The 56,692-nt window shown below is 69.3% G+C and carries 49 protein-coding genes and 1 tRNA gene (2 of these 50 cut by a window edge); 22 read left to right on the forward strand and 28 right to left on the reverse strand.

The features are described 5' to 3' along the window. Positions 1-172, reverse strand: partial view of a Panacea domain-containing protein gene (locus ACCD06_RS17305; RefSeq protein ID WP_413342053.1) — the start only. Its footprint begins 296 nt before the window's first position; only the first 172 of its 468 coding nucleotides appear in the window; it begins with the start codon at positions 170-172; the stop codon falls past the left edge of the window. Positions 173-292: 120 nt separating this feature from the next. After that, entirely contained in the window at positions 293-523 is a 231-nt protein-coding gene (locus ACCD06_RS17310) for a DUF6471 domain-containing protein (RefSeq protein ID WP_413342055.1), read from the reverse strand. A 112-nt stretch (positions 524-635) separates the two neighbouring features. Here ACCD06_RS17310 and ACCD06_RS17315 point away from each other — a divergent pair, with 112 nt between their 5' ends. After that, entirely contained in the window at positions 636-1,610 is a 975-nt protein-coding gene (locus ACCD06_RS17315; protein ID WP_413342057.1) for an IS1595 family transposase, read from the forward strand. Positions 1,611-1,633: 23 nt separating this feature from the next. On the opposite strand, the gene ACCD06_RS17320 is transcribed toward ACCD06_RS17315, so the two are convergent. Next, complete coding sequence (locus ACCD06_RS17320) at positions 1,634-2,461, reverse strand: KilA-N domain-containing protein (protein ID WP_413342059.1); 828 nt, start codon at positions 2,459-2,461, stop codon at positions 1,634-1,636. A 146-nt stretch (positions 2,462-2,607) separates the two neighbouring features. Here ACCD06_RS17320 and ACCD06_RS17325 point away from each other — a divergent pair, with 146 nt between their 5' ends. Together ACCD06_RS17325 and ACCD06_RS17330 are read left to right on the forward strand one after the other, a co-directional pair. Then, on the forward strand, positions 2,608-2,970 hold the full coding sequence (locus tag ACCD06_RS17325; protein WP_413342061.1) for a hypothetical protein: 363 nt from the start codon (positions 2,608-2,610) through the stop codon (positions 2,968-2,970). 127 nt (positions 2,971-3,097) lie between these two features. Continuing rightward, positions 3,098-3,349, forward strand: coding sequence for a hypothetical protein (locus ACCD06_RS17330; RefSeq protein ID WP_109074408.1), 252 nt, complete (start codon positions 3,098-3,100; stop codon positions 3,347-3,349). A 76-nt stretch (positions 3,350-3,425) separates the two neighbouring features. Here the strand turns inward: ACCD06_RS17330 and ACCD06_RS17335 are convergent, their stop codons facing one another. The 4 genes from ACCD06_RS17335 to ACCD06_RS17350 all read right to left on the reverse strand — a co-directional run bounded on the left by ACCD06_RS17335 (position 3,426) and on the right by ACCD06_RS17350 (position 6,441). Then, positions 3,426-3,617: a hypothetical protein gene (locus tag ACCD06_RS17335; protein WP_109074409.1), complete on the reverse strand. Its 192-nt coding sequence runs from the start codon at positions 3,615-3,617 to the stop codon at positions 3,426-3,428. Between the two features lie 30 nt (positions 3,618-3,647). After that, positions 3,648-5,354, reverse strand: a complete 1,707-nt coding sequence (locus ACCD06_RS17340; RefSeq protein WP_158281973.1) for a cbb3-type cytochrome c oxidase subunit I — start codon at positions 5,352-5,354, stop codon at positions 3,648-3,650. A gap of 19 nt (positions 5,355-5,373) precedes the next feature. Continuing rightward, positions 5,374-6,000 carry a cupredoxin domain-containing protein gene (locus ACCD06_RS17345; protein WP_158281974.1) on the reverse strand — a complete coding sequence of 209 codons (627 nt, stop codon included), beginning with the start codon at positions 5,998-6,000 and terminating at the stop codon, positions 5,374-5,376. 102 nt (positions 6,001-6,102) lie between these two features. Continuing rightward, the gene (locus tag ACCD06_RS17350; RefSeq protein WP_146205347.1) at positions 6,103-6,441 is read right to left on the reverse strand and encodes a hypothetical protein; all 339 of its coding nucleotides are present in this window, start codon (positions 6,439-6,441) and stop codon (positions 6,103-6,105) included. A gap of 329 nt (positions 6,442-6,770) precedes the next feature. Here ACCD06_RS17350 and ACCD06_RS17355 point away from each other — a divergent pair, with 329 nt between their 5' ends. The 4 genes from ACCD06_RS17355 (at position 6,771) to ACCD06_RS17370 (ending at position 9,504) form a co-directional block, all read left to right on the forward strand. Continuing rightward, positions 6,771-7,130 carry a hypothetical protein gene (locus ACCD06_RS17355; protein WP_146205346.1) on the forward strand — a complete coding sequence of 120 codons (360 nt, stop codon included), beginning with the start codon at positions 6,771-6,773 and terminating at the stop codon, positions 7,128-7,130. Positions 7,131-7,276: 146 nt separating this feature from the next. Further along, on the forward strand, positions 7,277-7,969 hold the full coding sequence (locus ACCD06_RS17360; RefSeq protein ID WP_413342064.1) for a Spy/CpxP family protein refolding chaperone: 693 nt from the start codon (positions 7,277-7,279) through the stop codon (positions 7,967-7,969). Positions 7,970-8,059: 90 nt separating this feature from the next. Beyond that, entirely contained in the window at positions 8,060-9,028 is a 969-nt protein-coding gene (locus ACCD06_RS17365) for a zinc metalloprotease HtpX (protein ID WP_413342066.1), read from the forward strand. A gap of 8 nt (positions 9,029-9,036) precedes the next feature. Beyond that, the gene (locus ACCD06_RS17370) at positions 9,037-9,504 is read left to right on the forward strand and encodes a c-type cytochrome (protein WP_413342068.1); all 468 of its coding nucleotides are present in this window, start codon (positions 9,037-9,039) and stop codon (positions 9,502-9,504) included. Positions 9,505-9,599: 95 nt separating this feature from the next. Here ACCD06_RS17370 and gyrB read toward each other — a convergent pair whose 3' ends face one another. From gyrB to ACCD06_RS17395, 5 genes are all read right to left on the reverse strand, one after another. Continuing rightward, complete coding sequence (gene gyrB, locus ACCD06_RS17375; RefSeq protein ID WP_109073270.1) at positions 9,600-12,089, reverse strand: DNA topoisomerase (ATP-hydrolyzing) subunit B; 2,490 nt, start codon at positions 12,087-12,089, stop codon at positions 9,600-9,602. Positions 12,090-12,179: 90 nt separating this feature from the next. Next, a complete protein-coding gene (gene recF, locus ACCD06_RS17380) occupies positions 12,180-13,364 on the reverse strand; it encodes a DNA replication/repair protein RecF (protein WP_413342070.1) in 1,185 nt (394 codons plus the stop codon). Between the two features lie 64 nt (positions 13,365-13,428). Continuing rightward, positions 13,429-14,559, reverse strand: coding sequence for a DNA polymerase III subunit beta (gene dnaN / locus ACCD06_RS17385; protein ID WP_109073268.1), 1,131 nt, complete (start codon positions 14,557-14,559; stop codon positions 13,429-13,431). Between the two features lie 158 nt (positions 14,560-14,717). Then, positions 14,718-16,442 carry a hypothetical protein gene (locus ACCD06_RS17390; RefSeq protein ID WP_413342072.1) on the reverse strand — a complete coding sequence of 575 codons (1,725 nt, stop codon included), beginning with the start codon at positions 16,440-16,442 and terminating at the stop codon, positions 14,718-14,720. Between the two features lie 169 nt (positions 16,443-16,611). Next, the gene (locus ACCD06_RS17395; protein ID WP_109073266.1) at positions 16,612-17,487 is read right to left on the reverse strand and encodes an SDR family oxidoreductase; all 876 of its coding nucleotides are present in this window, start codon (positions 17,485-17,487) and stop codon (positions 16,612-16,614) included. Positions 17,488-17,594: 107 nt separating this feature from the next. Here ACCD06_RS17395 and ACCD06_RS17400 point away from each other — a divergent pair, with 107 nt between their 5' ends. Together ACCD06_RS17400 and ACCD06_RS17405 are read left to right on the forward strand one after the other, a co-directional pair. Continuing rightward, entirely contained in the window at positions 17,595-18,449 is an 855-nt protein-coding gene (locus tag ACCD06_RS17400; protein ID WP_413342074.1) for a hypothetical protein, read from the forward strand. Positions 18,450-18,642: 193 nt separating this feature from the next. Continuing rightward, positions 18,643-19,500 carry an alpha/beta fold hydrolase gene (locus tag ACCD06_RS17405; RefSeq protein ID WP_413342076.1) on the forward strand — a complete coding sequence of 286 codons (858 nt, stop codon included), beginning with the start codon at positions 18,643-18,645 and terminating at the stop codon, positions 19,498-19,500. An 85-nt stretch (positions 19,501-19,585) separates the two neighbouring features. Here the strand turns inward: ACCD06_RS17405 and trxA are convergent, their stop codons facing one another. The 8 genes from trxA to ACCD06_RS17445 all read right to left on the reverse strand — a co-directional run bounded on the left by trxA (position 19,586) and on the right by ACCD06_RS17445 (position 30,026). After that, a complete protein-coding gene (trxA, locus tag ACCD06_RS17410; RefSeq protein ID WP_085087204.1) occupies positions 19,586-19,909 on the reverse strand; it encodes a thioredoxin TrxA in 324 nt (107 codons plus the stop codon). 149 nt (positions 19,910-20,058) lie between these two features. Next, on the reverse strand, positions 20,059-23,583 hold the full coding sequence (addA, locus tag ACCD06_RS17415) for a double-strand break repair helicase AddA (RefSeq protein WP_413342078.1): 3,525 nt from the start codon (positions 23,581-23,583) through the stop codon (positions 20,059-20,061). Positions 23,584-23,655: 72 nt separating this feature from the next. After that, positions 23,656-23,826, reverse strand: a complete 171-nt coding sequence (locus ACCD06_RS17420) for a hypothetical protein (protein ID WP_413342080.1) — start codon at positions 23,824-23,826, stop codon at positions 23,656-23,658. Between the two features lie 284 nt (positions 23,827-24,110). Then, positions 24,111-27,086 carry a double-strand break repair protein AddB gene (gene addB, locus ACCD06_RS17425; RefSeq protein WP_413342082.1) on the reverse strand — a complete coding sequence of 992 codons (2,976 nt, stop codon included), beginning with the start codon at positions 27,084-27,086 and terminating at the stop codon, positions 24,111-24,113. Positions 27,087-27,251: 165 nt separating this feature from the next. Then, positions 27,252-27,992 (reverse strand): nucleotidyltransferase family protein, encoded by a 741-nt coding sequence (locus ACCD06_RS17430; RefSeq protein WP_413342084.1) that lies wholly within the window; start codon positions 27,990-27,992, stop codon positions 27,252-27,254. A 1-nt stretch (position 27,993) separates the two neighbouring features. Next, positions 27,994-29,034: an aminoglycoside phosphotransferase family protein gene (locus ACCD06_RS17435; RefSeq protein ID WP_413342086.1), complete on the reverse strand. Its 1,041-nt coding sequence runs from the start codon at positions 29,032-29,034 to the stop codon at positions 27,994-27,996. Further along, complete coding sequence (gene tsaE / locus ACCD06_RS17440; protein WP_136704923.1) at positions 29,034-29,516, reverse strand: tRNA (adenosine(37)-N6)-threonylcarbamoyltransferase complex ATPase subunit type 1 TsaE; 483 nt, start codon at positions 29,514-29,516, stop codon at positions 29,034-29,036. The genes ACCD06_RS17435 and tsaE overlap by 1 nt, the downstream gene beginning before the upstream one ends. An 81-nt stretch (positions 29,517-29,597) precedes the next feature. Beyond that, complete coding sequence (locus tag ACCD06_RS17445) at positions 29,598-30,026, reverse strand: hypothetical protein (protein ID WP_109073258.1); 429 nt, start codon at positions 30,024-30,026, stop codon at positions 29,598-29,600. Between the two features lie 288 nt (positions 30,027-30,314). Between ACCD06_RS17445 and ACCD06_RS17450 the strand changes: the two genes are divergently transcribed. After that, complete coding sequence (locus ACCD06_RS17450) at positions 30,315-31,352, forward strand: NAD(P)/FAD-dependent oxidoreductase (protein ID WP_136704924.1); 1,038 nt, start codon at positions 30,315-30,317, stop codon at positions 31,350-31,352. Positions 31,353-31,390: 38 nt separating this feature from the next. Here the strand turns inward: ACCD06_RS17450 and ACCD06_RS17455 are convergent, their stop codons facing one another. From ACCD06_RS17455 to coaBC, 4 genes are all read right to left on the reverse strand, one after another. Next, a complete protein-coding gene (locus ACCD06_RS17455) occupies positions 31,391-33,613 on the reverse strand; it encodes a PAS-domain containing protein (RefSeq protein ID WP_413342089.1) in 2,223 nt (740 codons plus the stop codon). Between the two features lie 261 nt (positions 33,614-33,874). After that, on the reverse strand, positions 33,875-37,651 hold the full coding sequence (locus ACCD06_RS17460; protein WP_413342091.1) for an ATP-binding protein: 3,777 nt from the start codon (positions 37,649-37,651) through the stop codon (positions 33,875-33,877). Between the two features lie 128 nt (positions 37,652-37,779). Next, positions 37,780-38,235, reverse strand: coding sequence for a dUTP diphosphatase (gene dut / locus ACCD06_RS17465; protein ID WP_109073254.1), 456 nt, complete (start codon positions 38,233-38,235; stop codon positions 37,780-37,782). 232 nt (positions 38,236-38,467) lie between these two features. Continuing rightward, the gene (gene coaBC / locus ACCD06_RS17470) at positions 38,468-39,691 is read right to left on the reverse strand and encodes a bifunctional phosphopantothenoylcysteine decarboxylase/phosphopantothenate--cysteine ligase CoaBC (RefSeq protein WP_413342093.1); all 1,224 of its coding nucleotides are present in this window, start codon (positions 39,689-39,691) and stop codon (positions 38,468-38,470) included. 236 nt (positions 39,692-39,927) lie between these two features. Here coaBC and ACCD06_RS17475 point away from each other — a divergent pair, with 236 nt between their 5' ends. After that, positions 39,928-41,343, forward strand: coding sequence for a sigma-54-dependent transcriptional regulator (locus ACCD06_RS17475; RefSeq protein ID WP_109073252.1), 1,416 nt, complete (start codon positions 39,928-39,930; stop codon positions 41,341-41,343). Between the two features lie 348 nt (positions 41,344-41,691). After that, positions 41,692-41,901 carry a cold-shock protein gene (locus ACCD06_RS17480; RefSeq protein ID WP_014249082.1) on the forward strand — a complete coding sequence of 70 codons (210 nt, stop codon included), beginning with the start codon at positions 41,692-41,694 and terminating at the stop codon, positions 41,899-41,901. A 15-nt stretch (positions 41,902-41,916) separates the two neighbouring features. Here ACCD06_RS17480 and ACCD06_RS17485 read toward each other — a convergent pair whose 3' ends face one another. Continuing rightward, a complete protein-coding gene (locus ACCD06_RS17485) occupies positions 41,917-42,771 on the reverse strand; it encodes a response regulator (protein ID WP_413342095.1) in 855 nt (284 codons plus the stop codon). A 235-nt stretch (positions 42,772-43,006) separates the two neighbouring features. Between ACCD06_RS17485 and trpB the strand changes: the two genes are divergently transcribed. From trpB to ACCD06_RS17505, 4 genes are all read left to right on the forward strand, one after another. Continuing rightward, the gene (gene trpB, locus ACCD06_RS17490; protein ID WP_413342097.1) at positions 43,007-44,224 is read left to right on the forward strand and encodes a tryptophan synthase subunit beta; all 1,218 of its coding nucleotides are present in this window, start codon (positions 43,007-43,009) and stop codon (positions 44,222-44,224) included. Beyond that, complete coding sequence (gene trpA, locus ACCD06_RS17495) at positions 44,221-45,066, forward strand: tryptophan synthase subunit alpha (protein WP_413342099.1); 846 nt, start codon at positions 44,221-44,223, stop codon at positions 45,064-45,066. Before trpB ends, trpA begins: the two co-directional genes overlap by 4 nt. Positions 45,067-45,221: 155 nt before the next feature. Then, positions 45,222-46,259: an acetyl-CoA carboxylase, carboxyltransferase subunit beta gene (gene accD / locus ACCD06_RS17500; RefSeq protein ID WP_109073248.1), complete on the forward strand. Its 1,038-nt coding sequence runs from the start codon at positions 45,222-45,224 to the stop codon at positions 46,257-46,259. Positions 46,260-46,293: 34 nt separating this feature from the next. Continuing rightward, positions 46,294-47,667 (forward strand): bifunctional folylpolyglutamate synthase/dihydrofolate synthase, encoded by a 1,374-nt coding sequence (locus ACCD06_RS17505; RefSeq protein ID WP_413342101.1) that lies wholly within the window; start codon positions 46,294-46,296, stop codon positions 47,665-47,667. Positions 47,668-47,831: 164 nt separating this feature from the next. Here the strand turns inward: ACCD06_RS17505 and ACCD06_RS17510 are convergent. Next, positions 47,832-47,907, reverse strand: a tRNA-Ala gene (locus tag ACCD06_RS17510). Between the two features lie 282 nt (positions 47,908-48,189). Between ACCD06_RS17510 and ACCD06_RS17515 the strand changes: the two genes are divergently transcribed. From ACCD06_RS17515 to ACCD06_RS17530, 4 genes are read left to right on the forward strand one after another with little or no spacing between them, the layout of a single operon-like run. Then, complete coding sequence (locus tag ACCD06_RS17515) at positions 48,190-48,474, forward strand: YggT family protein (RefSeq protein ID WP_109073245.1); 285 nt, start codon at positions 48,190-48,192, stop codon at positions 48,472-48,474. 29 nt (positions 48,475-48,503) lie between these two features. Next, complete coding sequence (locus ACCD06_RS17520; RefSeq protein ID WP_413342103.1) at positions 48,504-48,818, forward strand: DUF167 domain-containing protein; 315 nt, start codon at positions 48,504-48,506, stop codon at positions 48,816-48,818. A gap of 1 nt (position 48,819) precedes the next feature. Next, positions 48,820-49,737 (forward strand): bifunctional methylenetetrahydrofolate dehydrogenase/methenyltetrahydrofolate cyclohydrolase FolD, encoded by a 918-nt coding sequence (folD, locus tag ACCD06_RS17525; protein ID WP_413342105.1) that lies wholly within the window; start codon positions 48,820-48,822, stop codon positions 49,735-49,737. Beyond that, the gene (locus ACCD06_RS17530; protein ID WP_413342107.1) at positions 49,734-50,729 is read left to right on the forward strand and encodes a magnesium transporter CorA family protein; all 996 of its coding nucleotides are present in this window, start codon (positions 49,734-49,736) and stop codon (positions 50,727-50,729) included. The genes folD and ACCD06_RS17530 overlap by 4 nt, the downstream gene beginning before the upstream one ends. 327 nt (positions 50,730-51,056) lie before the next feature. Here the strand turns inward: ACCD06_RS17530 and ACCD06_RS17535 are convergent, their stop codons facing one another. After that, positions 51,057-53,753, reverse strand: a complete 2,697-nt coding sequence (locus tag ACCD06_RS17535; RefSeq protein ID WP_109076052.1) for a bifunctional acetate--CoA ligase family protein/GNAT family N-acetyltransferase — start codon at positions 53,751-53,753, stop codon at positions 51,057-51,059. A gap of 288 nt (positions 53,754-54,041) precedes the next feature. On the opposite strand from ACCD06_RS17535, the gene ACCD06_RS17540 reads away from it, so the two are divergent. Then, positions 54,042-54,992: an L-lactate dehydrogenase gene (locus tag ACCD06_RS17540; RefSeq protein WP_413342109.1), complete on the forward strand. Its 951-nt coding sequence runs from the start codon at positions 54,042-54,044 to the stop codon at positions 54,990-54,992. A gap of 2 nt (positions 54,993-54,994) precedes the next feature. Here ACCD06_RS17540 and ACCD06_RS17545 read toward each other — a convergent pair whose 3' ends face one another. Next, positions 54,995-55,957, reverse strand: coding sequence for a LysR family transcriptional regulator (locus tag ACCD06_RS17545; RefSeq protein ID WP_413342111.1), 963 nt, complete (start codon positions 55,955-55,957; stop codon positions 54,995-54,997). Between the two features lie 56 nt (positions 55,958-56,013). On the opposite strand from ACCD06_RS17545, the gene ACCD06_RS17550 reads away from it, so the two are divergent. Continuing rightward, positions 56,014-56,692, forward strand: partial view of an NAD(P)H-binding protein gene (locus ACCD06_RS17550; protein ID WP_413342114.1) — the 5' portion only. The gene runs 362 nt beyond the window's last position; 679 of the gene's 1,041 nt are visible here — the first part of the coding sequence; its start codon is at positions 56,014-56,016; the stop codon falls past the right edge of the window.

Genomic DNA, 56,692 nt, shown 5'->3' on the forward strand with positions numbered 1-56,692 from the left:
TGTCTTCGGAAAACAACGGCTTTCCCAGATAAGCAAGCGACCAACCTTGAGCATAATAAAGGAGCTTCTGCACCTTGAGGTGCGTGATAGCATCTCCGGACTCTCGGTCTGTGGCATTGATGAACCACTTCGCGATATCCAGCGCTGTGTACCCCATGCTGCCTATCGTCATTTTTCTCACCAAGCCCAAAAAGTTCCGGTTACGTTCGCGCAAAAAGTATAGCAGACGGGCGGCGTTTCGTCATGCGCCAGATGTCGCAACGCCAATGCGCCTATTCGAGTTTCCTGTAAATCAAATTTCTTCCACCCGCACTGCCGGGCATCCAATCGCCTTCATGCTGGCGAGGAAGAACCACGTCGGGAATGCGCCACGGTTGATCTTCACCGTGACAGAGCCTTCGGTTTCCTCAATCCCCATGGCGGACAACCGGCGGGCCAGTTCGTCATAGGTCACGTCATGCCGCTTCAATTCGGCCTTCATAAACCGCTTGGCGCGGCCCGCCCATTCGTCCTTCGCTTCCATGCTCGTTACCTCTCGTTAGCGCATGGAAGCTAACATATGTGATAGCTTTTCCGTTGACAAGGGAAGGCACTAAAGCTAACGTATCTGTAAGGAAACACACGGATACGCCGTCATGCCGCAGCACTTCCTCATGTCCGCCACCGCTCGCACCGTCAGCCTGAAGCAGGTTGCGCGCATGACGGACGGGGAAGCCCGCGCGCTGTTCCGCCAAATCCGCTGGCCCGACACCAAGGGCGCCGCCGTCTGCCCATACTGCGATTGCCCGAAGTGCTACGAGTACACCACCCGGAACGTGTTCAAGTGCAAGGCGTGCCGCCGCCAGTTCTCCGAAACCTCCAGTACCCTGTTCGCCTCGCGCAAGCTGCCGATCCGGGATTACCTGATCGCCATCATCATCTTCGTTAACGCGGTTAAGGGCATCTCCGCTCTCCAGCTCGGCCGCGATCTCGACGTGCAGTACAAGACGGCCTACGTGCTGGCCCACAAGCTCCGGGAAGCCATGGCGGCGGAAGTCCGCGGCGTTGTGCTGGGTGGCGACGGCGCCGACGTGGAAGTTGACGGCTGCTATGTCGGCGGTCACGTCCGCCCCGAGAACCGCAAGGAAGACCGGAAGGACCGTCGCCTTGCCGAGAACCAGACGGGCAAGCGTCAGGTGGTTGTCGTGGCCCGTGAGCGCGACGGGCGGACTGTTACCCAGGTCTTCCGCTCCGAAGAGGAAAGCGTTGCCTTCATCAAGGCCCGCGTTGATCGCGCCTCCACCGTCCACGCCGATGAAGCCGCCGGTTGGAACTCCCTGCATGCCCGCTTCAACATGAAGCGCATCAACCACCAAGAAGCCTACAGCGCGGATGACGCCTGCACCAACCAAGCGGAGTCCTATTTCGCCCGTCTGCGCCGTGCGCAGTGGGGTCAGTATCACCGGATCGGTGGGAAGTACCTGAACCGCTATGCCGCTGAAATGGCGTGGCGTGAAGACCAGCGCCGCACCAGCAACGGCGAACAGTTCCGCACCGTGGGCTTCCGCGCTGCCGCGCTGCCGCCGTCCGTGGATTGGTCCGGGTACTGGCAGCGCGGCCGGGCGGCGTGAACCCCGATTGCCGCTAACTCCGGCTAACGCGGAAGCCGTGGGTAACTTTCCGCCGAAGGTAGCCTTGCGATTATCTGTTCAACGAATGGGATCGCCAAAGGGTCTCGTTCCCTGAAATAAGCAATTGCGCGATATGGCAGCCAAGTCATTGTGACAAATTCAATAAACTGAGGCCACACTGAATTATGATACTGCCAAGCATCAACAACCATTCCGTCAGGGAGCAAGTGAGGGTACTTCTTCCGTAAGCCAGCAAGACCAGGGAAGTTTTCTTCCAGCCACCGTGGAAAAGTTTGCCCAACGCTGATATCTGGCCTCAACAGCCTTCCGTCTGGTCCACGTTCAGGTAAGACGTACCCAAGGTGTTCTAATTCACCATGAATTCGCACGTATAGTTCGCCGATGATAGAAAAATACCCGTGGTCGACCCTGTCGGCGTTTAAGTGGTAGCGCTTCATGAAATCGAAGCTTGCCCGTCTTGTCGCCACAGGAGACCCAGCGCCGGACATCCATTCCATGACCCAGCGGGTCACCTTGATTTTGAATTCAGGTGACAACCACTGCGCTAGATCAATGGCAACCTGAGGGTGAACCCAGGTCCCTTGGTTTCTGGCGTCGCCGCCCGGTGTGCCGAATGTTGTGATGGCAAGCTGGGCCTCGGTCACACCGAGGGCCAGAGCGAGCGCGGGTAAAAACTCTTTGGTAGCCTTGAGTTCGCGATACCGACTCCACTCTCTCCCCGCCGCCCGGCACATTGCAGTAGCGTTGATATATCCATCACGCGCCCTTTGACGGATTACCTCCCCGCCATGAACGTGCTCAATCAGGTCAAGCGATAACTGATCAGACATAGCCACTCCCTAAAATGGATTTGCAAGGGAATGGTGATGCACGGCATCATATGAGTCAAAAGGGTTGATCTCTCTGCGTCATTAACTCGCGCAAGGAGTTCCGGAAAGCTATCGGACAGTGGGTGTGTTTGCTACCGAATACCGCGGTGATCCCGAAGCCGGACCTGCTCGCCGCCCTGGAGGACAACCCACAGGCCGCGCTTGCGCTGGCCCGTGGGCTTGCGTCCCATGTCCGCGACCTGCGCAGCCGGCTGGAACTGCGGAACATCCGGTCGGCGCCGGAGAGGGTCGTGGCGTGGCTTCGGCTCCAGGTGTCGGGCGACCCGCCGATGCTGCGGCTCGACCGGCCTTGGACGGAGATCGCCGCAGAGATCGGACTGACGCACGAGGCCATTTACCGGGCCTTGGCCGTCTTGGAGCGCGCGGGGCGGCTGGTCCGTGAGAATGGGGTGGTGACGCTCTCCGCCGGTTCAGGAACGATTGAGGACGCTGCCCGAAAGGATCGGTGAAGGACCGAGCGCCGCCGTACCGTTGCCCAGTCGCCAACCGGGGCCGCCCGTGTTGGAATACGGGGCGCCGTTCAGGCGTCGATCAGGCGGCCCGCATTTCCGCGGACCGCGAAACGGGAGGAACACCATGCTCAGGAACGTCGCTTTGGCAGCCGTCTTCGCCGTCGCCCTGACCGGTCCGGCGCTCGCCAACAGCTGTCCCAAACACATGGCCGCCATCGACCAGGCCCTGGCGGCCAACCCGAAGCTGAGCGCTGACCAGATGACGCAGGTGAAGAAGCTCCGCGCCGATGGCGAGACGTTCCATAAGCAGGGCAAGCATGCCGAGTCGGAGGCGACGCTCGCCCAGGCTGAAACCATCCTCGGCATCAAGAAGTGATACAGGGTGCCATGGGGGGCGGAGCGATGCTCATGCCCCCATGGCGCCTCCTTTTGTGGCACCGTCGTGCAGCGGTTCAGCCCCTGGGCGCCTTCCGGCTGACGGCGACCAGCACTCCGGCGAGCCCCAGGAACAGCACCGCGCCGCCGCCCCAGACCCGGACGTAACCGGGCATCCCAAGACTGGGGACCAGGGCGTAGACGGCGGCGAGCACCGCCCATACGGCGGCGATGACGACAACGAGCCAAAGCTCTTCGTTCAGTTTCATGACGGGTCTCCTGCGCTCAGTGGCCGTCGCTCAGTGGCCGTGCCCGCCGCCGATGACGATGATCGGCAGCGACTGGATCAGCTGGAACGCGACGATGGTGAAGACGTACATGGCGGCGACCAGGGCCGCGACCGACAGCGGCCCGGTCCAGGCCGGGGCTGTGCCGACGCCGCGCGATCCGGTCCGCCAGTCGACCACCGGCGCCGGCTCGATCGACGGGCGCAGCGACAGCAGCGTGCGGACGACGCCGTAGACGCTGACCGAGATGGCGAGGGCGAAGATCGTGGCGCCGATGCCGACCAGGGCCATCAGCACCGGCCAAGCGGCCGGGGCCATGCCGCCGTAGCCGACGTCGAAGACCCGGCGCGGCACCCCCATGAACCCGGCGGTGATGCCGGCTGCGCCGAAGATCAGCAGGCCGAGCGTCACGACGGCCGGCATGCGCCGCAGCAGGTCCGGGCGCCACAGGCTGCCTCCGCCGAGTGCCGGCAGGATCACCATCAGCGCGGCCAGGAAGGTCTGGGTCAGCACGCCAACCGCGAAGAAATGGAAATAGCCGGGCACGAAGAAGGTGTCCGACAGCATCGGCGCCAGCTTCTCCTGGATCAGGACGAAGGCGAAGGTGATGCCCAGCATCATGTTCACCACCGCCCAGCCCATGTTCGCCATCACCGGGTTGCGCCAGGGCAGCCCCCGCATCCAGCCGAAGAAGCCGGTGGCGCCGCGCGCCCGGGCGCTGGCTTCCAGCGAGGAGACGATGATGGCGAAGGCCGCCAGCGTCGGCACCGACACGAACAACGACAGCAGCGAGCCGACGACCCGGACGCTCTCCGACAGGGTCGGCTCCAGGAACATGTGGTAGAGGCTGGTCGGCGGCACGAAGACCAGATAGGCGGCGAAGACGATCTTCGACAGGCGCGCGCCATGGATCGACGTCACCCCGGTCAGGTGTTCGCTCAGCACGTACCACACCAGCACGGTCGCCATCAGCGGCAGGTAATGCAGGTTGTGGAACAGGATGTGCCACTCGGTGCCGTGATCGGCCGGGAACGGTCCCGTGCCGAGCGCCCACAGCAGGCCGGGCAGGAAGGCGTTGGTCGCGGCGATCGCGCTGACCACCAGGAACCCCGCCCAGGCGAACAGGGCGAAGCCGATGGAGGTGAACTCGCTGGCCTCGCCACGCAGCCGGGGCTGGAGCACGGTCGCGATGCCGCTGATGGCGGACGCCGCCAGCCCTGCCGAAAGCAGCAGGTAGCCGAGCGCGAAGACCCCGACGGAGCGCGGGTCGTCCGCGGCCAGTTCGGGGCTGCCGTCGTAGAGCAGCGGCGTGCCGGTGGCGGAGATCCACTCGCTGACACCGAAGCCCGCCAGCATCAGGGCGGCACCGAGCCATGCCAATGGGCGCAGGGCGAGGCCTCGGCCGCTCTCAGCCGCCGCCAGCACCAGCAACAGGGCTGCCTGGATCAGGTAGAGCCAATAGAAGAACACGGACACGCCGTGCAGGGTCAGGATGCGGTAGGCGTCGTCCGGAAAGACGGTGAGCGCCCCGGCGCGGGCGAGCGCAGTCACGAAGCCGCCAACCAACCCCAGCACAAGCGCCAGTAGGGCGGCGCCGAACAGCAGCATGAGAAGGGCCTTGTCGGCCGACGGCAGGGAGGCAACCCGAACCGTGAGGCGCGAGGCCGCGAGAGGTGAGGTCGCGCCGGCCGGGGCGAAGGAGGCCGAGAGGGTATCCATGCTGTGAGTCCTCCCCGGGTCAGCCGACGACGATGCGGCCGTGCATGGCGTCATGCGCCTGGCCGCAATAGACGGTGCAGTAGACGAGGTACTCGCCCGGCTTGGTGAAGGTGATCGTCTGCTCGGTGACGACGTTCGGCCGCAGGCGGATGATGCGGCTGGCGGATCCCAGCTGGATCGACGCACCATGCGTGATGTCGTCCGCCATCATGCGGAACCGGTAGGCTTGGCCGGCCTTGAGGCGGAGGATATCCGGGCTGTAGGCGAATTTCTGCGCCATCAGGTAGACATCGACCGGCTCGGCAGACACCATCTCCACACCGTGGTCATGGCCGGCATCGGCATGACCATGGCCGCTATGGGCGTCCGCATCGGCGTGCGGATTCACGCTGCCGTCCTTCTGCGCGTACTTCTGGACGAAGAAGTCGTGCTCGAAGCGGAACTCCTCGGGCGCCATGCCCTCGGCCGCGCCGTGGCCGCCATGGCCGTGTGCGGCGGCTTCCGGAGCGGCGTCCTTGTGTCCGGTGTGTCCGCCGAAGGGAAGCGGGGCGGCGCCATAGGCTGCCCAAGCGCCGTACAGGGAGACGGCGCCGAAGCCCAGCGCGGCGATGAAGCCGCGGCGGGTCGTGAAATGCCTCTCGGACATGATGAGAGTCCTCTGATCGCGTGGTCGGAATCGCTCGCGCACGCCGCCGGTCAGGCGGCGCATGGCCGGGCGTCCGACGCAGGCGTCAGGGCGCGCGGCCGATCAGAGGCTGGTCTTCGGAGGGGGCGTGTCCGGTGTGATGTCCCGGGCGTTCGGGACGAAGCCGGCCCGCGGGTGCCAGGACGCTTCGACCATGGTCACCGGGATGGCGATGCTGTGCCGAACCGGAGCCTCGGCCGCCGGGCAACAGGTCGCCGCGATGGCGAGGGCGGCCTTGTGGTGGCTCTGTGATGGCGCCGAAGGGGGCGGGGTGTGATGAGAGCCATAATGGCCCGTCGAACCGGCGGGCATCTCCACATTCGCCACGGCTCCGCCCGCCGCGCCCATCAGGAGCGCGAAGGCGAACGCCAGAATGGCGAGGATGTGGCCCAACCGCTTCATGCCGACCATTGCTTTGAACGACCCGGATCCGTCCGGGCCGACACAACCATAGTCCCCCCTGTGGGGGGCGGCCATTGATGTCCGTCAACCGACGCCGCCGATCGACCGGCATTGCCATCGAACGCTTTTGATATTGACCCTCCCACCGCTGGAGGGTCGATGTTCGCCTGACGCGGCCGGTCATCGGGACGAACGTGCCGTTGCAGGGACCAGGGAATGGTCTTACGGTTGCGGGAGGGGCCGGTGGGCGCGCAGGTGCCGTCCGGCCTCGGGCAAGGAAGGCAATCACCATGTGGCGTGGGGATTGGTCGACGGTGAGGAGAGCGGTGGTGAGCCTGCTGATGCTGGCCACGCTGCTCGTCTACGCCGTGCCGAGCCACGCCGGTCTGCCGCCTCACCAGCACTCCCCGGCGCCTCATGAGGATGCCCTGGTCGACACGCAGGACGATGGTGTCGCCGCGGTGGCAGACCATGAGCACAAGCAGGATCTCTGCAAGCACCTGGGTGTGCGCGGTGACGATGCCTGCTGTAGCGTCATCCAATGCGCGACCATGCACTGCGCCCTCCCCGTCGATGCCGTCGCAGCCTTCATTCCGGCCATTGACCGGGCGGACCATCTGCCGGCCCTGGCCACGCCCGAAGGCGTCGACAGCGACCCCGCACTGCGTCCACCCTCTCTGATCCTCTGACGCCACGAGTCTGTCCGCGTCCGACCTGAGCTTCGGCTCGGCAACGGGTGCCGGTTCCAGTCCTCGTGCGCTCGGCCCTTTTCATCCCGGCGCTCCCGCGTGGAGTCCGACCGGGACGGCTCGAACCATATGATCAGGAGGACGCCATGTCGTCTTTCACCCGCAAGATGCTTCCGGCCTTTGCGCTCGTCGCCATGATGTCGGCTGCCCAGGCCCAGACCGCCGCCACTCCCGACCAGGGCCAGGATCACCAGGCCCACCACCCAGCCGGCGCCACGACCACCCAGGCCCAGCCCGCTCCTGCCCCGACGCCTGCCCAGCCGTCCCAGGGCGGCCAGCCCGCGATGCCCGGCATGATGATGAACATGGACCAGATGCGCCCGATGATGGGCGGCATGATGGGTCAGCAGAGCGGCCAATCCAACATGATGGGGTCTGGCATGATGGAGCAGATGATGCCCATGATGCGCCAGATGATGATGGGCCAGCAGGGCGGCATGGGCGGCATGGGCCTGCCGTTCGAGCATGTCGAGGGCCGCATCGCCTTCCTGAAGGCGGAACTTGGGATCACCGACGCCCAGGCGCCGCAGTGGAATGCCTTCGCCGACACCCTGCGGTCGAACGCCAAGGCCCATCAGGCCATGCACGAGCAGATGACCAAGGGCGGCCTGCCGTCCGCGTGGCCGGACCGGCTGGCCGTCCAGCAGAAGGTCCTGGAGACCCGGCTCGACGCCATGAAGGCCATTGAGGCCGCCGCCAAGCCGCTCTATGCCGTGCTGACCGACGACCAGAAGAAGGCCGCCGACCGGCTGTTCGCCGGCCCGATGGGAATGATGTGAGGGGCCGCCCGGCACGGGCCCGTCGCCGCGGTTGGGGCGAGGACCCGGAAGCCGTTACGGTCGTCATGGTCGATGCAGGGATCGAGCAGCATGCCGATGGTCCGTCTCAATGAACGGCAGCGCCGCCGCCACAAGTTCCGGAACCTGGGGCAATCCATCCTGCTGGTGGGCAGCCTGGGTCTGCTCGTGGCGGCGATCGGCTGGCTGCTCTCCGGATGGTTCGGCGTCGTCTGGTCAGCCATCCTCATCGGTGCGACGGTGGCGTTCAGCCCGACCGTATCGCCGCGGACGATCCTGCGGCTTTACGGAGCCCGGCGCCTCGGCCCTTACGACCTTCCCGAGGTCCAGCAGGCCACCCGGCTGCTGGCCCGGCGCGCCGGGCTGCCCAGCGTTCCCGAGTTGCACTATCTGGCGACCCCGGTGCCGAACGCCTTCACGGTCGGCTCCTCGCGCGGCAGCGCCATCGTCCTGACCGACGGGTTGCTGCGAGCGATGAGCCTGCGTGAACTGGCGGGGATCCTGGCCCACGAGATCAGCCATGTCCGCAACCACGATCTCTGGACCATGGGTTTGGCCGACATCATCAGCCGGGTCACCAGCGCCATGGCGACGACCGGAGTCGTCCTTCTGCTCCTGAGCCTGCCGCAGACGATGGAGCGGCACGGCACGGTCAACTGGCCGCTGATCGTGCTTCTTTGGGCGGCACCCCCCATCAACACGCTCATTCAACTGCGGCTCTCGCGCACTCGGGAGTTCGACGCCGATCTGGATGCCGCCGACTTGACCGGCGACCCGGAGGGTCTGGCATTTGCCTTGGCGAAGCTCCAGCGATACGATCCCGGCTTCTGGGAGCGTATTCTCTGGCCAGGACGGCGAAATCCGCATCCGTCCGTGCTGCGCACCCATCCCGAAATCGAGGAACGCATCGGGCGCCTGCTCTCGCTTCAGCAGGCCGACGAGGCGTTCCCCACCTCCGAAGCCCGCATGGTCGGGCTCCCCACCCATTGGGCGCGGCCGGCCCATCGGCCCCGCTGGCGCGCATCCGGTCTTTGGCATTGAGGTTCAACATGCGTTTTTCCAGAACGGCGGCGATCGGCATCGGCTTTGCCTTGGCCGCCGTGGTCGCGGTGGCCGGCGCGATCATGCTCGTCGGCCCGAAGGCGGGCGCCGATCCGGCGGATGCCGCGCAGGTCGCCCGCGGGAAGGTGGTGTATGCCGACCAGTGCGCGTCGTGCCACGGGGTCCGGCTCGAAGGCCAGACGAACTGGCAGAGCCGCAAGGCCGATGGCCGTCTGCCCGCGCCGCCTCACGATGCGTCCGGCCATACGTGGCACCACCCGGACGCGGATCTCTTCAAGATCACCAAGCAGGGCATCGCGGCGTTCGCCCCGCCCGGCTACAGCAGCGATATGCCTGCGTTCGGCGCCAAGCTGAGCGACGCCGACATCTGGGCGGTTCTCGCCTTCATCAAAAGCTCCTGGCCGGAAGACATCCGCCGCCGCCACGCCGCCATGAGCGAGCGGTCGAAGAACTGAGGAGAGGCAGCGCAAACAGAAAGGGCGGAGCCTTTGCGGCCCCGCCCTCTTCTTGCTCTCCGGTTACGGAGAGCGAACCGACCACACCACCCGCATCACACGTCCAGGTTCGACACCTTCAGCGCGTTGTCCTGGATGAACTCGCGGCGCGGTTCGACGATGTCGCCCATCAGGGTGGAGAAGACCTCCTCCGCCTGATCGGCATGGCTGACGCGGACCTGCAGCAGCGAGCGCTTGGTCGGGTCCAGCGTGGTCTCCCACAGCTGGTCCGGGTTCATCTCGCCCAGGCCCTTGTAGCGCTGGATGGTGACGCCGCGGCGGCCCAGTTCCATCACCGTGTCGAACAGGGCGACGGGGCCGGTCAGGGCGCGGGTTTCCTTCTGCTTTTCGAAGGCCTTGCCGGCGGTGCCGAACACCCGCTTCAGGTCGGCGGCCAGACCGTCGAGACGGCGGGCCTCGCCGCTCTTCAGCAGGTCGGCGTCGAACAGGTGGCGATGGGTGACGCCGCGCCGGGCGCGGATCACGGCATAGCCGCCCTGGGGCAGCGCCTCGCCGCGCCAGCCGCCGTCGGCGTCCATCGTGTTCATCCGCTCGGCGACCGCCTTGGCCGCGGCCTCCGCCGCCGCCTTGTCGTCGGCCAGGGCGGCGGACAGGGCGCCGGCGACCGCCGCCTGTTCCACCACCATGGCGCTGCCGACCTTGCGCGACAGCGTGTCGATCGCCGGACGCGCGGTGCGGGCCTGATCGACCAGGCCGGACAGCTGATCGCCGATCAGCAGGGTGCCGTCGGACAGCTGGACCGACAGGTCGCTCAACGCGGCCTCGACCAGATACTCTTCGAGCGCCCGGTCGTCCTTCAGGTAGCGTTCCTTGGCGTTGCCGCGCTTGATGCGGTAGAGCGGCGGCTGGGCGATGTAGAGATAGCCGCGCTCGATCAGGTCGGGCATCTGCCGGAAGAAGAAGGTCAGCAGCAGGGTGCGGATGTGGCTGCCGTCCACGTCCGCGTCGGTCATGATGATGATCTTGTGGTAGCGCGTCTTGTCGGCGTTGAACTCGTCGCGGCCGATGCCGGTGCCGAGCGCCGCGATCAGCGTGCCGATCTCCGCCGAGCCCAGCATCTTGTCGAAGCGCGCCCGTTCCACGTTCAGGATCTTGCCGCGCAGCGGCAGGATGGCCTGGAACTGGCGCGAGCGGCCCTGCTTGGCCGAGCCGCCGGCCGAGTCACCCTCGACGATGAACAGCTCCGACGACGCCGGGTCGCGTTCCTGGCAGTCGGCCAGCTTGCCGGGCAGCGACGCCATGTCGAGCGCGCCCTTGCGCCGGGTCAGCTCGCGCGCCTTGCGGGCGGCCTCGCGGGCGGCGGCGGCTTCCACCACCTTCTGGACGACGCGGCGGGCGTCGGCCGGATGCTCCTCGAAATACTGGGCCAGCGCCTCGCCCACCACCGCCTCGACGACGGGACGGACCTCCGACGAGACCAGCTTGTCCTTGGTCTGGCTGGAGAATTTCGGATCGGGCACCTTCACCGACAGGACGCAGGTCAGGCCTTCACGGGCGTCGTCGCCCGACAGGTTGACCTTCTCCTTCTTGGCGATGCCGGATTCGTTGGCATAGTTGTTGATGGCACGGGTCAGCGCCGCGCGGAAGCCGGCGAGGTGGGTGCCGCCGTCCTTCTGCGGGATGTTGTTGGTGAAGCACAGCGTCGTCTCGTGGTAACTGTCGTTCCACTGCAGCGCGCATTCCACCGTCACCACGCCGCCATGTTCGGTCGGGCGTTCGTTCTTCAAGGTGATCGCCGGCTTGTGCAGCGGCGCCTTGGAACGGTCGAGCCAGTTGACGAAGGCTTCCAGGCCGCCTTCGTAATGCAGGTCCTGCACCTTCGGCTCCACCCCGCGCGCGTCGGTCAGAACCAGACGGACGCCGGAGTTGAGGAAGGCCAGTTCGCGCAGCCGGTGTTCCAGCGTGGCGTAATCGAACTCGATGTTGGTGAAGGTCTCGGCCGAGGGCATGAAGGTGACTTCGGTGCCCGACAACTGCTTGCCCTTCTCCGGCACCATCGGCGCCTCGCCGACATCGGCCAGCGGCGCCTCGGCGACGCCGTGGCGGAAGCGCATGGTCCAGGTGCGGCCGCCGCGCCAGATGCGGAGATCCAGCGTTTCGGACAGAGCGTTCACCACCGACACGCCGACGCCGTGCAGGCCGCCGGAGACCTTGTAGCTGTTCTGGTTGAACTTGCCGCCGGCATGGAGCTGGGTCATCACGACCTCGGCCGCCGAGACGCCTTCCTCCGAATGGATGTCGGTCGGGATGCCGCGTCCGTTGTCGCGCACCGTGACCGATCCGTCGGCGTTCAGCAGAACCTCGACCTTGTCGCAATAGCCGGCCAGCGCCTCGTCGATGGCGTTGTCGACCACCTCGTACACCATGTGGTGCAGGCCGGACCCGTCGTCGGTGTCGCCGATGTACATGCCGGGGCGTTTGCGCACGGCATCGAGCCCGCGCAGAACGGTGATCGACTCCGCCCCATAGTCCGCCTGTTGGGGCTCCGACTGCGGGAGGTCGTTCTTCAGTGCTTCCTGTGCCATGCGTCGACTATAACAGATTCGGTTGTGGATTCGGCGGTTTAGCGTGCGTGAACACGGCTTTTTTTTGGGTCTTGGCCCGAATTTCCACCCCTATCCGGGGCGGATGTGGGCGTCTTCGATGCGGAACCGGCGGGCATCCTCGCCGAGCGGGTCGAAAACCCCCTCGTCGGTGCCGGTCATCCAGGCCTGGGCGCCCAATGCCAGGATTTCGCCGAACAGCGCGGCGCGCCGTTCGGGGTCGAGATGGGCGGCCACTTCGTCCAGCAGAAGGATGGGTGCCGCCCCGCGTTCGGCCGCCAGCAGCCGGGCATTGGCCAGCACGATGGCAATCAGCAGGGCCTTCTGCTCGCCGGTGGAACACAGCGCCGCCGGCATGTCCTTGGGCGCATGGCGGACGGCGAGGTCGCTCTTGTGCGGTCCCGCCAACGCGCCGCCGCCATCGGAATCGGCGCGACGGCCGATGCGCAGACTGTCGCGCAACGCATCCTCCGCCGCCAGCGCCGGGCCTTCGTCCAGCCAGCGCTCCACCGTGCCGGCGACGGCGAGGTCGGCGCCGGGGAAGGGACCGACCGAGCGGGCGCAGGCGGCACGGAGCCGCTGCACCACCTCCCGCCGGGCCGCGGCGACGGCGATGCCGGTGGTCGCCATCTGGTCCTCAAGCGCGCCGAGCCAGCCCTCGTCGAAGCGGCCGTCGCGCAGCAGCCGGGCGCGTTCGCGCAGCGCATGTTCATAACGGGACAGCCGCCCGGCATGGGCGGGATCGAAGCCGAAGACCAGCCGGTCGAGGAAGCGCCGCCGTCCGCTCGATCCTTCGAGGAACAGGCGGTCCATCTGCGGGGTCAGCCAGACCATGGCGACATGGTCGGCGAGTGCCGTCTGGCCTTTGGCCGGATGGCCGTCGATGCGGACCAGCCGGCGGTCGCGGTCGGAGGTGCGGTTGCCGTCATGGGGTTCGCGGCCGGTGCCGATCTCCACCGGACCCATCGGGGTGTCGAGCATGGCCGCCACCGCCCAGCCGGCGCCGGGGGGCGATCCCAGCCGCTCCACCTCGGCCAGCCGGGCGCCGCGGATGCCGCGGCCGGGGGCGAGGAAGCTGACGGCCTCCAGCAAATTGGTCTTGCCGGCCCCGTTCGGGCCGATCAGGGCGACGGGCCGGCGGTCGGGTTCCAGCCGCGCGGAGTCATAGCCACGGAAGCGCGTCAGCGTCATCCGCCGCACCGCCAGAGCCGGGGCCAAAGCCTGGGTTGGGGCGGACACCGGGGTACCGCCGCTCATCGAAACTGCCGTGTGCTGCAACTGGTCCGTTCCGCCTGGGGCGGGGACGATCCCCGCAGCCCCATCACACACGCATCGGCATCAGGACATAGAGCGCGGTGGAGTCGGCGACGTCGCGGATGATGGTCGGCGACGCGGCGTCGGCCAGCGTGAACTGGGCGCCCTCGCCCTCGATCTGCTGCGTGATGTCCAGCAGATAGCGAGAGTTGAAGCCGATTTCCAGCGGGGACTCGGCGTAATTGACCTCCAGCTCCTCGGTGGCGCTGCCCGATTCCGGGCTGGTGGCCGACAGGGTCAGGGCGCCGCGGACCAGGGACAGCTTCACCGCCCGGCTCTTTTCGGTGGAGATGGTGGCGACACGGTCGACGGCGGCGGCGAACAGCTTGGCGTCCACCTCCATCACCTTGTCGTTGCCGACCGGGATCACCCGCTCATAGTCGGGGAAGGTGCCGTCGATCAGCTTGGAGGTGACGACGACGCTGTCGAAGCCGAAGCGGATCTTGTTGTCGGACAACGACAGCTCGATGCGGTCGGCGGCCTCGTCCACCAGCTTGCGGATTTCGGTGACGGTCTTGCGCGGGATGATGACGCCGGGGATGCCCTCCGCCCCGTCCGGCAGCGGCATCTCGACCCGGGCCAGCCGGTGGCCGTCGGTGGCGACGGCGCGCAGGACCGGCGTCTCCAGGCTGCCCATCTTGCTCTTGGCGGCGTGCAGGTAGATGCCATTCAGGTAATAGCGCGTCTCCTCGGTGGAGATCGCGAAGCGGGTGCGGTCGATCAGCCCGCGCAGATCGGCGGCGGCGACCGAGAAATTGTGCTTCAGCTCGCCGCTGGACAGCTGCGGGAAATCCTCCACCGGCAGGCAGGACAGCTTGAACTGCGACCGGCCGGCGCGCAGCGTCAGGATGGTCCCGTCGCCGCCGATGTCCAGTTCGACCTGGCTGCCGTCGGGCAGCTTGCGGACGATGTCGAACAGGGTGTGGGCGGGGGCGGTGGTGCCGCCGGGGCGCCCGACCGTCGCCGGGACCGTCTCGACGATCTCCAGATCCATGTCGGTGGCGGCCAGCGACAGTTCGCCGTCGCCCGCGCGCAGCAGGACGTTGGACAGGATCGGAATGGTGTTCCGCCGCTCGACCACACTCTGCACGTGACCCAGGGAACGGAGAAGGGCGGCGCGTTCGATGGTGATGTTCATGCTGGCGTCGTCTCGGCGGGAGGAGTGACTGAAAAGCGGGACCACCGGGGTTGCGGGCCGTTGTCCGGCCGTCCCGCCCCGAGCGGGCGCGCATCATACCACATCGATGGTTGCGTCGAACCAAATTGTTGCGGCCAAGGCCTTCGGCCGAGAGGGAGTCAGCCCTCCCCCCGCCGCCTGCCCTCATGCAGCCGCAGGATGTCGACGAAATCCGCGCTCTGCCAGTTGCGCGACCGGCTCAGTTCGCTGCGGACGCTGGCGACGAAGGCGTCGATCACCGCCCATTCGTCGTCGGCGATCTCCCCGACATCCTCAAGATAGCGGAAGACGACCCGGTGCAGGCCCTGGCTGACCGGGCTGATCCAGCCGTCCACCGTCTCGCCCATCGCCGCCATCAGCCGGCGGATGCGCAGCATGTGCGCCATGCGGTGGGCGGGCTTCTCCTGCGGTTCGGCCTTCATTGCCTGGATGAAGGCGAGGCGGCCGGTCTCCACTGCATAGAGGCGCAGCGACTTCAGCTCCGGGTTGGCGTAGCCGGCATTGCCGAGATAGCGGCCCCAGCGCCAGACCAGTTCCAGCAGCCAGACGATGTCCTCATGGTCGGGCACCGGGGCATGGCGGGCGTTCATCGCCGCCTGCAGCCGGGCGGCCAGCGCCGGCATCACCGTGCCGGTCAATTCGCGGCTGACCGCCGCCAGCTCCGCCCGCAGCGCCGGGCCGGTGGAGCGGCTGGCGAGGAAGCCGGTGCCGGACAGCGCCGTCAGCGCCCGGTCGAAGCGCTCCACCGCTTCGTGCAGCAGGGCGCGGGTCGGGGCGGGGGCGGACAGGACCCCGCCGTCCTGGATGTCCATGTCGCCGAACATGCCGTCCACCACCTCGCGGATGGTGGTGCAGGCGGCGTTGAAGTGGCAGAGCAGGGCGCGCAGCAGCGGGTGCGACTCGCGCACCGCCGGGCCGCCCGAACCGACATGCTCGCGGACATGGCGCAGGAACACGTCGTAGCGGCGCTTGACGTTCAGCCCGTAGAGCGGGGCGAACCAGGCCAGCACCTGCGACTGGTCGCGGAAGGGCAGGCCGAGATCGCGCACCCGGCGGACGAAGCCGACCATCAGCGCCGACTGGCAATCGACCTCGGCGGACCGGGGATCGCCGGCGCCCTGCATCTCCTCAATGTCGCGGCGCATCCGCTCGGTCAGCGGCACCAGCACCTCGTTGTGCTCCAGCAGGGCGCGGACGAAGCCCAGCAGGTCGCCGTCGATCGGCGCCTTGCGGCCGAGATACTGGGTGCGCAGCCGGGCGTCGTGGTGCGCCTCCTCATTCGCCAGCGCCAGGAAGCGGTCGGTCAGCTTGCGGTCGCCGACCATGGTGTAGAGGAAGTCCAGCGCCTCTTTCCGCATCAGTTCGCGCATCACCATGGCGTCGGGGCTGGCCAGCACGGCGTCCAGCATCGCCTCGCGCGCCATCGCGTCCAGCCGGCTCTGCACCTCCGCCGCAAGGCCGGGAAAGGCATAACGGGTCAGCGCCGCCCAGATGCCGCCCATGTCCACCCGCTGGATCAGCGCCGGCACCGACTCAGGCGAGCGGTAGAGGATCGGGTCGTCGACCAGGAAGGGTTCGAACAGGCTGGTGAACAGCCGCCGTGCCTTCATCGGCCGCAGCCGGTTGAAATGGTCGACCAGCGCGTCGCGCAGATGCCGTGCCCGCTCGCCGTTCGGGCTGGGGGCCCCTTCAACCGCGTCCAGCACGGATCGGATGGCGTGCATGGGGATGCGGGCGACGACCTCGTCCATCTGGCGGCGGAAGGCGGTGGCATCCATCATGTCCCTGGCCGCCGGAAGACCGGCGGAGGGGAGGGAGGTCGTGACCGTCGGCGTGCTGCTCATGCGCCCAACACCTCGCAGGATCGTCGTCGCCTGGACGCTCATGATCCCGGGAGATTATTAAATAACCTTTGCTATTTCCATGCGTGTCTTCGGCCGAGTTTTATGATTATCGGAATATGACGGGCAATTGCTTTGTAATCTCAGGTTTACCTTTTTCCCGAGTCTTCGACTAAAGTCCGGCCGCCAGCTGCGCCTCCAACCCGGCGCGGTAGTCGGGATAGGTCAGGGTGACGCCAAGCTGGCGCTTGATGCGGTCGTTCTTCACCCGACGGCAATCGGCGTAGAAGCTGGCGGCCATCGGCGACATTTCCGCCTGATCGAAGGGCACCAGCGGCGGCGGCTCCACCCCCAGCAGGCGGCAGGCATATTCCACCACCTCGTGCGACGGGCTGGGCAGATCGTCGGCGACGTTGTAGATGGCGCCCAGCGTCGGCCGCGCCATCGACGCGCGCAGCGTGTTGGCGATGTCGTCGACATGAATGCGACAGAAGACCTGACCCGGCTTGTCCACCCGCTTGGCGATGCCGTCACGCACGGAATCGATGGCGCTGCGGCCGGGGCCGTAGATTCCGGCCAGCCGGAACAGATGCATCGGCACGCCATACTGGCGGTACAGGTTCAGCCAGCCGCGCTCCGCCTCCACCCGCCGCTTCTGCCGCTCGCCGGTCGGCTTCAGCCAGGACGCCTCGCTGACCCACTCGCCGCCGGTGTCGCCATAGACGCCGGTGGTGGACAGGTAGCCGGCCCAGTCCAGCGTGCGCAGGTCGGCCAGATCGCGGGCATGCTGGTCCAGCACCGGGTCGCCCTTGCCGTCAGGCGGAATGCTGACCAGCAGATGGGTGGTGCCGGCCAGCGCCGCCTTGGCATCGGCCAGCGGCCGGCCGCGGTCGAACAGGAAAGGCTCGATGCCGTGGGCCTCCAACTCCGCCTTCTTCTCCTCGCTGCGGCAGGTGGCGGCGATGCGCCATCCCTCGGCGCGCAGCCGGTCGGCGAAGACGCGGGCGGTATAGCCGGGGCCGAAGACGAACAGGCGGGGATCGGTCATCGCGGGCGTTCCGGTTGGGGCGGTGAACGGTGTAACGCCGGGCTCGGCCACCGAATTGGTGTGGGGGGCTTGCACCCTGCCCGGCGATGGCGGAGTGTAAAGGCACCATGACCCGACGCAATCTTTACCTTTCCGCCGCCCTCGCCCTGGGGCTTCTCGCCGTCCTGCCGGCGCCCTCGCCGGCCGCGCAGGCGGCCTCCTCCGGGCCGTCCTCTGGGCCGTCCTCCGGCCTCGACCGCAACCGCGAACTCCAGGCCTGCGCCGCCAAGGCGGAGGCCAATCCCGACGGCGCCAAGGCCGACGCCAAGCGCTGGCAGGAGCAGGGCGGCGGCGACTTCGCCAAGCTCTGCTACGCGCTGGCGCAGTTCCATGCCGGCGAGTTCAAGGCGGCCGGAACCCAGATGGAGGCGCTGGTGCCGACGCTGGGCAAGGACGACCCCAGGGCCGCCGCGTCGCTGCTCGGCCGGGCCGGCTGGGCGTGGCTGCGCGCCGGCGACCAGGGGAAGGCGGAGCGGCTCTACAGCGCGGCGCTCGACAAGACGCCCGGCGACGTCGACCTGCTGATCGACCGCGCCTTCGCCCGCGCCGAGGGTGAACGCTTCTGGGACGCCATCACCGACCTCGACGCCGCGCTGGCCCGCGATCCCCGCCGGGCGGACGCTTATCTCTACCGCGCGACCGCCAATAAGGCGCTGTCCAACTACCGGCAGGCGCTGTCCGACATCGACCATGCGCTGGAACTGAAACCCGGCGATCCGGAGGCGATCCTGCTGCGCGGCAACGTCAAGGCGCTGGGCGGCAACCTGCCGGCGGCGCGCGACGACTGGTCACTGACCCGCCGCGTCTCCCCCGACAGCGAATGGGGCCGCGCCGCCGCCGACAACCTCGCCCGCACGGCGGAGCTTGCCGGGGGCAAAGGCAAGGACGCAGGTAAGGATACGGGAAAGCCAAAGTCTCCCTGATATGAAGTCCCCCTGGTAAGGGGCGTCCGCTGAACGACGGGTGGCCTCAAGGCTTATCCGATGCAGGCACGGGCTGTCGGAGACCTTCCGGCGGCCCGTTTCGCCGTCCGGCTTCCGCCGTCCCGACTTTGCCCGCGGGAGGAACCCCGCCGCCCATGCCGCGGTTCTCCCAGGCAAAGCCGGGGAGGGCACGATGTTCGAAGGATTCATGCTGGAGACCGTCGAACTGCCGGACGCGACCCTGCGGGTCCGTCATGGCGGGCAGGGCAGTCCGGTCCTGCTGCTCCACGGCCATCCGCGCACCCATGCGACCTGGCACCGTGTGGCGCCGCTGCTGGCGGCGTCCCACAGCGTGGTCTGCCCCGATCTGCGGGGGTTCGGCCGGTCGTCGAAGCCGGCGGACCGGCCCGACCATGCCAACTCCTCCAAACGGGCCAAGGCGCTGGATTGCCTCGCCCTGATGCGGCACCTCGGTTTCGAGCGCTTCGCCGTCGTCGGCCACGACCGTGGCTCCTACACCGCGTTCCGTCTGGCGATGGATCATCCGGCCGCCGTCACCCGCCTCGCCCTGCTCGACGGCGTGCCGATCCTGGAAGCCCTGGAGCGGTGCGATGCCCGCTTCGCCCAGGCATGGTGGCACTGGTTCTTCTTCGCCCAGCCGGACAAGCCGGAACGCGCCATCCTGGCCGATCCCGACGCCTGGTACGGCGGTTCGGCGGAGGCGATGGGGGAGGAGGCCTACCGTGATTTCCGCGCGGCCATCCATGATCCGGCCACCGTGCATGGCATGCTGGAGGATTACCGCGCCGGGCTGGGCATCGACCGCGACCATGATGCGGCCGATCGCGCGACCGGCCGGCGGCTGAGCTGTCCGGTGCTGGCCTTATGGTCGTTGCGGGACGATCTGGAGGACCTTTACGGCGACGTTCTGGCGGTCTGGCGGCCCTGGGCGCCGGACCTGCGCGGGCGCGGCCTGGATTGCGGCCACCACATGGCGGAGGAGGCGCCCGAAGAGCTGGCGCGGGAGCTTCTGGAATTCCTCGGCACCTGACCGGACAAACGAAAAAGCCCCGCCGCGGTGACCGCGGGCGGGGCTTTTCCTTGAGCTGGACCTGTATCCGGACCTGTCGGACCGCTTACAGCGCCGAGTCGACCCACTGGAACAGCGCACCCTTGGGCAGGGCGCCGATCTTCGTGGCGGCGACGCTGCCGCCCTTGAACAGCATCAGCGTCGGGATGCCGCGCACGCCGTACTTGGTCGGGGTGTCCGGGTTCTCGTCGATGTTCAGCTTGGCGACGGTGACCTTGCCGTCATACTCGCCGGCCAGCTCGTCGAGCGCCGGGGCGATCATCTTGCAGGGGCCGCACCATTCCGCCCAGAAATCGACCAGGACCGGGCCGGTGGCCTTCAGGACGTCCTGCTCGAAGCTGTCGTCGGTAACCTTGATGGTGGTGCTCATGTGACCTCTTGCCTGGATTCGGAAGCGCCGCGGACCGGTTGTGGAAGGCCGGCGGCCATCGCCCCGTCAGTGGAATTGAGCAAAATGTAGGGCGGAGGCGCCCGGCCGGTCAAGTCACCCCATCTTTCGGGGGACCCGCCGGCCGCTCCTCATCCCACCCTTGGTGCCAGTCCGGCCGCCGCGGCGTCCAGCACCGAGGGCGGCAACTCCATGGTGTAGGGGCCATCGGTCCACAGCAGCACGCAACGCACCCGCCGCCCCGGATAAACGGCGCGCAACGCCTCGCGGTAGGCCGCCATCTGGCGCCGGTAAACCATTGGCACGTCATCCAGATCCCGTGGCGGCGGCCGGTTGGTCTTATAGTCGACGATCCACACCGTATCGCCGGTCAGCGCCAGCCGGTCGATGCGGCCGGCCAGCGCCCGGCTGCCGTCGCCCAGCGCCACCACGCCGACCAGCGGCACCTCCGCCCGCGAGTCCGGGCCGAACAGATGCGCGAACTCCGCATGGCTCAGCACCGCCAGCGTCTCGCGCGCGATGGCGTCCTGCTGCTCCGGCGTCAGCTTGTGCGCCGGCCGGGCCAGGAAGCGGCGGCAGGCGGCATCCCGCGCCTCCCCGGCCAGATTGGGCAGGGTCTGCAACAGCCGGTGGACCAGCAGGCCGCGGCGGAAGCGCTGGCCGTCGTCGTTGCCGAGCGGGGAGCGCACCGCCGGTTCCTCGCCATCCGGCCGGGACGGTGTCAGCGGCCGCGACGGTTCCGGCTCGCCCGGCGCCGGTTCGGCGATCCAGGGCGGCGGCGGCTCGGCCGATGCGCTTTCCTCCGTCTCGACATGGCGGGGCACCGCGGCGGTCTGGGGGCCGATCAGCCGCCAGCCGTCGCCGGCCCAGCCGTCGGGGCAGAGGCCGGTGAAGTCGAAGTCGTGCGGCACGCCGTTCTCGCGCATCGCCTCCTCGACCAGCCGGTACCAGCAATCGTCGGACGGCTCGCGCTTGCCCTGGTGGCCGCAGATGTAGAGGCGGTCCTCCGCCCGCGTCAGCGCGACATAGAGCAGCCGGCGGTATTCCTGGTCGCGCCGCCGGTTGGCCCGCGCCCGCGCCTCGGCGCACAGCGCGTCCTCCTGGGACCGCCGGGCGGCGAACAGCGGCACCGGGCAGTCGTCGTCCGGCCACAGGATCGGCGGGCTCTGGGTCGGGCTGCCCAGCGTGTCGGGCAGGAAGACGATCGGAGCCTGCAACCCTTTGGAGCCGTGGACGGTCATGATCCGCACGGTGCCGCCGCCCTGCTCCAGCTCGCGCTTGATCTCGGCGTCGCTGGCGGCCAGCCAGGCGAGGAAATTCTGCAAGGACGGCGGCTCGGTCTTCTCGAAGGCGAGGCAGACGGCCAGGAACTCCTCCAGCGGGTCCTGGGCGTCGGGGCCGAGCCGCTTCAGGATCGCGCGCCGTCCCGACCGCCCGTCGGCCGGGCAGGGCCGGTTCAGCAGCCCGGCGAACAGCTCATACGGGGCCGAGAAGTCGGTGCGGGCCAGCAGGTCGCCCAGATAGCGCCGGGCCGGGCGGAACTCCGGCTCCGTCTCCGCCAGCGCCACCAGCGAGCGCCACAGCGTGCCGCGCCGGCCATGGGCGACGCGGAACAGCTCCTCCTCCGTCAGCCCGATCAGCGGCCCCTTCAGCACGGTGGCGAGCGTCAGGTCATCGTCGGGCAGCAGCAGGAAATCGGCCAACGCCACCAGATCCATCACCGCCAGCTGTTCCGTCAGCACCATGCGGTCGACACCGGCGACCGGCACGCCGCGGTCCTTCAGCGCGCGGACCAGTTCGGTGACGAAGGCGGTGCGGCGGCGGACCAGCACCATGACGTCGCCCGGCTGCACCGGCCGGCCCTTGGCCTCCAGCGTCTCTCCGCTGTCGATCCAGCGATGCACCGTCGCCGCGATGACCGAGGCGAGGCGGGCCGATGGCGAGTCGGCGGACTCGCGCGCCACCGGCGGCGCCCAGGCCGGCGCCTCGATGGCCTCGGCCGGCTTCACCGGCGGCCACAGCTCGACCAAACCGGCCTGCCCGCGGCGGAAGGCGCGGTGGCGGATGACCGGGCTGGCGTCGGACGCCACGCCGTCGCGGGCGCGGTCGATGGCGAAGACGGCATCCACCGTTTCCAGCACCGCGGCGGTCGAGCGGAAGGAGATATCGAGATCGACCCCGGCCCACAGCCGCTCGGCCGATTCCGCCTTGTCCTGGAAATGGCGGCGCATGCGGGCGAATTCGGCCGGATCCGCGCGCTGGAAGCTGAAGATCGACTGCTTCTCGTCGCCCACCGCGAAGACGGTGCGGATCTTGCCGTCGGGGGCGGCGGCCTCCAGTTCGGCGAAGAACTCGCCGGCCAGCGACGCGACGATGGACCACTGGTCGGGGTTGGTGTCCTGCGCCTCGTCGATCAGGATATGGTCCAGGCCGCCGTCCAGCTTGTACAGCACCCAGGGCACCCGCGGTGCCATGCCGTCGCCGCCGCTCAGCAGCCGGTTGGCCGCCAGGATCAGGTCGTCGTAATCCAGCAGCGCGCGCGCCGCCTTGCGGTCGCGATAGGCGTCCAGCATCGCCTGCGCCAGCGTCAGCAGCGCGGTGGTCGAGGCGGCGACCCCGGCGGCCTTCACCCGCTCCGAAATCTCCACCAGCCGCTCCGCCTCCTTCTGCAGGGACAAGAGCGCCTGCGGGTAGGCGGTGGCCGGCTTCTTGGTCATCAACGTCTTGCGCGGGCTGCCCTCGGTGGTCAGGAACAGGCGCTTGTAGGCCTCGAAGGCGCGCACCCGGCGGTCGGCGGCGTCGAGCCAGTGCTGGATGGCGATGCCGCGCTCCTGATCGCCGGCGCTGCCGCCCGACAGCGCCCGGCAGGCCTCGCGCAGGGCCGGCGGGTCGCACTGGTCGTCGTGGCAGGCATGGGTCAGGATCGACTCCTCGGTCACGCCGGGGGGCACCCCCAACCTGTCGTGGATGGCGTCGATCAGCCCATCCAGCCCGTGGAAGTCCTTCAGCAGCCGTTCCACCTGCCCGCGCTGGCTCGCCAGCTCCGCCAGCAGCCCGGCGAAATCCTCGGCGTTCAGGTCGCCGGTCAGCCGGCCCATGGCGCGGCCGAGCGGGCTGTCCGGTTCGGTGCGGCCGGCATGCAGCACGGCGTCGCGCGCCTCGGTCAGCAGACCGTCGGCGGTGCGGTCGTCCATGACGTCGAAATGCGGCGCCAGTTCGGCTTCCAGCGGGAAGCGGCGCAGCAGCGACTGGCAGAAGGCGTGGATGGTCTGGATCTTCATGCCGCCGGGGCAGTCCACCACCTGGGCGAACAGCCGCCTTGCGTTCAGCCGCGCCTCCATCGACGGCCGCTCGCCGCACAGGTCGGCCAGCCGGTCCTCCAGCGACTCGTCGGGCAGGGTGGCCCACAGGCCGAGCGTCCGGTTGATGCGGATCGCCATTTCCGCCGCCGCGGCCTTGGTGAAGGTCAGGCAGAGGATGCGCGCCGGCGGCGTGCCGGACAGCATCAGCCGCAGCACCCGGTCGGTCAGCACCTTGGTCTTGCCCGACCCGGCGGACGCGCCGACCCACACCGACGCCGTCGGATCGGACGCCCGCCGCTGCGCCACGTTGGGATCGAGCGGCAGGGTACGGGGGGGCAGGTCGGTCATGGTCATGGGTGATGCTTCCGGTGCCGGGGCAGGGCCGGATGCTGGTCCAGATGCCGGTGCCAGGGCAAGGGCGAAAGATCAGGTGAGCGGATCGGGCGCCGAAAGGGCAGGGTTGCCGCCTTTCATCACGGTGCCGCGGGCAAACATCTCGCCGGTGATTTCTGGTATTTCGTCGTATTCAGAAAGCTGGATGACGTGCCTATCGATCTTCGCCAAATCACTTCCCAGATCACGCTTGGTCTCGGTCATTGGGCTTCCTCATCGAAATAATGCGACGCCTGCCAAGATCGGATCGCCGTCGGAAATGTCTATGATCCAATTGGTGAAGAAGTGGCCAGCGCTTCTCACTCCCTCTCCCGTCCCGGGAGAGGGAAGGGGCCCATGGCATCGCCATGGGAAGGGTGAGGGGTGAGGCAAGGAGCCATGCGGTTCTCGCCTTTTGGGCCACCCCTCACCCTCCCCACGCCTGCAGCGCGGGTCCCCTCCCTCTCCCGGGGCGGGAGAGGGAGGTTTCACGCCAACACCACCCTGCCTCACTCTCCCTCCCCGCCACCGGACGACCATTCCTGGACGCGGGCGAGATGCGCATAGTCGGTGTAGCGCGGCGCCATTGCCGGGCGCGGGCGGGAGCGGTAGGGGGTGTTCGGGTCGTCGAACTGCGCGATCAGCGCCTCCAGACCGGCCCGTGCCTCTTCGCCCAATGCCGCCGGGTCGCCCTTCACAGGCTTTTCCTCGCCGGCCGGGTCGCCGCCGGACAGGCGCCAGAAGGTCAGCTCCGCCACCTCGCCCTTGTCCACCCCGCTGAACCCGCCGGTTGCCGCGATGGCGGCCTCCAGCGGCAGCTGCGGGGCGAAGCCAAGCTCGATCTCCCGCGGGGTCGGCGGGGTGCCGGTCTTGTAGTCGATCACCACCAGCCCGTCGGGGCCGCGGTCGATGCGGTCGGCCTTGGCGGTCAGGGTGAAGGGGCCGCCGGGGCCGGACAGCTCCAGCCGGCCCGGCACCTCGGTCGCCAGCGGGCGGATGCGGGGGCGGCGCTCGCGCTCCAGATCGACGAACCAGCCGGCGACCCGCTCGAAGCGCGGCCACCAGAAGGCCCAGACGTCGGGATGGCTGCGCAACAGCGGCCCGAAGTGCTCCCGCCCCAGCGCGATCAACCGGTCGAGCGCGTCATGCGGCAGCGGGCCGGGATATTCGCGGACGAAGGCGTCGAGCGTGTCATGGATGATCTGGCCGCGGTCCGACGCCCCCGGATCGGCGGCGATAGGGTCGAGCGCGCGCAGCCGCAGGGCGTGCCGGGCATAGATGGCGTAGGGATCGCGCATCCACGTCTCGATCTCCGTCACCGACAGCTTGCGCGGCCGGGCGGTCAGCGGCGGGCGCGGCTCGGGCGCGGCCACCGGCTGTACCCGCTCCGGCTCGTCCAGCCCGCGCGCCCAGCCGAGCCAGCAGGCGCCGCGCTCCTCGATCACGCCGTCCAGATCGAGCGCCTTCAGCACCGTCTCCAGCCGCAGGAGCCAGCGCGACGGCACGGTCGGCGTGCCCTCCACCCGCGCGGCGCGGGTCAGCACCACCTCCGGCGCGCCGCAGGCGTGGGCGAAGTCGTGGGCCGACATGCCGACCAGCCGTTCCGGGCTGGGCAGGCCGAAGTCGCGCCGCATCGGCCGCGACATCCACGGATCGGCGGATGCCGCCGGCGGCCATGTCCCTTCGTTCAGCCCGCCCAGGATGGTCAGGTCGAGATGCTGGAGGCGCGCCTCCATCGGACCCAGGATGAACAGGCGCGGATGCAGGCCATAGCGCGGACGCACTGCCCGCGCGCTCATCAGCGCATCGAGCAGCGCCGGGTAATCCTTGGCCGGGATCGCCGGGAAGCCTTCGGCCGCGTCGAGCAGGTCGTGGACGAAGCGCGCCGCCTCCTCGCCGTCATCCTGGCGCCACAGCCGCTCCGCCCCGGTCAGTTCGTCGTCGGCGGCCAGCGATTCGCAGAAGGCGACATGGGCGCGGACGAGGTCGGCCAGCGGCGTGTCGGCGGTCAGCGCCTCCAGGAAGGGCGCGGCGCGCTGGCCGATGTCGACCAGCCATGTGCGCAGGAACTCCTGCTGCTCCTCATGGTCGAAGCGCTCGGCCTGCTCCAGTGCGGCGAGCACGCCGTCGAAGCCCTCCGCCGGGCGGGGACCGCGCAGCACGACGCGCTCCAGCGCGCGGGCGGCGGCGCGGAAATCTCCTGAGTCGCGGCCGCCCGCCGCCATCGGGTGCTTGGCGAGCGCCAGCAGGGCCAGCGGATGGACGCGGCTCGCCACCAGCTCCGCCGTCAGCCGCAGATAGGTGCCGACCGCGGTGTGGGCGAGCGGCTGGCCGCCCGAGTCGTTCACCAGAATCCCCCAGCGCGCCAGCGCCATGGCGACCCGCCGGCCCAGGTTGCGGTCGGGGGTGATGAGGGCGGCGGTCCTGGTCGGCGTTTCCAGCGCATGGCGCATCAGCAGAGCGATGACCTGCGCCTCCTCCTCCGAAGTGGCGGCGTCGATGCGGGTCAGCCCGTCCAGCGCCGAGGCATCCACGCCCGACAGCTCGCGCCAGCCCTCGGTCGTCGCCGCCGGGCGCATCGCCTCGGCGATCAGACGGGCGCGGGCGCCGCGCGGCTCGGTGGCGTCGGTCCAGGGCTGCACCTCGTCGCGGGTGACGCCCAGCAGGCGGATCAGCTGCGACAGGCCATGCTGCGGGTGGGATTCGTCTTCCGCGATGGCATCCCAGATCGTGTCGTCGGCCCCGGTGTCGAGACCGGGCAGCACCACCGCCCCCTGCGGCAGCCGGGCGATGACCGACAGCAGCTCCGTCGTCGCGGCGATGGAGCCGGTGGAGCCGGCGGCGATCACCATGCCCGGCGGCGGGGCGGCCTGCCACAGGGCGGCCTGCGTCTCCAGCGCCAGATTGCGGCGCTTGGCCGGGTCGGTCTCGCCGGTCGACTCGAGGATGGCGGGCCAGACCTCGGTGATGATGCGCAGGAATTTCAGGGTGACCTGCCAGTGCTCGGCATAATCCTCCGGCACCAGCGACTCGAGCTTCTCGAAGCCGGCGCGCTCGGTCCACACCGCGTCGATCAGCCGGCCAAGGTCGGCGCCCAGCCGCACCGCCTGCGCCGTCGTTGCCGACAGCCCGTCGGCCCCCAGGATCAGCCGCGCCAGCGTCATCTGCCGGTTGAGCGGCGAGATCGCTTCCGGCAGGTCGAGCGGGACGTCGGGCAGTTCCTCCTCGGTCAGGCTGAGGTCGCCGGCATCCAGTTCGCCCAGCGGCGCCATCCGCGGCAGCAGCGTCGGCTGCCCGCCGGAGCGACGCAGGAAGGCCGCCTGCAGCGCCCGGCAGGCGCGCCGCGTCGGCAGCAGCACGGTGACCCCGGCCAGCGCCATCGGGTCGCCGCCCACCCGCTCCATGATCCCCGCCGCCAGCATGTCGACGAAGGGAGCGCCCGCGGGGATGCTGTAGACTTTGGGGGTGGAGCTATCGGGAAGCATGAAAGGTCCGTGTATCGCTTGCCCCCACCCCAACCCTCCCCCGCTCTCGCGGGGGAGGGGGTAAGTGCTTGGGCGGGAGAGTGGCGGCAGTCTCCCCCCCCGCCCAGCGGGGGAGGATCAAGGTGGGGGCAAAACTCCCCATCGATTGTACCTTATTCTACTCCCTCAATGCGCCACCGCCCGCACGCCGCCGATGGCCAGCAAATCCTCCGCTTCCCGAAGTCCGGCGGGCGTGCCGATGTGGAACCACAGCCCGTCATGGGCAAGGCCGAACAGCCGCCCCGCCTGCTGCGCGCGGTCCCAGATCAGGTTGGTGGAAAAGGCACCGTCCGGCGTGTCGGCCGCGAACAGCTCCGGCTTGACGATCTGCACCCCGGCATAGACGAAGGGCGCCAGCTCGCGCTCGCCGCGACGGGTCAGGCCGCCCAGCGGGTCCATGTGATAGTCGCCGAGCCCGTCATAGCCGACCGACTTGGTCGTCGCCATCAGCAGGAGCAGCGCGTCCATCTCCGCCGGGTTCCAGTGCGCGGCGAGGCGGCGCAGGGCCGGTACCGGCCCGTCCAGCCAGAAGATGTCGGCATTCACCGTATAGACCGGCGCCGTACCCAGATGGGGCAGGGCCTTCTTCACCCCGCCGCCGGTCTCCAGCAGCGTGTCCTCCGGCGACAGGGTGATGGCGGGGGAGGTGCGGTCCTTCAGATGCTCGCCGATCATCGCGCCGAGATAGTGGCTGTTGACCACCGCGCGGCCGACGCCGGCCGTGGCCAGCCGGTCCAGCGCATGGTCCAGCATCGACTTGCCCAGCACCGGGATCAGCGGCTTCGGGCGGTCGTTGGTCAGCGGGCGCATGCGCAGGCCCTGGCCGGCGGCCAGAACCATCGCTGTCTGGGGAATGGTCACGGTCATCTCAGATCGACTCCGGTACGACGAAGGCGGCGCGGGTCTCGGGCGGCAGATGGCGGTCGAACCAAGCGGCGACCGGCGCCAGCTCCGGCTTCGCCAACTGGGCCTCCAGCAGGCGCCAGACCCGCGGCAGATGGACAAGGTAGGACCGCCGGCCCTGGCTCAGCGCCAGACGGACGAAGATCGCGACGATCCGCGTGTGGCGCGCCGCCCCCAGCACCGCCATGGCGCGGCGGAAGGCGGCGGCATCGGTTTCGGGGAAGGCGGCGAGATAGCGCGCGACCATCGCCTCCGCCAACTCGGGCGCCACGTCGCGCCGCGCATCCTCCAGCAGCGACACGAGGTCGTATGCCCGCGGCCCCCAGCCGGCGCTCTGGAAGTCGATCAGCCCGGCGGCCTTCACCCCCGGCCGATCCAGCCGCATCAGATTGTCGACGTGGTAGTCGCGCAGCAGCAATGACGGCGCACCGGCGCAGACCGGCTCCAGCACTGCCCGCCAAGCCGTATCGAAATCGGAACGATCCTCATCGCTCAAGGCCCGTCCCAGCACCACCGGCACATAGGCGTCGATGAACAGCCGGGTTTGCGCGATGAACAACGCCGGATCATAGACGGGCAGGGCCAGCCGCTGTGCCGCCCCGTCCGGCCAGCCGCGGTGGATGGTGATCAGCGCGTCGGTCGCCATCTCGTAGAGCGGCTGCGGATCGGCGCCGTCGGCCAGCAGGCGGGAGAATGTTTCGCTTCCGAAATCATCCTGGATCGCCAGTCCCCGCTCCACATCCGCCGCAAGCACGGCGGGAACCGACAGCCCGATGGCCGCCAGTTCGGCGCCGATGGCGATGAAGGGCACGAGGTCGTCAGTGGGGGCGGGCGTGTCGACCAGGATCAGGGTTTCGCCATCCGCCTTGCGGAGGCGTTCGTAGCGGCGGGCGGAGGCATCGCCGGCCAGCGGCTCCCGCGCCGCGCCGGACAGGCCGTTGGCGGCGAGGAAGGCGGCGATCTCCGCTTCCCGCGCAGAAGAGACGACGGACATTACAGGGGGCATCACAGCGTCCAGTCGGCGGCGGCCACCCGCGCCGCCAGCGCGCCATGGCCGGTCAGCGTGGCGCGGCGGGCATCGGGGCCGTCATGCTCCATGGTCACCTCGACCCGGTCGGGCGGCAGCAGCGGACCCAGCCGGTCCGGCCATTCCACCAGTGCCACCGCCTCGGCCCGCGCGTCGTCCCAGCCCAGCTCATACACCTCGTCCGGCCCCGACAGGCGGTAGAGGTCGAAATGCCAGACCGGGCCGATGGCGGTGTCGTAGGTCTGTACCAGGGTGAAGGTGGGGGACGGCACCTCGGCGTCCTCATGGGTGACGCTGCGGATCAATGCCCGCGACAGCGCCGACTTGCCGGCGCCGAGGTCGCCGCGCAGGGCCACGAGGTCGCCCGGCCGCAGCATCGCGCCCAGCCGGCGGCCCAGCGCCGCGGTGGCGGTCTCGTCCGGCAGCGGGAGGGTGACGGTATGGTGGGGAGTGTCCGACATGGCGCGGATACTGTGCGAAGCCGCCGCCCGCCCGCAAGCCGGAAAGAGGGGTGGGTCGGCGGCAGGCCTACCGACCGATCCTTACCGGCCGATCCGCCGCTTGGGCGACAGCCGGTCGGCCGCTCCCGATCCGGCGCCTTCTGCCGCGCCGGCCACCACCAGCCGCGGCGCCTTGTTGAAGTTCATGGTGATCATCAGCGTCAGCGCGCCGTTGATCAGGTGCAGCATCTTGTCGGACGCCACCGGCAGGGGGATGCGCCGGCCCATGCAATAGCCGACCAGCGCCGCCGTCACCTCGGTTTCGGCCAGCACCAGCTCGGTCACCGCACCGTCGTCGTCGGTGATGCTCAGGCGGGTTTCGATGCCCTCCTGCTCCGGCCCCTCGTTGCGGTGATAGACGATCTTGGACACGGTGCCGACCGGCAGTGTGTCCTTCACCCGCCGCCGGCGGTCCAGCACCGCCCGCACCACCTCCTGGTCGGTGAAGACCAGACACCGAAGTTCCTTCATTCCGGGCCTCCACCCGACCGGCCTCCAGGCAAAGAAAGCCCGGTCATCCGCCGCCGACCTTCACTTTCCGCTTCGCCACCGCCGCGTGCAATCGACAAATTTAAGCGAATTTATGCGAAATTGTTTCCCGGCTTCGACGGTCCGTCGTTCTGCCTCGCACGCGACACAGCACCGCTTTCCCCTTGCGGGGGGTTGACCCGGCCGGGAAATGCGGACAATGGAAGGACCGTTCGCCGACCCTTCCGCATCATCCTCCACCCGGCACCCCGTCTCAAGGAATTGGCTTTCATGTCGCAGACCGCCTCCAGCCACGATGTCCTCACCACCGATGTCGTCATCGTCGGCGCCGGCCCCGTCGGGCTGTTCGCCGTGTTCGAATGCGGCATGCTGAAGATGCGCTGCCATGTGGTGGACGCGCTGGACATGGTCGGCGGCCAGTGCACGGCGCTCTACCCGGAAAAGCCGATCTACGACATTCCGGCCCATCCCTCCATCGAGGCGGCCGACCTGATCGACCGGCTGGCGGAGCAGGCCGCCCCCTTCTCGCCCACCTATCACCTGGGCCAGCAGGTGGAGAAGCTGACCCGCCAGGACAGCGGGCGCTGGCTGGTGGAGACCAGCATCGGCACCAAGATCGACACCCAGGCGGTCATCATCGCCGCCGGCAGCGGCGCCTTCGGCCCCAACCGCCCGCCGCTCGACGGGCTGGAGGCGTATGAGGGCAAGTCGGTCTTCTACATGGTGCGCCGCCGCCAGGACTTCGCCGGCAAGAAGGTGGTGATCGCCGGCGGCGGCGACAGCGCCGTCGATTGGGCCATCTCGCTGGCCGACGTGGCGGAGCGCGTCTATGTCGTCCACCGCCGGCCGAAGTTCCGCGCCGCGCCCGAAAGCGTCGCCCGCATGGAAGCGTTGGTGCGCGAGGGGCGGGTCGAGATGGTGGTGCCCTACCAGCTGTCCGGCCTGGACGGCGAGAACGGCCAGCTGAGCGCGGTGCGCGTCGCCACGCTGGACGGCGAGGAAAAGGCGCTGCCGGCCGACGCGCTGCTCGCCTTCTTCGGACTGTCGATGAATCTCGGTCCCATCGCCGACTGGGGCCTGGATCTGGAGCGCAGCCACATCGCGGTGGCCCAGCCCGGTTGCGCCACCAACGTTCCGGGCGTCTTCGCCATCGGCGACATCGCGACGTATCCGGGCAAGCTGAAGCTGATCCTCTGCGGCTTCGCCGAAGCGGCGCAGGCCGCTCACGCCATCCGCCCGCTGGTCTATCCCGGCGAGGCGCTGCACTTCGAATACTCGACCTCGAAGGGCGTGCCGGGCGCCGCGTGAGTGAAATGCCCTCTCCCGCCCCGGGAGAGGGAAGTATCTTACTCCGCCTTCACCCCGTTCACCGGGGCCCGCACCGGCATGATGCAGCGGACATGGGCGCTGCGGTAGACCCCGGCGGCGCCGGTCTCGTCCAGCTCCAGCCGGCCGCCATGCAGTTCCACCACGTTGCGGGCCAGCGACACGCCCAGCGCCGCCGCCCCCTGCGGGTCGGCGTCGGGCGCGGCGGCGCCGCTGACCGACAGGGTGATGCTGCCGTTCAGCCGTTCGCCGGCCAAGCGGATGCGGCGGTCGGACGGCGGGTTGCGGATGGCGCCCACCACCAGGGTGAACAGCGCCTGCTTCAGCCGCTTGCCGTCGCCCTCCATCTCGCCCAACGCCTCCGGCGCCACCACCTCCAGCCGCAGCCCCTCGCGCCGCGCCCAGTCGCGGGTCAGGCCGGCCACCGACTCGAGCAGGTCGGGCAGGTTGACCGCGCCGCGGTCCAGCGTGGTGACGCCGGCCCCCAGGCTGGTCAGGTCGACCACGTCGTCGATCAGTTCCAGCAGGCGCTGGCCGGCCGTCAGCATGCTGCGGACATACTCCATCTGGCGGTCGTTCAGTTCGCCGAAATACTGGTTCGCCAGCATCTCGGCGAAGCCGATGATGCCGTTCAGCGGCGTGCGCAGATGGTGGGAGACGTTGGCGATGAACTCGCTCTTCAACTGGTCGGCGGCCTCCAGCGCCGCGTTGGAGGCGCGCAGCGCCGTCTCCAGCCGGGCGCCGTCGGTCACGTCCAGATAGCTGTTCAGCACAGCCCCATCGGGCAGCGGCAGGGTGGAGAACTCCACCACCGACCCGTCGCTGCGCTCCACCCGGCCGGAGCGGACGCTGCGCTCCAGCGTGGCGCCGATCAGCTCCTCCTTCAGCGCCTCCCAGGTGGCGGCCTCGCCCGGCCGATCCGCACCCTTTTCCGCGATCTTGTCAGCAACCTTGTCCGCAGGTGGCATCTCCAGCAGCGGGCGCATTCGTTCGATCACGTCGGCGATGTGCGGTGCGCTGTGCAGGTCACCGTCGGCCAGATCCCAGATGCGGGCGAAGGCCGGGTTGGACAGCTTCAGCCGGCCGTCGCCGCCGAACACGGCGATGCCTTCCGCCAGATTGTCCAGCGTCTCCTGCTGCACCGCCATCAGCGTGTTGTAGGAGGATTCCAGCGCCAGCGTGTTGGTCACGTCCTCCAGGATGGTGATCAGCCCGCCCTGCGGATGCGGCGCCGCCAGATGGCGCAGCGTGGTGCCGTCCGGCAGGTGCAGCATCTCCTCCACCGGCTCGACCAGATGGGTGTAGCGGGTCAGCCGCTCGCGCTTGAAGGTCTGGTAGTCGGCATATTCCGGCAGGCGTCGGCGGGCGCGCAGCTCCTCCAGCAGTTCGGCGTTGGTCGGTTCGGTGCGCAGCCACGCCTCGTCCAGCTCCCACAGCCGGGCATAGGCCTGGTTGAAGAAGGTCAGGCGGGTGTCGGGGCCGAAGATGGCGATGGCGGTGCCCAGCCGCTCCAGCACCTCGGCATGGGCGGTCAGGTGGCGGTCCAGCTCGCCGCGCAGTTCCTCCAGCGGGGTGAGGTCGAGGGCATAGCCGACCACCAGCGTGCCGCCGCCGTCGGTCAGCGGCAGCGGCGCCTCCGTCACCTCCAGCAGGCGGCGCTCGGTGCCGATCACCACGGGGGCGCGGTCGGACTGGGCGAAGCCGCCGCTGCGTGCCCGTTCGGCCAGCGCCCGGCCGGCGGCGGTCAGCTCCCGCCCCTCCGTCACCACAATGTCGGGATCGCCGTCGACGGCGCGGGCATAGGCGCGGTTGCACCAGGACAGCCGCAGCGAGCGGTCGCGCATCCACACCGGCACCGGCAGCGCATCGGCCATCGCCTGCAGTTCTGCAAGGCGGGAGCGCGCGGCCCCCGTCGCCTGCTCCTGACGCCGCGTGGCATCGCTGGCGGCGTCGCGGGCGACGGTCACATCCTCGATCCACACCACGTCGCAATGGGTATCGCCGGCCCGTCCGCGCCGGCCGGTCAGCACCAGCCGCCGCCCGTCGGGCGCCGCCGCCTCGCAGCGAAAGGGCTCGCCGTCCCGGCGCAGGCGGGAGAGGGCGGGGCCGAGGTCCGGCACCGTCAGGCAATCGCTCAGCTCGTCGGCACTGGAAATGCCCAGAAGGGCCGCGGCTTCGTCCGATAACGCGCTGTCGCCCTGGTCCGTCCAGACGCACCAGGGGTGCGGCGCGGCGGCCAGCATGGCCCGCCAACGGTCACGGTCTGCTGCGGCGTGATCGGCTTGGCGCCGGGATTCCTTGTTCCAAAAGAAGCCAGCGAGACCGACCACGCTTTTCACCCCCGGGACCGCCGGGCTTGTCGCTGGCCCGGTCGAATCTGTCGAAATGAATCAAGAGGCGCAGAGTAGTTCAGCCCTCTCCCACCGACAAGCGAACACCCGTCCGCTTTGCGCCTTTTCGAGGTTTCCTTCCCGCCCAGGTAGTTTTCGCTCCGGCACGTCCGGTTACGCCATGGTCTCTTCCGGGCTGGGCACCGTCTCATTCGTGTGACGCAGGTCGTGAATCGCCTTTTCGACCTTCGGGAAGGCGGCGGCCATCGCGCGGGCGTGCCGTTCCACATCCGACGCGCGCGCCTCGACGATGGCGCGTTCCAGCGCGCTGCAGGCGGCGGCCAGCGCCCGCGCCCCCGCCGTCCGCGCCGCACCCGCCGCCGAATGGACCGCGGCCCGCGCCTCCTCCATGTCCCCGGCATCGAGGGCCTGCCGCACCCGCTCCAGCGTCGGCCGCGTCGTCTCGATGAAGAAGTCCATCATGTCGAGCGTGCCGGCATCCAGCCCGCTCCCTCCCATGCCGCCGCCGCCCGTGCATCCAAAGGTCTCGCGCACATGGTCGAGGTCGAGCACCGGCAGCGCCTCCTCCTCTGTCGGTGCCGGCGACGGCTCCGGCGTCCGCGGCTCCGGAGCCGCGCGGGGGTCGAGCCAGCGGGCGAGCACACGCGAGAGCTGGGCCAGCGTCACCGGCTTGGCGAGGTAATCGTCCATGCCGGCGGCAAGGCAGCGCTCCATCTCGCCGGACAGGGCGTTGGCGGTCATGGCGACGATGGGGGTGTGCCACTGTCCGCCGTCCCGCAGCCCGTCATCCTCTTCCGCCCGGATGCGGCGGGCCAATTCATAGCCGTCCATCGCCGGCATGTGGCAGTCGGTGATGACCAGCCGGTGCCGTCCACGCCGCCATGCCTCCAGCGCCTGCTCGCCATCGGCCGTCAGCTCCGCCGCATAGCCCAGGCGGCGCAGTTGGCGCAGCACGACCTGCTGGTTGGTCGGGTGGTCTTCCGCCACCAGGATCGGGCCCGATTCGGCAGGAACCGGCGACGGCAGACAGGAGGGCAGACAGGGGGCCTCCACGGCGGGGCCGGCGGCGTCGGGTGCGCTGCGGCCGGTCAGGATCGCGGCGGCACGGATCAGGGCGGTGCGGTGGACCGGCTGCACCAGTCCCGCCATCTGGCCCGAAACCGTGTGGGGAGAGGCGACCGTACCGCCGCCTGCCGGCCCCGCCCCGGAGGCTCCCTGCCGCCCGTCGCCCAGCAGAAGCCGCGGCAGGCCGGGACAGCGGGCGCCGGCCAGCGGCTCCAGCCGCCCGGCCAGCGCCGTGGTGGTGACCAGCAGCCCGAATCCGCCGCGCCCAAGCTTCGATGCGGCATCGGCCATCATGGCGGCGGTCGTCACGGTCGCGCCGCCCTGCTCCAGATAGCGGGCCAGCACCGCGCGCTGCACCTCGTCCTCGTCGACGACCAGAACGGACAGGCCGTCCAGCGGCGCCGGAGCGGGCGATGGGGTGGGCGCCGGCTCCACCGCGCGCGGCAGGTCCACCGAGAACCAGAAGGTCGACCCGCGGCCGGGCGCCGATTCGACGCCGATCCGCCCGCCCATCCGTTCGACCAGCCGGGTGCAGATCGCCAGACCCAGCCCGGTGCCGCCGAAGCGCCGGGTGGTGGAGCTGTCGGCCTGGCTGAAGGGCTGGAACAGCCGGGCCTGCCCCTCCGGCCCGATGCCGATGCCGCTGTCCTCCACCGCCACATGCAGGCGGACATGGTCCGGATCGGATCGGGTGGTGTCGGCCCCATGGACGCGCAGCACCACCCGGCCGCGGTCGGTGAACTTGATGGCGTTGCCGGTCAGGTTGAACAGGATCTGGCGCAGCCGGCCGGAGTCGCCGCGCAGCCGCTCCGGCACCGAGCGGTCGATGTCGCAGATCAGCGCCAGCCCCTTCTGGTGGGCCTGCGGCGCCAGCAGGTCGGCCACTCCCTCCACCAGCTCGGCCGGGCGCAGGTCGAGATCCTCCAGTTCCAGCTTCCCCGCCTCGATCTTCGACAGGTCCAGGATGTCGTCGATGATCCGCAGCAGCGCCGCCCCGCTGTCCCGCATGGTGGAGACCAGCGTGCGCTGCTCCTCGTCCAGCGGGGTCAGCGCCATCAGCTCCAGCATGCCCAGCACGCCGTTCATCGGCGTCCGGATCTCGTGGCTCATCGTCGCCAGGAATTCCGCCTTGGACCGGGCGGCGATCTCCGCCTGCTCCTTGGCGGCGCGCAGCGCCTCTTCCGCCTGCTTGCGCGCGGTGATGTCGTAGCTCCAGGCCAGCACCGCCGGTTCGCCCTCGAAGCTGGTGCGCTGGAGCGTCTTCAGCGCCCAGACCCGGCTGCCGTCGGGACGGACCACCGCCGCCTCGGCATCGCGCACCAGCACGCCGCCGCTCTCCGGCTCCCGGCCGCCCTGGCCGCCCTGACCGATTGCCCCGGCGGGCAGGGCCGGCGCATGGCGGCTGCCGACGAATTCCTCCAGCGGCCGGCCGGCCAGTTCGGCGGCGCGGGCGTTGGCGAAGGCGACGGTGCCGTCGGCGCGGCGGATGGAGACGCCGACCGGGCTCTGCTCCAGGATGGTGCGCAGCCGGCGCTCGCCCTCGGCCAGCGCGCTTTCGCGGGCGCGGATGGCGGTGACGAAATAGGCCAGCGCGCGGGCCATCTCGCCGATCTCGTCCCGATTATCGGCCCGGCTGCCGGCCGGGGTGACGGCGGGCAGGTCCAGATCGGGCAACGGATCCGACATTCCTGCCGGCTCGGCCGTCTCCACCGCCTGCATCGCGCTTCGCAGCCGGCGCAGCCGCGCCACCACGTTGCGGTGGATGTAGGCGAAGATGGCGGCGGCCCCCAGGATCGACAGCACCGCCATGGCGATCACCGCCCGCTTGCCGTCGCGGATCACCCGCTCGAACTCGGTCGACCGGCGGGCGACGTCCTGCTCCACCGCCAGGAAATAGTCGGACACGATGCCGACCAGCTGGTCCGATACCGCCTGGTTGCGCGCGGCCGACCGCTTGATCGCCCGTTGCAGCGACAGCTCCGCCTCGCGCAGAGTGAACAGGGGGGACGGGCCGAATGCCTGCTCCGCCACCTCGCGCTGCAGCGGTTCCAGCCGCGCCGCCCGCTCCGCCGGCAGCAGGGCCAGCGCCTCGGCGGCATTGTCCAGCGCCGTGCGGGTGTCGGCCCGGAAGCGGTCGAGCTGGCCGTCGCGGTCGGACCTTAGCGCCGCCAGCAGCGTGGTCGCCGCCCCGGTCAGCTCGCTGCGCCAGCGCTCCAGTGCCGCGCGGCTGCGATCAGCCGCCTCCGCGTCCGGCAAGCCGGCCCGCAGCTCCATCGGCCAGGATGCGTCGGCCTCCCGCGTGCCGGCCGCCGCCAGCCGGGCGGTCAGGGCGGCCAACGCCTGGGCGCGGGCGCCGGTCTCGGCGTTGAGGGACAGCTGTTGCCGGACCTGGGCGTTCAGGGTCAGCAGCGTGCCGACCAGTTCGTTCTTGCGGCGGTCCAGCTCGCCCAGATCGGCCCTGCTGCTCTGGGCGTGGCCGTTCCCGGCCCGGTCGGCATGGCGCACCGCGCCTCCCCCGGGGCCGCCCCCGGTGCTGCCAAGGGCGATCAGCCGGGCCGTCAGCTCCTCCAGCCGCGCCAGCTGCCCGTCCATCCGCGCCATCACCGCGTCGCGCGCGTTCTGGTCGGGCGCGGCGACCAGGGCCGGGGCGATGGCGGCGACGGCGCCGCTCTGCTGCACCAGCTGGGCAGCGGCGACCAGCCCCGGCACCTTGGCGGTGGCGATCTGCTCGTATCCCTGGTGGAAGCGCGAGAACAGCGAGACGGCGACGACGCTGGTCGCCGCGGCCAATCCGCCGATGACCGTCAACCCCGCCAGGATGCGGAACGCCACGCTCCGCCCCAGGAACCGCCGGGGACTCCGCATGCCCACCCCCTCGCCCGCTGCCGTTCCTACCCCGACCGGCTGGGTGATCATGCCCCGACCGGCTGGGTGATCATGCCCCGATCGGCTTGCCGATCATGCCATAGAAAGCGGGGCGGGGGAGGGGGAAGTCAGGCGACGCCGGTGGAGCCGAAGCCACCCGCGCCGCGCGCGGTCTCGTCCAGCGAGGCGACCTCGACCAGCGCCGCCTGCGGCGCCTCGGCGATCACCGCCTGGGCGATGCGATCGCCGCGGGCGATGGTGAAGGGCTCCTCGCCCAGATTGATCAGGCAGACGCCGACCGGGCCGCGGTAATCGCAATCGACGGTGCCCGGCGTGTTCAGCACCGTGACGCCGTTCTTCACCGCCAATCCGGAGCGCGGCCGGATCTGCATCTCCCACCCCGCCGGCAGCCCGACGGCGAAACCGGTCGGCACCAGCACCCGCCTGCCGGGCGCCAGCACGACGGGAGCGTCGGCCGGCACCGCGGCGCGCAGGTCGAACCCGGCGGCTCCTTCAGTGGCGTAGGAGGGCAGCGGCAGGTCGTCGTTGCCGGGCAGGCGGAGGAAGGCGACGGTGGGAGGCATGGGTAGGTCCTGTGGTGTTGACGTTCAGGCTTACGATTGCCCCCACCTAACCTCCCCCGCTGGGCGGGGGAGGGACTGCCGCCGCTTTCCCGTACAAGCGCTTGTCCCCTCCCCCGCCTAGCTCTCGCACAAAGCTTTGCTTTGTGCTGACGCGGCAGGCGGACCGTAGGTCCGCTGAGAGCGGGGGAGGGTTAGGGTGGGGGCACCGCAGAGTGGGGGCTCTAAGTAGACGCTACTTCCCCGTGAAATACTCCGCCACCGCCTCGGCCAGCCGGGTGGCGACGGCGTCCTTGGGCATGGTCGGCCAGGACTCGACGCCGTCGGCGCGGATCAGGTGGACGGTGTTGTCACTACCGCCGAAGGTGCCGGTGCCGGGGGAGACGTCGTTGGCGACGATCCAGTCGCAGCCCTTGCGGGCGCGCTTGGCGGTGGCATAGGCCAGCACGTCGCCGGTCTCCGCCGCGAAGCCGACCACCAGCGCCGGGCGGCGCTCGCCGGGCCTGGACAGGGTGGCGAGGATGTCGGGGTTTTCGGTCAGGGCCAGGGCCGGCGGAGCGCCGCCGTCCTTCTTCAGCTTGCGGTCACCGGCGCCGTCGACGCGCCAGTCCGCCACCGCGGCGGCGCAGACCGCGATGTCGGCCGGCAGCGCCGCCTCGCAGGCCGCCAGCATCTCCCGCGCCGTCTCGATGTGAGCGACGCGGCAGCCGGCGGGGTCGGGCAGGCGGGTCGGGCCGCTGACCAGCGTCACCTCGGCCCCCAGCGCCGCCAGCGCCGCGGCGATGGCGTGCCCCTGCTTGCCCGACGAGCGGTTGGCGATGTAGCGCACCGGGTCGATCGGCTCGTGCGTCGGACCGCTGGTGACGATGGCGCGGCGGCCGGCCAGCGGACGGTGGGACTCCGCGGCGAAGACGCCGGCGATGGCCTCGACGATCTCCATCGGCTCGGCCATGCGGCCGGGGCCGTATTCGTTGCAGGCCATCACCCCGTCGTTCGGGCCGATGCGCCGCACGCCACGGCTTTCCAGCAGCGCCATGTTGGCCTGGGTCGCCGCATGCTGCCACATGCGCACATTCATCGCCGGGGCGACCAGCACCGGCTTGTCGGTGGCCAGCAGCACGGTGGCGGCGAGATCGTCGGCCATGCCGGCGGCCATGCGCGCCAGCAGGTTGGCGGTGGCCGGCGCCACCACCAGCAGGTCGGCCTCGCGCGACAGGCGGATGTGGCCCATCTCCGACTCGTCGGTCAGCGACCACAGGTCGCGGTAGACGGTATCCTCGGTCAGCGCCTGTACCGACAACGGGGTGACGAAGCGGGCGCCGGCCTCGGTCAGCACCGCGCGCACCGTCACGCCGCGTTCGCGCAGGCGGCGGATCAGCTCCAGGCTCTTGTAGGCGGCGATGCCGCCGGCGATGACCAGCAGCACGCGCTTGCCGGCCAGAATGGCGTGATCGGCCATGGCGAACCCCCTCTTCCCGCCGCCCGTATTCAGACGCCCGTTTCCCGACGTCTCCTGCCCGCTGCTGATAGTTCATCGCGGCGCCCCCGGCAAGCGGCGGAGCCGCGACACACTCTTTCCGACAGCGATTTCGATGTGTTCGCGCGGCCGGCCATGCGCGTAAGGGTGGGATTTTCAGAATTATCTGTTAGACAATAGGAGCTGCCCCGTCCCACCTCTCGCGTGTCGCCACCAGCATGCCGCCCGGTGCCATTCCCGTCCTGCTGATCGAAGACACGCCGTCGCTGGCCCGTGTCTATGCGGAATACCTGAAAAAGGAATCCCACACCGTCATTTCGGTGGAGACCGGGGCCGACGCGCTGGCGCAGCTGAACGACGGCGCGCCGATGGTCGTGCTGCTGGATCTGCAGCTGCCGGACATGAACGGGATGGAGGTGCTGAAACGCATCGACGCCCAGGCGCTGCCCTGCGCCGTCATCGTCATCACCGCCCACGGTTCCGTGAAGGCGGCGGTGGAGGCGATGCGCTACGGCGCCTATGATTTCCTGGTGAAGCCCTTCTCCGCCGACCGGCTGGTGGTGACGGTCCGCAACGCGATGGAGCGGCTGCGGCTGGCCCAGCTGGTCGACACCTTCGAGAAGGACCTGAACCGCGCCCGCTATCACGGCTTCATCGGATCGTCGCTGGCGATGCAGGCGGTCTACCGCATCGTCGACAGCGCCGCCTCCTCGCGCGCGACCGTCTTCATCACCGGCGAATCCGGCACCGGCAAGGAGGTCTGCGCCGAGGCGATCCACCGCCAGAGCCAGCGCGCCTCGCGCCCCTTCATCGCCATCAACTGCGGCGCGATCCCGAAGGATCTCATGGAAAGCGAGATCTTCGGCCATGTGAAGGGCAGCTTCACCGGGGCGGTGTCGGACCGCGAGGGCGCGGCCGCGCGCGCCGACGGCGGCACCCTGTTCCTGGACGAGATCTGCGAACTGGCGCCCGACCTGCAGACCAAGCTGCTGCGCTTCATCCAGACCGGAACCTTTACCCCCGTCGGCGGGTCGAAGCTGGAGAAGGTCGACCTGCGCATCGTCTGCGCCACCAACCGCGATCCCCTGCGCGAGGTGGAGGAGGGGCGGTTCCGCGAGGATCTGTACTATCGCCTGCACGTCATCCCCATCCACCTGCCGCCGCTGCGCGAGCGCGAGGACGACGTGCTGGAGATCGCCCGCCACTATCTGGCGGAGTTCGCGAAGGAGGAGAAGAAGGGCTTCACCCGCTTCTCGCCCGAGGCGGAACAGGCGCTGCGCCATTACCACTGGCCGGGCAATGTCCGCCAGCTGCAGAACGTCGTGCGCATCGTCGCCGTGCTGCATGATGGCGACACGGTGATGCCGGAGATGCTGCCGCCGCCGCTCGGCACACCGCAGCCGGTCCCGGCCCATGCCGCCGCCGCGCCGGCCGGCGCCCTTCCGGTTCCACGCCCGCATGTCCCGCCCTCCCCGGACTCCATCAAGCCGCTGTGGGAGGTGGAGAAGGACGCCATCGAGGACGCCATCGCCGCCTGCGACGGCAACATCCCGCGCGCCGCCGCCCTGCTGCAGATCAGCGCCTCGACAATCTACCGCAAACGCCTGGCCTGGCAGGCGGAAGGGAAGCTGTAGCGTCCCTGGTCGATCGGAGACACGCCTCGGATCGATTCCGATCTCCCGCGAACCGATCTAAGCCTTTATTTCGGCAAGGGTTTCTTGCTTCACCGCGCACACATACAAGAAACGGGCTAATACTCTTCGACCAAGCCTTGCCGCCTTGGTCGTAATTCCACTCTGAAGTCGGCCGTCGTTAGACCTATGCCGTGAGATGGAATTGCCCGCAACCACAGCATGCGGCTAGCCTCCCCGCACAATGTCTTGGTTCCGCTTGCCCGGCAGGCCTCACGGCGCGGCCGATGCCGGCGATTCCGGACCCATGGTTTGCCAAAGATCCGCTTCGCAGTGACTAGGGGGAGGCCCATGACAAACGGCACCGTCAAATGGTTCAACACCACCAAGGGGTACGGCTTCATCGCGCCGGAGGCCGGTTCGAAGGACGTGTTCGTTCACATCACCGCGGTGCAGCGCTCCGGCCTGCATGCCCTGTCGGAAGGCCAGCGCGTCCAGTTCGAGGTCGCCCGCGGCACCAACGGCAAGGATTCCGCGGTGAACATCAGCGTCGTCGAGTGACCTGTCCGAACTGAGTCAGACCGGATATCCGGCGGCGCGGTAGGCCGCGATGGCGTCCCCGGCCAGTTGGGGAATCTCGCCGCGCAGCCTCTCCACCGCGTCCGCCGCCCCGTCTCCCGTGCCATCTTCCTTTGCCCCCTTCGCCTCCGCGACGGATGCCCGGCATGCCATCTCCAGCGCGCGGGCGGCGCTGCACAGGGCGCGGGCGCCGAAGGTCCCGGCGGTGCTTTTCAGCGTGTGCGCCTCGCGCGTCAGAACGGCGCGGTCGGTCTCCCCGGCGATGCGCGCCACCCGTTCCCGCGTCTCCTCCACGAACTGCCGCAGCACGTCGGCCAGCAGCTCCGCATCCAGATCCTGGGCCAGCTGGGCCAGCACCTCGCGGTCCAGCACCTCGCCCGCCGCCGCCGGCGCCGCCTGGGCGCAGGGGCCGAAGCCGGCCGACCGGTCCGGCGGCGCCCGCAGCCACTTCTCCACGGTTTCCAGCAGCAGCACCCGGTCCACCGGCTTGGCGACATGATCGTTCATGCCGGCATCCTGGCAGCGGACACGGTCGGCCTCGTCGGTGTCGGCGGTCATGGCGACCACCGGAACCCGGCCGGCCGGTCCCGGCAGGTCGCGCAGCAGCCGGGTGGCGGTCAGCCCGTCCATTTCCGGCATCGACAGATCCATCAGGATCAGGTCATAGCCGCCGGCCTGCGCCGCCATCACCGCCTCCAGCCCGTTGTTGGCGGTGTCGGTCCGGTGGCCGGCCTGGGCCAGGATGGCGGTGACCAGCATCTGGTTCAGCGGACTGTCCTCCACCACCAGAATCCGGCAAGGAACCGGCTGGACATCCGTGGGGAGAAGCGACGGCGGCGTCCGCTGCGTCATCGGAAGAAGGCTCCGCAATAAAGGAGGCGCCAGTGTAAGGGTGCGGCCTTGCCGCTGCAAAGCCCCGCTCCATGTATGCAGACTGATCCGGGCGGGTCGATTTCGTGGGGGCTCGCGGCCCGGCGCTTCAAATCGGCGCGTCCCGCCGGTATGGTGTCGCGCTTGGCCGGTGTCCGGACCCGATGCCGCCCACTTGACTCCAGCTTCCCTTCGACTTCAGGCAGTGCCGCAGACGATGACCAAACTGAACACCTACCGCTCCGGTCCCGACGAGCGCGGGCATTTCGGAATCTTTGGCGGCCGCTTCGTCGCCGAGACGCTGATGCCGCTGATCCTGGAGGTCGAGAAGGCCTATCGCGAGGCGCGGGCCGATCCCGCCTTCGAAGGCGAGATGCGCCAGCAGCTGAAGCAGTATGTCGGCCGCCCCAACCCGCTCTATTACGCCGAGCGCCTGACCGAGCAGCTGGGCGGCGCCAAGATCTACTTCAAGCGCGAGGAGCTGAACCACACCGGCGCGCACAAGATCAACAACTGCATCGGCCAGATCCTGCTGGCCCGGCGCATGGGCAAGACCCGCATCATCGCCGAGACGGGCGCCGGCCAGCATGGCGTGGCGACCGCGACGGTCTGCGCGCTCTACAACATGCCCTGCGTCATCTACATGGGCGAGACCGACATCGCCCGCCAGCAGCCCAACGTCTTCCGCATGAAGCTGCTGGGCGCCGAAGTCCGCCCGGTGACGTCGGGCAGCGGCACGCTGAAGGACGCGATGAACGAGGCGCTGCGCGACTGGGTCACCAACGTCTCCGACACCTTCTACATCATCGGCACCGCCGCCGGCCCGCATCCCTATCCCGCCATGGTCCGCGACTTCCAGTCGGTGATCGGCGACGAGGTGCGCACCCAGATGCAGGAGCAGGAAGGCCGCCTGCCCGACAGCCTGGTCGCCTGCGTCGGCGGCGGATCGAACGCCATCGGCCTGTTCCACCCCTTCCTCGACGAGCCGTCGGTGCAGATGATCGGCGTCGAGGCCGCCGGCCGCGGCATCGAGAAGGGGCCGCTCGACCATGCCGCCTCGATCAACGGCGGCCGTCCGGGCGTGCTGCACGGCAACCGCACCTACCTGTTGCAGGACGAGGACGGCCAGATTCTGGAAGGCCACTCGATTTCCGCCGGCCTCGACTATCCCGGCATCGGGCCGGAGCACAGCTGGCTGCATGACGTCGGCCGCGTCGAATACGCCTATGCCACCGACCAGGAGGCGCTGGACGCCTTCCAGCTCTGCGCCCGCACCGAGGGCATCATCCCGGCGCTGGAATCCGCCCACGGCCTTGCCGAGGTGATCAAGCGCGCACCGAAATTGCCCAAGGACCACCTGATGGTGCTGTGCCTGTCGGGCCGCGGCGACAAGGACATCTTCTCCGTCGCCAAGCATCTGGGAGTGGAACTGTGAGTGCCGACATCTTGGCCGATGGCCGCATCGCCCGCCGGTTCAAAGCGCTGAAGGCGGAGGGGCGCGCCGGTCTGGTCACCTTCATCACCGCCGGCGACCCCGATCCCGCCGTGTCGCAGGCAGTGCTGAACGGCCTCCCGGCCGCCGGCGCCGACCTGATCGAGCTGGGCATGCCCTTCACCGACCCGATGGCCGACGGCCCGGCGATCCAGGCCTCCTCGCTGCGCGCGCTGAAGGCGGGGATGACGGTGCGCAAGACGCTGGAGATGGTCCGCGGCTTCCGCAAGCAGGATGCCGACACGCCGATCATCCTGATGGGCTATTACAACCCGATCTACGCCTATGGGGTGGAGCCCTTCCTGGCCGCCGCGCGCGAGGCCGGGGTGGACGGCCTGATCGTCGTCGACCTGCCGCCGGAAGAGGATGAGGAACTGTGCATCCCGGCGCTGAAGGCCGGCGTCAGCTTCGTCCGCCTGACGACGCCGACGACGGACGAGGCGCGCATGCCCATGGTGATGCGCAACACCTCGGGCTTCGTCTATTACGTGTCGATCGCCGGCATCACCGGCACCGCCAGCGCGTCGAACACCGCCATCGACGCGGCGGTCGCCCGGCTGAAGCGCCACACCGACCTGCCGGTCGCCGTCGGCTTCGGCATCAAGACGCCGGATCAGGCGGCCGAGGTCGCCCGCGTCGCCGACGCCGCCGTGGTCGGCTCCGCCATCGTCACCCGTCTGGCCGATGGGCTGGACGCGTCCGGTGGTGTCAAGCCGGGCACGGTCGAGGATGTCCTGGGCTTCGTCGGCGAACTGGCCGCCGGGGTGCGCGCGGCGCGGGGCTGAGGGACGGACGGTTTACAACGACGGCAAACAGCTTTACGACACCTGCAACACGATCGCTCATGGCGACGAACGGCTGAAGAGCCCGGTGCGGCACGGACCAGAAGTCCAGCCGCCGCCGGGCTTCGGCGTACCGCCATGTCGTTGAAAGGCGTTCCATGAACTGGCTTACCAACTACGTCCGTCCCAAGATCCGCGCGCTCTACGCCCGCAAGGAAGTGCCCGACAACCTCTGGCACAAGTGCCCGAGCTGCGAGTCGATGCTGTTCCACCGCGAGCTGGAAGAGAACCTGCACGTCTGCCAGCATTGCGGCTTCCACATGCGGCTCGACCCGGTCAAGCGGCTGGAGTCGATGTTCGACGACGGCGCCTATGAGGGTGTCGAGCTGCCGAAGTCGGTCGCCGACCCGCTGAAGTTCCGCGATCAGAAGCGCTACACCGACCGCCTGAAGGAAGCCCAGACCAAGACCGGCCGCACCGACGCCATTGTGGTGGGCGAGGGCCGGATCGGCGGCCATGCCGCCGTGGTCGCCGCCTTCGACTTCGGCTTCATGGGCGGGTCGATGGGCATCGCCGTCGGCGAAGGGCTGCTGACCGCTGCCCGTCTGGCGGTGGCGAAGAACGCGCCGCTGATCGTCGTGCCGGCGTCGGGCGGGGCGCGCATGCAGGAAGGCATCCTGTCGCTGATGCAGATGCCGCGCACCACCATCGCGGTGGAGATGGTCAAGGAAGCCGGCCTGCCCTACATCGTCGTGCTGACCGACCCGACCACCGGCGGCGTCACCGCCAGCTTCGCCATGCTGGGCGACATCCACATCGCCGAGAAGGGCGCGCAGATCGGCTTCGCCGGCGCCCGCGTGATCGAGAGCACCATCCGCGAGACTCTGCCGGAAGGCTTCCAGCGCTCCGAATATCTGATGGAACACGGCATGGTCGACATGGTCGTCCACCGCCGCGACCTGCGCCCGACGCTGGTCCGCACCATCGGCCTGCTGATGACGCCGCGCCTCGACGCGGTGGCGGAGGACATCGATCTGTCCGCCGCCCAGGCGGCCGACGGCGAGCCGGCCCAGTTGCCCCAGTCGGCGACGCAGCCGGTCACGCAGCCGGCCACCCAGGCGACCGCGGCCCAGCCGGCGGCGACGCAGCAGGCGTCCTCCCAGCCGGCGGCTCCCGTCCAGGCCGGCGACGACTGACCGGCACCCCCCGTCCATCCGACCAGAGACGATCATGATCGATGCCGCCCTTCCACTCACCCGCCCAGCCGCGACCCGTTCCGACCCGGTGCTGGACCGACTGAAGGGGCTTCATCCCAAGGTCATCGACCTGTCTCTGGACCGGGTGCGCCGTCTGCTGGCGGCGCTGGACCATCCGGAGCGGAAGCTGCCGCCGGTGGTCCATGTCGCCGGCACCAACGGCAAGGGATCGACGATCGCCTTCCTGCGCGCGATGCTGGAGGCCGCTGGATACCGTGTCCATGTCTACACCTCGCCGCACCTCGTCCGCTTCCACGAGCGCATCCGCCTGGGCGGGCATCAGGGTGGGCGGCTGATCGACGACGACCATCTGGCCGCCCTTTTGGAGGAGTGCGAGGTTGCCAACGCCGGCAACCCGATCACCTTCTTCGAGGTGACGACGGTCGCCGCCTTCCTCGCCTTCTCCCGCGTGCCGGCCGACGTGGTCCTGCTGGAAACCGGGCTGGGCGGGCGGCTGGACGCCACGAACGTGGTGGACAAGCCGGCGGTGACGGCGGTCACCCGCATCTCCTACGACCACCGTCAGTTCCTGGGCGAGTCGCTGATGGAGATCGGCAGCGAGAAGGCCGGCATCTTCAAGCCCCACGTCCCGGTGGTGCTGGCCCCGCAGCCGGAAGCCGACGCGCTGAAGGTGCTGAAGCTGCGCGCCAACGCCATCGACGCGCCGATCCAGAGCTGGTCGGTGGAGGAGCGTCCGGACGGCTTCCGCTTCGAGAGCGCGAAGCGCAAGCTCGACCTGCCGATGCCGGGGCTGGCCGGCGTCCACCAGATCACCAATGCCGGCGTCGCCATCGCCTGTCTCGACCATTTGCCGCTGGCGGTGGACGACGACGCGGTGCGCCGCGGCCTCGCCACCGTCGAATGGCCGGGACGTCTGCAGCGCCTGACCCGCGGCCCGCTGGCCGAGAGCCTGCCGCCGGGCTGGGAACTGTGGCTGGACGGCGGCCACAACGATTCGGCCGGCGAGGTCCTGGCCCGTCAGGCGGTCGACTGGTCGCGCGGCCAACCCAATGACGGCCGGCCCAATGAGGGATCGGGCGGCAGCCCCGCCCTGCCGCTTCTGCTGATTTACGGCATGCTGTCCAGCAAGGACCCGTTCGAGTTCCTGGGCCCGCTGGCTCCCTTCACCCATGCCCTGCGCGCGGTGGCGATCCCGGGCGAGGAGGCCAGCTTTACCGCCGAGGAGTCCTGCGAGACCGCCAAGCTCTGCGGCATCCGCGACCACGGCGCCGCCGACAGCGTGAACGCCGCCCTGGCCGATCTGGTTGCCGGCCGCAATGGCCCGGCGCGCGTGCTGATCTGCGGCTCGCTCTACCTCGCGGGATCGGTGCTGGCGGAGAACGGCTGAGGATGTAACCGGGGCGACCGAACTCACCGGCGGGCCATCCGGTCCGCCGGCGCGACCTGCTGCCGGCCTGACGCGCGAACACAAAAAAGCGGGCCAGATGCCGTTCCCGGTAACGCCCGCTGACGATCCATCAACTTGTCTCACCCTTCCGGAGAAGGGGAAAATGGTGGAGCCGAGGAGGATCGAACTCCCGACCTACGCATTGCGAACGCGTCGCTCTCCCAGCTGAGCTACGGCCCCACACTCACACCGTGGCGTCTTCGTCGCCCCGGCGTGGCGCGGATATTGTCCATGACGGGGGGTGCTGTCAAGCGCTTGATTCAGAAAAAATGAAGTGGGTGTGGGATGGCGCAGGAAGGGGCATAGGACGGCCGATCCGCCGCAGGCCGCTCGGGCGATCGGCGGGCCGCCGTACTGGACAGGCCTCCGCGCTTATGCTTAGGGTGCCCGGAAAAGGCTGGCGCCCGTCGCGCAGTGCGCTGCGCGCGGCCGTCGCAAAAACCGCACTGGAGCTGGCCCGGCATGATCGCGCTGTATTTGCTCATCAACACCATCCTGGACCTGTTCTTCTGGGTCCTGATCCTGTCGGCGATCCTCAGCTGGCTGGTGGCCTTCAACGTGGTGAACACGCGCAACCGCGCGGTCTATCTGATCGGGGATTTCCTGTACCGCATCACCGAGCCGGTGCTGCGCCCGATCCGCCGCGTCCTGCCCAACATGGGCGGGCTGGACCTGTCGCCGATCGTCGTGCTGCTGGCGATCTCCTTCATCCAGAACCTGCTGGCGCAATACTGGCCGCGCTTCTGACCGTGGCGGCATCCTCCCCCATCGAGGCGGTGGCCGACGGCCTGCGCGTCGCGCTTCGGGTGACACCCAAGGCGTCGCGCAATGCGGTGACCGGTACGGCCGACAAGGCTGGTGGGGGGAAGGTTCTGAAACTGGCGGTCACGACGGTGCCGGAAAACGGCAAAGCCAACGAGGCCGTCATAAAACTGTTGTCGAAGGCATGGAAACTGCCCAAGACCAGCCTGACGGTGGTGGCCGGCGCCACCGACCGGAACAAGATTCTGCATGTGGCGGGCGACCCGGCGGCATTGCTGGCGCGGCTGTCGCCCCTGATCGACGATGTGGGTAGCGAGGGTGGAGAGTAGCATGGCGGACGCGAAGATCATCGACGGCAAGGCCTTTGCGGCCGGCCTGCGTGCGCGGGTGGCGGACGGCGTGGCGGCGCTGAAGGCCAGCCATGGCGTCACCCCCGGTCTGGCCGTCGTGCTGGTGGGCGAGGATCCGGCCAGCCAGGTCTATGTCCGCTCCAAGGAGCGGGCGCTGGTCGAACTCGGCATGAACAGCTTCGACCATCACGAGCCGGCCGACATGGCGGAAGCCAACCTGCTGGCGCTGATCGACCGGCTGAACGCCGATCCGGCGGTGCACGGCATCCTCGTCCAACTGCCGCTGCCCAAGCACATCGACACTCAGAAGGTGCTGGCCCGCATCGTTCCGGAAAAGGACGCCGACGGCTTCCACGTCGTCAATGCCGGCCTGCTCGCCACCGGTCAGCCGGGCGCCATCGTGCCCTGCACCCCGCTGGGCAGCCTGCTGCTGATCCGCGACACGCTGGGCCGCGACCTGAAGGGCAAGCGGGCGCTGGTGCTCGGCCGCTCCAACATCGTCGGCAAGCCGATGGCCCAGCTTCTGCTGCAGGCCGACTGCACGGTGACGATGGCCCATTCCCGCACCGTGGATCTGCCGGCGGAATGCCGCCGCGCCGACATCCTGGTCGCGGCGGTCGGCCGGCCGGAGATGGTGCGCGGCGATTGGATCAAGCCCGGCGCCACGGTGATCGACGTCGGTATCAATCGCGTCGCGGCGGCGGAGCCGGGCAAGACCCGTCTGGTCGGCGACGTCGCCTTCGACGAGGCGGTGAAGGTCGCCGGCGCCATCACGCCCGTCCCCGGCGGCGTCGGCCCGATGACCATCGCCTGCCTGATGCTGAACACGCTGGCCGCCGCCTGCCGCGCCGCCGGCGCACCGGTGCCGGCAGAGGCTCTGATCGGGGCTGCCCTTTGATCACCGTCCATGCCCGTGCCGAAGACGGGCGGGTGGTGCGCCAGCCGCTGGAACTCGGCGAGGACTTGCCGGTCGGCGCGGTCTGGATCGATCTTCTGCGCCCGACGGAAGCGGAGCGAGCCCATGTCGGCACGCTGATCGGCTGCGACCTGCCGACGCGCGAGGAGATGAAGGAGATCGAGGCCTCCAGCCAGCTCTATGTCGAGGGGGAGGGGATCTACATGACCTCTCCCATCATCTCGCGCGCCACCTCGCCCCATCCGGAGCAGGGCGAGCTGACCTTCGTGCTGACCCCGCGCCAACTCATCACCCTGCGCTACACCGAACCGCTGCCGGTCATCACCTTCGCCGCCCGCTGTGTCCGCCAGCCGGAACTGCTGGCGACGGGGGAAAGCGCGCTGTTCGGTCTGCTGGACGCGGTGATCGACCGGGTGGCCGACGTGCTGGAACTGGTCGGCGGCCGCATCGACGAGCTGTCGGCCCGTGTCTTCGACGATTCGCTGGATGGCGGCGGCTTCGGCAGGGCGGCCAAGAAGCCGGACGAGTTGCAGGACGTGCTGCGCGGCATCGGCCGGGCCGGCGACCTCACCCACAAGGTGCGCGACAGCCTCGCCGGGCTCGACCGGCTGGTGGTGTTCATGACCTCGGTCAGCGGCGGCCGGCTGAACAAGGAACAGAAGACCGCGCTGAAGACGATGACGCGCGACTTGCGCTCCCTGACCGAACATGCCGGCTTCCTGGCGCATGAGGCGAATTTCCTGCTCGACGCCACGCTGGGCCTGATCAACATCGAACAGAACGCCATCATCAAGATCTTCTCGGTTGTCTCGGTGGCGCTGATGCCGCCGACGCTGATCGCCTCGGCCTATGGCATGAATTTCAAGCACATGCCGGAACTGGACTGGGACTTCGGTTATCCCATGGCCATCCTGCTGATGGTGCTGTCGGCGGTGGTCCCGCTCTGGTACTTCCGCCGGCGCGGCTGGCTGTAAGGGACGGGTAGGCCGCCGCCGCGACGGCGTGCCGCAGCCCCTAAAATACCTGATTTTGCGAGCGAAAGCGCTTCCGCAATACCTATGCGTGCGCCACAGTGGCGGCGCGGACGGGATGGCGGACTGGCCGCCATCCCCGCCGCTTACGAGGAGTGAAGAGGATGATCCATATCCTCAAGCTCCTGATCCTCGTGCTGGAGATCGTCAAGCGGTTGCTTGACCTCTTCCGGTAAGGATCGGGCCGGCGGGCAGGGGATTGCAGCCTCTGCCCGCCAAGCCTGATATTGCCTCATCCCGATCCATAGTCAACCGCCGGTATAAGAACCCTCAGGCAGCCAGCCCGCCACCCAGCTCGATCCGCACCTCCACCACGCCGGGCTCGTCCAGGTTCTCCTTGCGGACAAAACCCAGGGCGCGGCACATGTTCAGCATGTTGGTGTTTTCGCGCAGAACCTCGCCATAGACCTCCCGGATGCCGCGCGAGCGGGCATAATCCAGGATCTTGTTCATCAGGATATAGCCCAGCCCCTGGCCCTTCATGTCGGACCGCACCATCACCGCATATTCGGCGCGGCGGTTGTCGGGGTCGGCGGTGATGCGCACCACGCCATACATGATGGTCTCGCCGGTCTGCGGGTCGGGGCCGACGGCGATCAGCCCCATCTCGCGGTCATAGTCGATCTGGGTCAGCCGGGCCGCCGCCTGGTGCGACAGCCGTTTCAGCGGCGCGAAGAAGCGCAGGCGCAGGTCTTCGGCCGTCTGGTTCTCCACCAGATGATGCACCAGCGGCTCATCCTCTGGCAGGATCGGGCGGACGAAGAACTGGCGGCCGTCCTTGATGGTGATGCGGTCTTCCAGCGACTTCGGGTATGGCCGGATCGCCAGCCGCGCCGCCCCCGCCAACACGGGCACGCCGACCTTGATGCGGGCGTCCAGCGCCAGCACGCCGTCGGCGTCGGCCAGCAGCGGGTTGATGTCCATCTCCGCGATCTCGGGGAAATCGACCACCAGCTGGCTGACCTTGTTCAGCGTCAGCGCCACCGCGTCCAGATCGACCGCCGCGCGCGAGCGATAGCCCTGCAACTGGCGGTGGATGCGGGTGCGGCTCATCTGCTCGGCCGCCAGCTTCATGTTCAGCGGCGGCAGGGCCAGCGCGTAATCCTCCACCACCTCCACGCCGATGCCGCCCTCGCCGAACAGCAGGACCGGGCCGAACATCTCGTTCTCGGTCATGCCGACGATCAGCTCATAGGCGTCGGGGCGGACGGCCATCTCCTGCACGGTGAAGCCTTCGATCCGCGCCTCGGGCGCCAGCTCGGCGACGCGGCCCAGCATCGCCTCGGCCTCGGCCTTGACGTCCTCCGGGCTGGTCAGCCCCAGCGCGACGCCGCCGACGTCGGACTTGTGGGTGATGTCGTGCGACAGGATCTTCAGCGCGATCGGCCCGCCGATGACGCGGGCGGCGTTGGCCGCCTCCTCCGGCGTCTCGGCGACGCGGGTGTCGACCACCGGGATGCCGTAGGCCGCCAGCACGCGCTTGGCCTCGAACTCGCTCAGCCACTCGCGCTTCTCGGCCATGACGCGGGAGACCACCTTCTTCACGGTGATCTCGTCTGGCTGGAAATCCTCCGCAACCGACGGCGGGGTCTCCATCAGAAGCTGCTGGCTGCGGCGGTAGCGCACCAGATGCATGAAGGCGCGCACCGCGTCGGACGGGCCGTTGTAGGTCGGGATGCGGGCATCGGCGAACAGCTTGCGCGCCTCCATCGCCGACTGGTCGCCGATCCAGCTGGTCAGCACCGGGTGGCGGCGCCCCTTGTTGGCCTGTACCGTCTCCGCCACCGCCTGGGCGATGGCCTCGCTATCGGTCAGGGCGGACGGGCAGTGCAGGACCAGAACCGCGTCGTTGCCGGTGTCCTGCATCAGCGCGTTCAGCGCCTCGGCATAGCGTTTGGGCGTGGCGTCGGCACCGATGCGCAGCGGATTGCGGAAGGGCGCGCCGGCCGGCTGCGGACCCAGTGCCTTGGCCAGCGCCTCCTGCGTCTCCGGAGCCAGCGCGGCGAGCTGGCCGCCGGCCTGGATCAGCTTGTCGGTGGCCATCACGCCCATGCCGCCGCCGTTGGTCAGGATCGCCAGCCGGTCGCCGGTGATCGGCACCCCGGTGCCCAGCGTGCCGGCGGCGTCGAACAGCTCGGCCAGATCGTTCACCCGCAGCACGCCGGCCCGGCGGAACACCGCGTCATAGACGGCGTCCGACACCGCCAGCGCCCCGGTGTGCGACGCCGCGGCCTCCTGCGCCTCGTCGGAGCGGCCGGCCTTGATGACGATCACCGGCTTCTGGCGCGAGGCGGAGCGGGCGGCCGACATGAATTTGCGGGCGTGGGTGATGCTCTCGATATAGAGCAGGATGGCGCGCACCGTGACGTCGGAGGCCAGATAGTCCAGCAGATCGCCGAAATCCACGTCGCCGCGGTCGCCCAGCGACACCAGATGCGAGAAGCCGATGCCGCGCGACGTCGCCCAGTCGGCGACCGAGGTCAGCACCATGGAACTCTGCGCCACCAGCGCCACGTCGCCCTTGCGCGGCGCCACCGGCGCGAAGCTGGCGTTCATGCCGCGGCCCGGTACCATGGCGCCCAGGCTGTTCGGTCCCAGCACCCGCATCAGATAGGGCTTCGCCGTTTCCAGCATCGCCTGCGTCTGTTCGGCCGACATGCCGTTGGTCATGACGATGGCGGCCTTGGTCCCGCGCTTGCCCAGCGCGTCGATGGTCGCCGCCACCGTGTCGGGGGCGGTGCAGATGACGCCCAGGTCCGGCGTGATCGGCAGGCTGTCCACCGTTTTGTAGGTCAGCACCCCTTCCACCGCGCGCTCGGTCGCGTTGACCGGCATCACCGGGCCGTCGAATCCGGCCTGGAACAGGTTGCGGGCCACCACGGCCCCCACCGTTCCGGGCTTGCGGCTGGCGCCGATCAGGGCGATCGAGGCGGGCTTGAACAGCTTGTCGAGGTTGCGAACGGTCATGACCGGATCCGGTGCTGGGAAAAGGCGCCGGCCCCAGTCTGCCACGGGATGCCGACGATTTTGATGACGAACAGCGCAAGCTCGGACTTTCATCCCCGCCATTTGCTGCGGCGCAACATTACGGGCTGGTATGACCATTGGGCAAGGGGGCGTTTCGTCGCGCCCGTTGAAAACGAGCAGAGGGACGAAAACAAGGGGGAGTTGGCGCCTTGCGCCTTGCGGTGGGGCACCGACCGCCGCCAAGCTGTCCGCCGGACCAGTCGTCAACCTGCGCAAAGGAGCCTGTTCATGAAGGTCGGAATCGTCGGGGCCGGGTTCGTCGGCAGCACCGCCGCCTTCGCCATGGTGACCACCGGTGCGGCGAGCGAGGTCGTGCTGGTCGACATGAACGAGGCGCTGGCCCAGGCCCAGGCGCAGGACATCGCCCATGCCGTACCCTTCACCCATGCCGTCACCGTCCGCGCCGGCTCCTATGCCGCGCTGGAGGGGGCGGGGGTGGTCGTGCTGTCGGCCGGCGTCGCCCAGAAGCCGGGCGAAACCCGGCTGGAACTGCTGGAACGCAACGCCAAGGTATTCGGCGCCATCATTCCGGAGGTGCTGAAGGCGGCACCCGACGCCGTGCTGCTGGTCGCCAGCAACCCGGTCGACGTGATGACGCAGATCGCCACGCGGATCAGCGGCCTGCCGCGCAACCGGGTCATCGGCTCCGGTACCGTGCTGGACACCGCGCGCTTCCGCGCCCTGCTGGCCGAACAGCTGGCGGTGACGCCGCGCTCCGTCCACGCCCATGTGGTGGGCGAGCATGGCGACTCGGAGGTTCTGCTGTGGTCAAGCGCCACCGTCGCCGGCTTGTCCGTCGAGCAGGCGGCCGCCCAGCTCCGCCGCAGCCTGACGGCGGAGGACCGTGCCGCCATCGACGAGGGGGTGCGCCGCGCCGCCTACCGCATCATCAACGGCAAGGGCCACACCGCTTTCGGCATCGGCGGCGGGCTGGCCCGGCTGGTGTCGGCCATCGGTGCCGACGAACGGCTGGTGGCGACCTGCGCCATGCTGACCGACGATGTCTGCGGGGTGCCGCAGGTGGTGTTGTCACTACCGCGGGTCATCGGCGCCGGCGGCGTGGTGGACACCGTCCTGCCCAACCTGTCGGCGGAGGAGGAAACGGCCTTGCGCCGCAGCGCCGAAATCCTGAAGGAGGCCGCCGACGGCGTCGAGCGCCGGATGGGCTGGACCAGTTGACGCTACGTCGTGTGATCCGCTGACACGTGATCCCTCAGCCCCGCCGCCAACCCGTCGAAGACGGCGCGGCAGCGCGGGGTGGAGCGCAGATCCTCGTGCATGGCGACCCACATGCCCATCGGCATGTCGAAGGCGTCCGCCAGCACCCGCCGCAGGTCGGGGTTCCGGCGTGCCAGCGGGACCTGGCAGATGCCGATGCCGAACCCGGCCTCGACGGCTGACAGCTGAGCCAGATGGCTGTCGGACCGAAGAGCGAAGCGGGGCAGAGCGATGGCCGGCATCCGCCGCATCATGGCGCGGATGTCGGGCGTCTCGCGGTCGAAGCCGATCAGGCTGTGGTGGCCGAGATCCTCCAACTGCCGTGGAATGCTGTGGCGGTCGAGGTAGTCGCGGTGGGCGTACATGCCGAGCGCGATGCTGCCGATCCGCCGCACCAGCAGCGCCTGCTGGTCCGGCTCCACCATGCGGACGGCAACATCGGCATCACGCCGCAACAGGTCATCGACCGAGTTGGACAGCACCAGTTCAACCTCCAGCGCCGGATGGCGGGTCCGCAGGCCGGCAAGGATCGCCGGCAGGATGCGGGCGCCCACCACCTCGCTGGCCGTGACCCGCACGGTGCCGCGCACATCGGCTCCCAGCCCGGCCCCAAAACCCGACGCCGTGCGCCACAGGCTGGCCGCCGCCCTGTCCAGCGCCTCCGCCTGCGGCTTCAGGGACAGGGCCGCGTCGGTCGGGTCTAAACCGCGCGGCGAGCGCACGAACAGGGAGCCGCCGACCGCCTCCTCCAGCGCCGCGATGTGGCGGGCCAGCGTCGGTTGTGTCAACCCCAGGGCGCGCGCCGCCGCCGACAGCGATCCTTCACGGATCACGGCCAGGAAACTGCGGTAGAGGTCCCAACTGGGTGGCGGCGGGTTCATCGATTTCAGTATAGCCGATAGCCGCAGTTCGACAATTCCGTTCATCCTTCTCCCGGCCCATTCTCCTCCCATCACGGACCGCAAGAGCGATGGAGGCAGCGATGGTACGGCAGGCGACCGGCACGGACAGGACCGCCCTGGTTCTGGGGGCGACCGGCGGCATCGGCGGCGAAATGGCGCGGGCGCTGGCGGCGCGCGGCTGGACGGTGCGCGGCCTGCGTCGCAAGCCGGCGGTGTCGCCGCGGTCGGAGGGTATCGACTGGATCGTCGGCGATGCGATGAACGCCGCCAATGTGCTGGCTGCGGCCGAGGGGGCGGCGCTGATCGTCCATGCGGTGAACCCGCCCGGCTACCGGGATTGGGACCGGTTGGTTCTACCCATGCTGGACAACAGCATTGCCGCGGCCTGTGCCAACCGCGCCCGCGTCCTGCTGCCCGGCACCGTCTACAACTATGGCCCCGACGTCTTCCCGCTGATCCCGGAAACGGCGGCGCAGAACCCGCTCACCCGCAAAGGCGCCATCCGGGTGGAGATGGAACGCCGCCTGCACCGCGCGGTGGGGCAGGGGGCGAAGCTGCTGATTCTGCGCTGCGGCGACTTCTTCGGCCCGCGTCCCGGCGGCAGTTGGTTCAGCCAGGGCCTGCTGACCCCCGGCAAGCCGCCGACCCGGATCACCCAGCCCGGCCGGCCGGGGATCGGCCATCAATGGGCCTATCTGCCCGACGTGGCGGAAACGGCGATGCGTCTGCTCGACCGCGAGGCGGACTTGGGTGATGACG

Source organism: Azospirillum sp. CT11-132 (assembly GCF_047302835.1).
Taxonomy (GTDB): domain Bacteria; phylum Pseudomonadota; class Alphaproteobacteria; order Azospirillales; family Azospirillaceae; genus Azospirillum.

Bases quoted from the DNA above. Each gene is read 5' to 3' on its own strand.
- dut (WP_109073254.1), bottom strand. From the start codon at position 38,235: ATGCCTCCCACCGTCGCCTTCCTCCGCCTGCCCGGCAACGACGACCTG.
- ACCD06_RS17420 (WP_413342080.1), bottom strand. From the start codon at position 23,826: ATGACCGAGACCAAGCGTGATCTGGGAAGTGATTTGGCGAAGATCGAT.
- ACCD06_RS17445 (WP_109073258.1), bottom strand. From the start codon at position 30,026: ATGAAGGAACTTCGGTGTCTGGTCTTCACCGACCAGGAGGTGGTGCGG.
- ACCD06_RS17545 (WP_413342111.1), bottom strand. From the start codon at position 55,957: ATGAACGGAATTGTCGAACTGCGGCTATCGGCTATACTGAAATCGATG.
- ACCD06_RS17335 (WP_109074409.1), bottom strand. From the start codon at position 3,617: ATGAAACTGAACGAAGAGCTTTGGCTCGTTGTCGTCATCGCCGCCGTA.
- addA (WP_413342078.1), bottom strand. From the start codon at position 23,583: ATGACCATGACCGACCTGCCCCCCCGTACCCTGCCGCTCGATCCCAAC.
- ACCD06_RS17345 (WP_158281974.1), bottom strand. From the start codon at position 6,000: ATGTCCGAGAGGCATTTCACGACCCGCCGCGGCTTCATCGCCGCGCTG.
- accD (WP_109073248.1), top strand. From the start codon at position 45,222: ATGAACTGGCTTACCAACTACGTCCGTCCCAAGATCCGCGCGCTCTAC.
- gyrB (WP_109073270.1), bottom strand. From the start codon at position 12,089: ATGGCACAGGAAGCACTGAAGAACGACCTCCCGCAGTCGGAGCCCCAA.
- ACCD06_RS17310 (WP_413342055.1), bottom strand. From the start codon at position 523: ATGGAAGCGAAGGACGAATGGGCGGGCCGCGCCAAGCGGTTTATGAAG.
- ACCD06_RS17365 (WP_413342066.1), top strand. From the start codon at position 8,060: ATGCCGATGGTCCGTCTCAATGAACGGCAGCGCCGCCGCCACAAGTTC.
- ACCD06_RS17435 (WP_413342086.1), bottom strand. From the start codon at position 29,034: ATGCCCCCTGTAATGTCCGTCGTCTCTTCTGCGCGGGAAGCGGAGATC.
- coaBC (WP_413342093.1), bottom strand. From the start codon at position 39,691: ATGGCCGATCACGCCATTCTGGCCGGCAAGCGCGTGCTGCTGGTCATC.
- addB (WP_413342082.1), bottom strand. From the start codon at position 27,086: ATGCTTCCCGATAGCTCCACCCCCAAAGTCTACAGCATCCCCGCGGGC.
- ACCD06_RS17460 (WP_413342091.1), bottom strand. From the start codon at position 37,651: ATGCGGAGTCCCCGGCGGTTCCTGGGGCGGAGCGTGGCGTTCCGCATC.
- ACCD06_RS17320 (WP_413342059.1), bottom strand. From the start codon at position 2,461: ATGTCTGATCAGTTATCGCTTGACCTGATTGAGCACGTTCATGGCGGG.
- ACCD06_RS17330 (WP_109074408.1), top strand. From the start codon at position 3,098: ATGCTCAGGAACGTCGCTTTGGCAGCCGTCTTCGCCGTCGCCCTGACC.
- ACCD06_RS17405 (WP_413342076.1), top strand. From the start codon at position 18,643: ATGTTCGAAGGATTCATGCTGGAGACCGTCGAACTGCCGGACGCGACC.
- ACCD06_RS17535 (WP_109076052.1), bottom strand. From the start codon at position 53,753: ATGACCGTTCGCAACCTCGACAAGCTGTTCAAGCCCGCCTCGATCGCC.
- ACCD06_RS17485 (WP_413342095.1), bottom strand. From the start codon at position 42,771: ATGACGCAGCGGACGCCGCCGTCGCTTCTCCCCACGGATGTCCAGCCG.
- ACCD06_RS17390 (WP_413342072.1), bottom strand. From the start codon at position 16,442: ATGAGCAGCACGCCGACGGTCACGACCTCCCTCCCCTCCGCCGGTCTT.
- ACCD06_RS17370 (WP_413342068.1), top strand. From the start codon at position 9,037: ATGCGTTTTTCCAGAACGGCGGCGATCGGCATCGGCTTTGCCTTGGCC.
- ACCD06_RS17450 (WP_136704924.1), top strand. From the start codon at position 30,315: ATGTCGCAGACCGCCTCCAGCCACGATGTCCTCACCACCGATGTCGTC.
- ACCD06_RS17480 (WP_014249082.1), top strand. From the start codon at position 41,692: ATGACAAACGGCACCGTCAAATGGTTCAACACCACCAAGGGGTACGGC.
- ACCD06_RS17430 (WP_413342084.1), bottom strand. From the start codon at position 27,992: ATGACCGTGACCATTCCCCAGACAGCGATGGTTCTGGCCGCCGGCCAG.
- ACCD06_RS17400 (WP_413342074.1), top strand. From the start codon at position 17,595: ATGACCCGACGCAATCTTTACCTTTCCGCCGCCCTCGCCCTGGGGCTT.
- ACCD06_RS17515 (WP_109073245.1), top strand. From the start codon at position 48,190: ATGATCGCGCTGTATTTGCTCATCAACACCATCCTGGACCTGTTCTTC.
- ACCD06_RS17360 (WP_413342064.1), top strand. From the start codon at position 7,277: ATGTCGTCTTTCACCCGCAAGATGCTTCCGGCCTTTGCGCTCGTCGCC.
- trxA (WP_085087204.1), bottom strand. From the start codon at position 19,909: ATGAGCACCACCATCAAGGTTACCGACGACAGCTTCGAGCAGGACGTC.
- ACCD06_RS17395 (WP_109073266.1), bottom strand. From the start codon at position 17,487: ATGACCGATCCCCGCCTGTTCGTCTTCGGCCCCGGCTATACCGCCCGC.
- dnaN (WP_109073268.1), bottom strand. From the start codon at position 14,559: ATGAACATCACCATCGAACGCGCCGCCCTTCTCCGTTCCCTGGGTCAC.
- trpB (WP_413342097.1), top strand. From the start codon at position 43,007: ATGACCAAACTGAACACCTACCGCTCCGGTCCCGACGAGCGCGGGCAT.
- ACCD06_RS17505 (WP_413342101.1), top strand. From the start codon at position 46,294: ATGATCGATGCCGCCCTTCCACTCACCCGCCCAGCCGCGACCCGTTCC.
- ACCD06_RS17315 (WP_413342057.1), top strand. From the start codon at position 636: ATGCCGCAGCACTTCCTCATGTCCGCCACCGCTCGCACCGTCAGCCTG.
- ACCD06_RS17455 (WP_413342089.1), bottom strand. From the start codon at position 33,613: ATGCTGGCCGCCGCGCCGCACCCCTGGTGCGTCTGGACGGACCAGGGC.
- ACCD06_RS17350 (WP_146205347.1), bottom strand. From the start codon at position 6,441: ATGAAGCGGTTGGGCCACATCCTCGCCATTCTGGCGTTCGCCTTCGCG.
- ACCD06_RS17540 (WP_413342109.1), top strand. From the start codon at position 54,042: ATGAAGGTCGGAATCGTCGGGGCCGGGTTCGTCGGCAGCACCGCCGCC.
- ACCD06_RS17475 (WP_109073252.1), top strand. From the start codon at position 39,928: ATGCCGCCCGGTGCCATTCCCGTCCTGCTGATCGAAGACACGCCGTCG.
- tsaE (WP_136704923.1), bottom strand. From the start codon at position 29,516: ATGTCGGACACTCCCCACCATACCGTCACCCTCCCGCTGCCGGACGAG.
- folD (WP_413342105.1), top strand. From the start codon at position 48,820: ATGGCGGACGCGAAGATCATCGACGGCAAGGCCTTTGCGGCCGGCCTG.
- ACCD06_RS17340 (WP_158281973.1), bottom strand. From the start codon at position 5,354: ATGGATACCCTCTCGGCCTCCTTCGCCCCGGCCGGCGCGACCTCACCT.
- recF (WP_413342070.1), bottom strand. From the start codon at position 13,364: ATGAGCGGCGGTACCCCGGTGTCCGCCCCAACCCAGGCTTTGGCCCCG.